The following is a 56,866-nucleotide window of genomic DNA, read 5'->3' on the forward strand; positions in this document are numbered from 1 at the left end:
TGAACAGTGAAGGCTGCGCGACCGGCATAACCTGTCAAGTATTTGTTTTGCTTTTTCCTTGTCTTTTAAACGCAAAAAGGCCGCGCCAAAACATGGTCGCGGCCTCCTTCCTGGAAGTAACAACGACGCGCTATCGCGCCGCTGTTAACTGTTCACTGTTAACTGAATTAGTCGATGACACTACTCCCACTGCCCGCACTGATATCCTTCAGCAGCAGGGTGCCCGCCTCGGATCCATCAGACCCCCAGGGCTCAAAACCTTCACTGCCGTTATTCGCCACGAACAGGTATTTGCTTCCCAGGCCTTGATTCACCGTCGGCGGAACCTGATACATGAATGTCAGCGGGAAAGGCTGCGAGTCTGCGCCCGCCATGGTGTCATTGATATCCTTAACCAGTTCTGTCCCCTGCTGGGTGCCGTCGGTTTTCCACAGTTCGGTACCGAAATCACTGCCACCAGCATCTTCGGTGTAAGCACTAAAGAATACCGTACCGTTTGCCTCCACCATGTAACCCACATCAGCGAAGGAATAATCTCCGCTTCCACGCAGCGCGGCCGTAACACCTGCTGGACCATTAGTGTTATCCACACGCAGAAGGTACGGAGGCAGCCCGGCCATCTCCACATACATGAACACACCCAGTGACGTGCCTACCAGACTGTCATTATAAGGACGGCTGCCTTCGCTACCGGTCAGTCTAACGACGGAACTGCCATCATATTCGAAGATATGCAGATCCGGGTTATTGGCTCCTGCATCCGCAACGAAATACACCTTGCCGTTGCTGGTAACTACATTCTGGGTGATATCGAGCTGTACCGTGTAGCCGTTATTTTCAAAGGCAATCTCTTTGATATTGCCATCTTGATCCATTTCGTAGAGACGCGTTTGCGCATCGGTTGCGTTGAAACGCCCGGTAAACAGCAGCTTGCCCTTGTAGCCAATCCAATCATCATCCCCAATGAGTTCAGGATATTTCGACAGCGGACTATTCAGGTTGGTAATGTTGTCGTTACTGGTCGCGATTTTCAGTGTCCCTGCCACCGAGCCATCGGTAAAGTACACATCGCCAGCATCCTGGTCATAAAAAAACAGACCGTCTTCCACCGGTGTCAGCGACTCAGGCGCATTACTACTGGTCGGGTTACCATCAATAGTCGAGGTCAACGCCTCGAATGCCCCGGAAGCGGGATCGAAAACCACCAGCTCTCGCCCCACACCGCTGGCATCATCCACTACCGCATTCATAAACAATTTGTCAGCCACAGGAACCATATTGTGTGGCTGACCACTGCCACCGGTATAAAGATCAGCAACACGTTCCGTGCCGGCGCCAGTGCCATCAGTGACCCACAGCTCCACATCGCCAGAGCTGTCCTTGCCCGCATAGTAGATCTTGCCGTCCAGATCCGCCATGTAACCACCGCCAAAGCGGCCAACTTCAAAACCGTTATTGCTGCCATCAACGATCTTTGTGGTCCCGGCAGGGGTACCGTCAGTTCTGTACAGATATTCGGCAAACAGGGCCGCCCGCGGAGTGGCGCTTCGCACCAAGACAGCACCCGCACTTTCGGCTGCGGGAAAAACCACAAATCCCTTGCCGCCGGCAGCAACTGTCGTGCCGCCGGAACTGGAGGAACCGCCGCCACAGGCAGTCATCATAGAAGCCACGCCGATAGCCGCAGCCAGTTGAGTCAGTTGCTTGTTGATCATTACGCTTACCCCGATTAATGACGCATCCCAGAGAGGCGACCATTAGAGCACCCTGGAATCTCGCCGCTCTTCACCCTGACGGGTGAATTCGCCATGGCAGCACTTACAAGCCGCACTAATCGAGCTAGACTGCAATCACACCTTTTAAAAAAAATACGACCATGCCTGATACCTTGCCCTGTTCGGCACCGAACAACCGCCAGCGGATTCTTCAAGAGCGACACAATCTGTTTATGGAAGAAGTAGGCTCACGCATGGCGCTTTCCTCCATTATTGCCGGATCCCTGCCTCTCTTCTTCCTTGACATGATCCAGAAACCCCCATTCCTCGCCTGGTATGCACTGTTATTTTTGGTCGGTTTACAGTCCATTTTCCTTATTCGTTTCTATAATCGACATCGCGCCATCGAATCAGGAAAAACCCGGAAGTGGCACCACCTCAACCTCTATATGGCGATTATCTGGGCCGCTCTCTGGTCTTCTTTTCCGTATCTGTTCTTGCCGGGAGTAACCCCGGTCACGGTTCTGACCTGTCTGGTCATCCTTTCTGTTGCCACGTCTATTCCGTCCGTTTCCATGGGCGTATATCCGGATATCTTTATCAGTTTTATTACACCGGTTTTTCTATCCTGGCTTTTTTTTATTCTGATTTACGTCCCCGATGCTCCGCTCATCATCAAGCTTATCCCGGTGGTCAGTCTTGTCTCCATGAGCGGCTTCAGCCTGTACATGCATCGTTCCCAGATAAGCAACATCGCCCTGCGCATCGAAGCCGAACAAGCCAGCGAACAAGCCACGAAGGCCAGCAGCAGTAAAACCCGCTTTCTTGCGGCAGCAAGCCATGATCTTCGCCAGCCTTTGCAAGCGGCCACCCTCTATGCCGCCATGCTGAAAAATAGCGACACCCCCCAGCCTGATATTGTGGCAAAACTGGACACCGCCATTGCCTCCTGTAATGAGCTACTGAACCATCTGCTGATGCTGTCACGGCTGCAGTCACACCGTCTGACACCGAAGAAACGCATCATCAACTTGCTGGATACGTTACAGCCGATCATCGACGAAATTTCCCCACAGATCCTTGCCAAAGGGCTGTCTCTTCGCCTCCATGATCTTTCCGGGCAACACGTTTTCAGCGATGGGGTCATGCTCGCGAGAATTGTCCGCAATCTTCTCAGCAATGCACTCAAGTACACCCCGGAGGGCGAGATCAGCCTCAGCGCACGGGTTACAGGGCAGGAATTGCTGCTGGAAATAACGGATACGGGGATCGGGATTGATGAGGCATACCAGGCCGAGGTATTCGAAGAATTCATGCAGATAGACAACGATCACCGCTCCATTCAGAACGGACTGGGACTGGGACTGGCGATTGTCAGCCGGCTCAGTGCATTGTGCGACATTCCCGTCGCCATGATCTCTGAACCAGGCAGGGGAACAACCTTCACCCTCACGTTACCGGCTGCTGCAACCCATGCGATCGACGATACCGGAAGTGTTATTAGCGATCACTCCTGGTTCGAAAGTCTCACGATACTATTAATTGATGATGATGAGCGTGTCACCGAAGCTCTTGGAGGGCTGCTCTCAAGTCTTGGCGCTACCGTGTCTGCACACCACACCCTGGAATCCGCCCTGCAGCGCCTTGAAAGCAGTGACGCCCCACCTTCGCTGGTCATCACCGATGATCAGATCGGGCCTGACACCAACGCAGGTTCCGTCATTGAAGCGATCAGCGCCAGGTTTCGCCAATCGGTACCCACCTTGATTATTACCGGCAATACCGACCCCGGTTTCATTCAGGCTTTACCGAATGAGAGGCATGTCCTGTTCAAGCCGGTGGCCGCAGACACGTTGATCCAGAAACTGGAAGACATGCTGAGAGAGAAGTAACGGCTGGCAAGGATCAGATAAGCCCGAGGTTTCTCGCCTTGTCGATGCATGCCGTACGGTTGGATACCTCCAGCTTTTCATACAGGAGTCGCAGGTGTGTCTTGATTGTATTCACGCTGACGAACAACTGACGTGCAATTTCCTTGTTACCATGCCCTTCCTGCAACATGGCCAGGATCGCCAACTGCTGCCGGGTCAGTGTCAGGGTTTCCTCTGCCGCGTTTCCTGCCATCAACCGAAATGACTCGGAGTAATAACTACGACCCGCCATCACCTCCCTGATGGCAAGCAGGATTTTCTCCACAGGTTCGCTCTTGTCCACGAACCCATTCACCTTCAACTGCAGGGCACGACGCACCGTCACTTCTGTTGCGGATCCGGAGCAGACAAGCACCTTGGCATCTGTCATCAACCGGCCCACGACACCCAGCAGGCTGAGCCCATCGAGGTCAGGCATGGCCTGGTCCAGGATAACCAGATTGAATTGCGGCAGCTGCTGTCGGTTTTCCAGCAACCATCGCGGTTGCTCACAGGTAGTAATGTCCGCTTCCGGATACGCATTTTTCAGGGTGATACTCAAGGCGTCAGCGAATAGCCTGTGATCATCTACTATCAGTATTTTCAACGTTACTACCTTGTCCCGGTACCGCTGCAAAGCTTACTAGAGCCACACAGAAAAGCCACGACAGCAACCTGCCTGCTCAGGGAGCAAGGCGTTCCCGCAACCAACTTCCGTCCTCCTGCCTCTGATAACGGAAGCGGTCATGCAGGCGGCTCGGACGGCCATGCCAAAACTGTATTTCGTGAGCAACAATTCGGTATCCGCCCCACTGGGCAGGGCGTGGGACCGGCGCAGAGGGGAACGCCTGCTCAAGGCGTGCCACTTCGTCTTCCAGCCATGCACGACTGGCCGGCCGGCTCTGGGGGGAAATTGCCGCACTGATCTGACTGGCATAGGGACGGGAAGCGAAATAACTGTCCGATTCTTGCTGGTCGACCTTGTGCGCCTCGCCGATCACAATCATCTGGCGATCAAACGGCTGCCAGAACATGGTAAAAGACACCTTCGGATTGACAGCGATCTCTTCTCCCTTGCGACTGTCGTAGTGGGTAAAGAAAGTAAACCCCCCAGCCTCAATACCCTTGAGCAGCACAACCCGCGACGACGGCTGACCATCGGCACTGACCGTCGCCAGTGTCATGGCGTTAGGTAAAGGCAGGGCAGCCTCTATCGCCTCATCGACCCAGCGCCGGGCCTGTTCCAGCGGATCATCATGGAGAGAGGCTTCCGTCAGCCCGTCGGCATGATACTCTTCGCGCACATCTTTCATGTCTGTTCCCATTGCCCGTCAGAATGTGCGGCCAGTATAGCGCCCCCATCGTGAAGGGAACGAACCGGGATCAATTTCATGCTGGACACCTCAGAAGAAAATCGCCGTCGGCACACTCTCGACCCTCACCAACCAGTGTGGTTGTTTGGCTACGGATCACTGATCTACAAGGCGGACTTTCCTTTTCTCGAGCGCCGCCCCGCCACCATCCAGGGCTGGACACGCCGGTTCTGGCAGGGCTCACATGACCACCGAGGCACTCCGGAGCTTCCCGGCCGGGTCGTTACCCTGATCGAGAGCCCCGGCACCGCCTGCGTGGGCATGGCCTACCGCATCACCCCGGACACATTCGGGCATCTGGATCATCGGGAGAAAAACGGCTATCTGCGCTTCCAGACGACCATGACCTTTGCAGACAACCAGCAGGCCGAGGGGCTGGTGTATATCGCTACGGCAGATAACGCTGCCTTCCTTGGGGAGTCCGATGAGAAGGCCATTGCCGAGCATATTGCCCGCAGCCACGGCCCCAGTGGCAGCAACCGTGATTACCTGCTGCAGCTGGCAGACGCGCTGCGGCAACTGGAGGCCAGCGATGAGCATGTCTTTGCCATCGAGAAATACCTGCGGGAGACAAACCAATGACTCGGTGTGAATGCCGCTCCGGTCGTGACTATGCCGACTGCTGCCAGCCACTCCACCAGGGGCACCCCGCCAGCCATCCGGAAGCGCTTATGCGTTCACGATTCTGCGCCTTTGCCCGGGGAGACACCGATTACCTGAGCCGCAGCTGGCATACCGAGACTCGCCCCACCAACCTGTCGCTGGATAGCGACGAGCACTGGGTCAATCTTGATATCCTGGACAGCGATGAAGACGGCGACAATGGCAGCGTCCACTTTCGCGCCATCTGCCGGATCGGGCAAACATTCAGTGTACTGGAAGAAATTTCACGCTTTGTTCGCGAAGGCGGGCACTGGTTTTATCTGGCGGGCAAGCCTTCTGTCACCCCCCTGAAGCCAGGCCGCAATGACCCCTGCCCCTGTGGCAGCGGGAAAAAATTCAAGAAATGCTGTGGCTAGCTCCCGCACGAGCCCGCCTCCATTTCAATAAAAATGGAGCGCACCGTCCTCCACCGGTTCTTCCAGCAGCATGTGCCGGTCACGGGCATAGTGGTTCATGACTTTCCAGGGATGGTGTCGCCCCTGACGCGGCAGCTTGTGGCTGGAACGCTTCACATACCCCGACGCAAGCGCATCCATGATAGAGGTGTCATCCCGTTTCAGGGTGTCATCGGCGTTTGGCACCGCCACCCCGTGCCCCTCCAGCTCCATATGATTCAACAAGCGGCAAACATAGGCCGAGGCGATATCTGCCTTCAGGGTCCAGGAGGCATTGGTATACCCGAATATCCAGGCCATGTTCGGCATGCCTTCCAGCAACACGCCTTTGTAGGTCAGCCGCTCACTGACGTCAGCCGGGGCTCCGTCAAGACTCAACGTCATCCCTCCCAGCACCTGTAAATTCAGACCGGTAGCCGTGACGATGATATCGGCCTCCAGCTGCCGCCCGGACTGCAACTGGATGCCCGTTTCGGTAAAGGTCTCAATCTGGTCCGTGACCACCGACGCCTTGCCTTCTCTCAAGGCGTTGAACAGGTCACCATCCGGCACCGCGCACAGCCGCTCATCCCAGGGCATATAGCGGGGGGAAAAATGGGCCATGTCGACCTGCCCCTTGAGTTGCCGTTTCACATTTCCCAGCAACACACGTCGCACCGGGTTGGGATAGCGTTTTGCTGCCCGGTACAGCAATCGTTGCAGTTTGATATTTCGCCAGCGAGCCAGCCCAAAGACCCAATCGGGAGGCAGAAACTTTTCCAGCCACTCAGACAGCTTGTCCTGCGAAGGCAGTGAAAAAATATACGATGGAGAGCGCTGCAACATGGTCACATGAGCCGCCTCACCAGCCATGGCAGGCACCAACGTCACCGCGGTGGCACCACTGCCAATCACCACCACTTTCTTGCCGGCATAGTCCAGCCCCTCAGGCCACTGCTGGGGGTGAATGCATTGCCCGGCAAAACGTTCCTGTCCCGGGAAATCCGGCAAATAGCCTTTGTCATAGTTGTAATAGCCAGTACAACCAATCAGAAAACGGGCCGTCACCGTCTCCTCTTCGCCGTTATCTTCATTCACCATCGACACCGTCCAGCATTGCTGCTCCGCGGACCAGTCGGCGTTGAGGGTTTTGCGGCCAAAACGAATGTGCGGGGTGATCTCAAAAGTATCAGAGGTATTGCGAATATAATCCCGAATCGAAGCACCATCGGCCAGCACCTTGAATTCATTCCAGGGTCGAAATCCGTAGCCAAAACTGAACATATCGGAATCAGACCGGATACCCGGATAGCGGAACAGGTCCCAGGTGCCACCGATGGCCTTGCGCCGCTCGATCAGCATGAAGGTTTTTTGCGGGCATTCGCGCTGCAGGTGGCAAGCCGCACCGACTCCGGACAGGCCCGCACCAATGATAAGAACATCCACCTCCGGCTTCTTGTGGTTCGCCATACCGCTCTCCCGACCGTTTTCTGGAATGTACTGCCTATAGCAACGCAACCACCTGAGCGCGGCAACTGTTTTTTGTAACCGCGCCCCGACCAGAAGGATCCCAGACAACGGACTCCAGACCAACACGCCAATCGCGACACTCTCCAGGCAAAATCGGCCTTTTTGGCACAATTGCCACATACATTCACAGCAACAATGGGTAGGCTGACTTTCTTTGTATTCATTCGCCAAGGGAGTTCTCATGAGTGATTCAACCTATGACGTGATTGTCTTCGGTGCCACCAGCTTTGTGGGCCAGATTCTGTGCCAGTACCTGACTGATACCTATGGTGTGGATGGCGAACTCAAATGGGCTGCGGCAGGACGCTCTGAAACCAAATTGCAGCAGGTCAAAGAAGCTCTCGGCAGCAAGGCGGACAAACTTGCACTGATCACCGCCAACGCCAATGACGATGCCAGCCTGGAAGCATTGTGTGCGAACACCGCCGTGGTGATTTCCACGGTAGGACCCTACGCACTGTACGGCGAACCCATGATTCGTGCCTGCACGAGCACGGGCACGGATTACTGCGATCTCACCGGCGAAGCGCAATGGATCGCCGACATGCTGGAAAAATACGAAGCCGCCGCCAAAGCCAGCGGAGCCCGCATTGTGCATTGCTGTGGTTTCGACTCCATTCCTTCTGACATGGGCGTCTTTTTCCTTCAGCAACAGGCGAAAAAGCAATTCAACGCACCGGCGACGCGCGTTGGCATGCGCGTCAAGGTAGCCAAAGGCGGCGTATCGGGTGGCACCGTGGCCAGCATGATGAACATTGCCGAAGAAGCCGCTGGCGACCCGGAGCTGCGCCGCAAGCTGGCTAACCCTTACCTGCTATGCCCGGCGGACCATGGCCTGACGGCCCGCCAGCACAGTATTGCCATGCCCGAATACGACGACGACTTTCGCGCCTGGGTGGCACCGTTTGTCATGGATGCCATCAACAGTCGTATCGTGCATCGCTCCAATGCCCTCAACGGCTATAGCCCCGCCATGACCTATAACGAGGGCATGCTTACCGGCGATGGTATCGGCGGGCGGCTAAAAGCCCTGGGTATCGGCGTCGGAACCGGTCTGTTCTTCGGTGCTGCCGCGCTGGCACCTACCCGCTGGGCGCTGAACAAGTTTGTGGTGCCTCAGCCCGGAGAAGGTCCCAGCCCGGAAGCCCAGAAAGCCGGTTTTTATGATATTCGTCTGGCCGGACACACGGATCAGGGCGACACCCTTACCGTCAAGGTCACTGGCGATGCGGATCCGGGTTACGGCTCCACTGCCAAGTTGTTGGGACAAGCCGGCGCTTGTCTGGCCAAGGACATCCCGGACGATGCCCCCGGCGGCTTCTGGACGACCTCTTCGCTGCTGGGCGAAAAACTGCTGTCACGGTTGCAAGCCCACGCCGGCATGACCTTTGAGGTCATCTGATCACTGCCTTGCACCGCTTGCCTGGACATCGCCCTCGGCAGTCAGGCAAGCGGCAGTACCTGAGCCTTTCTGACAGACATCCGTGGTAACGGATTACTGCAGTTGGAAATCCTTTACCGGCAACGGCTCCGGTGCCGTGTCTCCCAACGCTTCGGCCACCGAGATTTCGTGGATCCGGCACAGCGCATCCAGCGGTAAATCATTCGGGTCCCGGCCAAACGGGGTTTCAAGATGTTCTGACAATCGGTCGATGCCAAAGAAGGTATACGCGACCACTGCCACCATCACCGGCGTCGCCCACCCCAACGCCCCGACCAGAACAAACGGCAACAGGTAGCAATAGACGTAGGCAGTGCGGTGCACCAGCAGGGTGTAGGCAAACGGCAGAGGGGTAGAGGCAATGCGCTCGCAGGCCGCCTGGATGCCACTGATCGCAGTCAGTCTCTCATCCAGCACCTTGAACGCCACACTGTCGAGCGCGCCGCTCTGGTGTTGCACTGCCAGCCCCTCACCGGCCAGTGCCAGAATTGCATCGGCCCGGTTCTGCTTGCCGGCCAGTGTCTCGCTGTCCTGCTCCGACAACCAGCGCGCCGCCTCTGCCATGCCATCTTCTTCCCGCAGCTGGCCTTTCAGCGCATGGGCATGGGCAAGCATCTGGTGCAATAAACGCCGTCGTGGCGCCTCTGCCAGCAACGCCCGACTGGCCCGGGCCAGACTGCGAATCTCGTAGACCATCTGCCCCCACTGTTTGCGCGCTTCCCACCAACGGTCATAGGAAGCGTTGTTGCGAAAGCCCAGCAAGATGGACAGCACAATCCCGAGCAATGTCACCGGCATGATCGTCAGACTGCCCAGCTCCACCACATGCCAGCGACTGAGCGCAGTCCATACCACCGAGAACAACGCCACACAGACAATGTGCGGCAGGATTTCCGGCACCACTGATCCTCGCAGGGTAAACAGCAGGGCAATAGCATTGGGGCGATCACGAACAATCATGGGGCGGGTCCGTCAGCAATAAAAAAGGCGAGCAGCGAACCCATGATACGGGATTCGCTCGCGGCTCGCCTTTTGCGGTCAGCGCTGCCAGCGCCGTGATCTATGTCTTGGGCACGGCCGGGGCCGGCGCCCCCGCCAGGGCACGATAGACATCCACCATGGCCTTGACCTGATCGGTGCGGCTGCGCACCTCTGCGTCACGGATTTCGGTCAGCTCCTGCTCCGCATCGAGCACTTCAAAGTAGCCAATAAAGCCCCGCTCGTAGCGGGTGCGGGCCAGTGCGGCGGCCTGCCGGGCATCCTCTGACGCCGAGGCAAGACGCGAAACCCGTGTCTGCAGTTGCTGATAACGGACCAACCGGTTTTCTGTTTCTTCCAGTGCCGCCAGCACGGCTTGCTGATAGGACGCCAGCGCGGCCTGGCCTTCGGCATCTCGAGCATCAATACGCGCCCGCACCTTGCCGTAATCCAAAAAGGTCCAGTCCACCCCCAGTGCGACTTGGCGCGACTCCGATGCTCCCTGAAACAGGTCACCCGGCTCGGCAGCCACCGAGCCCAACAACCCGCTCAGCGTGAAGCGCGGATACAGGTCAGCGGTGGCGATACCAATGCGTGCCGTTGCCGCCGCCAGGCGACGTTCGGCAGCGATGATGTCCGGCCGCCGGCGCAGCACATCACCGGGGCTGTCCACCGGAATCACCGGGACACTGCCGGGCAACGGCTTGAGCGGCACCAAACGCTCCAGCAAGGCCGCCGGGGGCTGCCCGGTCAGAACGGCAAGACGATGCATGTCCGCGCGCAGCGCCGCCTCCAGCTCCGGGAGGGCGGCTCGTGTGCGCGCCAGCTGGGCCCGCGCCCGAACCTTGTCGAATTCCGTCGCCCGACCGGCATCGGCCCGGGCCGTGACAATGGCCAGCGTCTCTTCCTGCAACGTCACGTTCTGGTTGGCCACCTGTAAACGCTGCTGCAAGCCACGCATGTTGAAATAGGTGTTGGCCACCTGTCCTGCCAGAACCACCTGTAGCGCCGCCAGATCCGCACCGGTGGCCTGCAGTTCTGCCGCCTGCGATTCACTGGCCCGACGCAAGCGCCCAAACAGGTCCAGCTCCCAGCTGGCATTCAGCCCTGCCTGGTAGCGCTCCACCCGCTCTGGGCCACCCAGCTGCTCCACCGCTGACAGGTGCTGCTCTGCCCCCGCTGCCGACGCCGTCAGTGACGGCCACTGCTCACGGCGGGCACCGTACAGCAACGCCGCAGAGCGCTCGTATCGTGCCAGTGCCACCTGCAAATCCAGGTTGTCGGCCAGGGTCAGGTTGAGCAGCTCTGACAGTAGCGGGTCATCAAACCCCTGCCAGAATTGCTGCTCGACGTCCGCAAAGGCCCCGCCATCGTGAGGCGCCTGAAAATGGGCCGGCGCCGGCGTCTCCGGCACCTGGTAGTCCGGACCCACCGCGCAACCTGACAACAGCAGGAACGCCGCAAGCATTGATGATCTAGTCATGTTGCTTTCCTTCATCATGTCTCAGTGATTGCCGTCAGACAGGGCTGGCGTGGTGTCAGGGTCATGGGCTACCGGCGGCTTGCTGCCAGCGAGCTTGCGCAACACCACATAGAAAACCGGTGTCAGGAACAGACCGAACAGGGTCACCCCCAGCATGCCGAAGAACAGCGCGATACCCAGGGCCTGACGCACTTCAGACCCGGCACCACTGCCCAGCACCAGCGGCAGCACCGCGGCAGTGAACGTGATGGAAGTCATGATGATCGGCCGTAAACGCAGGCGGCAGGCTTCCAGCGCGGCATCCACCACACTTTTGCCTTCCATCTCCAGTTCGCGGGCGAACTCCACAATCAGGATGGCGTTCTTGCAAGCCAATGCGATCAACACCACCAGACCCACCTGGACGAAAATGTTGTTGTCGCCACCGAAGAACCACACCCCCATCAACGCAGACAGCATGCACATCGGTACGATCAGGATCACCGCCAGTGGCAACGTCCAGCTTTCGTACAGGGCCGCCAGCACCAGAAACACCAACAGGATCGAGAGTGGGAAGACCAGCAAGGCGGCATTGCCCTGGGTGGCCTGCTGGTAACTCAGGTCGGTCCACTCAAAACTCATCCCCGCAGGCAGAACCTGCTCGGCAATGCCATTGAGAACCGCCATGGCCTGAGCCGATGACAGCAACCGCGGGTCTGCTTCGCCGGCCAGGTCAGCGGCCGGGTAACCGTTGTAGCGCAACACCGGATCCGGTCCGAAATCTTCGCTGATAGTGACCATGGAACCGATCGGCACCATCTCGCCGTTCACATTGCGGGTCTTGAGGTTGGCGATATCCTCGACGCTGTCACGGAACGGCGCATCGGCCTGGGCCACGACCTGCCAGGTGCGGCCAAAGCGGTTGAAGTCGTTCACGTAGCTGGACCCGAGATAGGTCTGCAAGGTATCGAACAACTCCGTCAACGGCACTCCCTGGGCCTTGGCTTTGAGACGATCCACCTCGGCATTCAGCTGCGGCACATTGGCCTGGTAACTGGTAATCGGGAACCCCATGCCCGGGGTCTGGGATACCGCCCCCTGGAAGGCATTAACCGCATCCTGTAGCGCGCCATAGCCCAGGTTGCCGCGGTCCTCGATAAACATCTGGTAGCCGGATCCGTTACCCAGGCCCAGAATCGGTGGCGGCATGAAGGAAAACGCAAACCCTTCTTTCAACGCGCCCACTTTCTGGTTGATCTCGGCATTGATCTGTTCGGCAGTGCGGCTGCGTTCTGAAAAAGGCGCCAGCGGAAAGAACACCAAACCGGTATTGGAGGTGTTGGTAAACTGCAGGGCATTCAGCCCGGGAAACGCCACCGCATGGGCGACACCCTCGGTGTCCAGGCCGATATCCACCACCTGTTGCAGCAGTTGATCAGTTCGTTCCAGAGATGCCCCTTCCGGTAATTTCACCCCGGCAATCAGATACAGTTTGTCCTGAATGGGAATAAAGCCAGGCGGAACAGCCTTGAACATCAAACCGGTGCTGGCCAGCAACAAGGCATAAATCACAAACACCACGCCACGATGATGCAACGAGCGCGAAACACCGCTCTCGTAGCGCTGTGAACTGGCATTGAAGAACCGGTTGAAGGGCCGGAAGATCCAGCCAAACAAGCTATCGATAATGCGCGTCAGTCGGTCCTTGGGCGCGTCATGAGGCTTGAGCAACATGGCCGCCAGCGCCGGTGACAGGGTCAGGGAATTAATGGTGGAAATCACCGTGGAGATGGCAATGGTCACCGCAAACTGCCGGTAGAATTGCCCGGTCACCCCATCCAGAAACGCCATCGGCACAAAGACCGCACACAGCACCAAACCAATGGCCACAATGGGCCCGGACACTTCTTTCATGGCCTGGTGCGCAGCGGCCAGGGGCGCCAGCCCCTCTTCGATATTGCGCTCCACGTTCTCCACGACCACGATGGCGTCATCCACCACGATACCAATGGCAAGCACCAGTCCGAACAGGGTCAGGGTATTGATCGAGTACCCCAGCAAATAAAGCGCAGCGAAAGTCCCGACCACCGACACAGGTACCGCCAGCAATGGAATGATCGAGGCTCGCCAGGTCTGTAAAAACAGGGTGACCACCAGCACTACCAACAACACGGCTTCCAGCAGGGTCTGGATAACCGACTTGATGGAATCACTGACGAAAATCGTGGTGTCATACACCGTTTCGTACTTCACCCCCTCAGGAAAGCGGGTGGCGATTTCGTCCATGGCGGCAATCACCTGCTCACGGATCTCCAGCGCATTGGCCCCGGGGGACTGGAAAATACCAATGGCCACGGCATCCTTGCTGTCCAGTTGCGAGCGCAGCGTGTAGTCCCCTGCCCCCAGTTCCAGCCGGGCCACATCCGACAGCCGCACGATTTCGCCCGAGGCACCGCTCTTGATCACGATATCGGAAAATTCTTCCGGCGTGCTTAACCGCCCCTGCGCGTTGATCAGGGTCAGGAAGTCACTGCCGGGCATGGGTTCCGCGCCCAGCTGACCGGCGGACACCTGCACATTCTGTTCGCGCATGGCGCCGACCACATCGCTGGCGGTCAGCCCCCGTGCGGCAACCTTGTCGGGGTCCAGCCAGGCACGCATGGCGTAATCGCCACCCCCGAAAATCTGCGCTTCGCCCACGCCGCGAATCCGGGCCAGCACATCACGCACATGCAAGCGCGCATAGTTGCGAAGGTAAAGCGTATCGTAACGGCCATCCGGCGAGGTCAGATGCACCACCATCAGGAAGGTGGGCGACTGTTTCTGCGTGGTAACGCCTTGCCGGCGAACATCTTCCGGCAGCCGCGCCAGGGCCTGGCTGACCCGGTTCTGCACCCGCACGGTGGCATCATCGGCATCAATATCCGGACGGAATGTCACCGTCATCTGCAGCACCCCGTCGGAGCCCGCTACCGACTTCAGGTACATCATGCCTTCCACCCCGGTGATCGCTTCTTCCAGGGGCGTTGCCACGGTTTCCGCAATGACCTTGGGGTTGGCGCCCGGATAGACCGTACGCACCACCACAGAAGGTGGCACCACTTCCGGGTACTCACTGATGGGCAGACTGGGGATCGAGATGGCCCCTACCGCAAAAATGATGATCGACAACACCGCGGCAAAAATCGGCCTGTCGACAAAGAATCGTGAAAAATTCATGGCAATACGCCTCCTGCCGGCCAGGCGCGAGCCTGCCGGATTGTGTCGTTCCCGGAGTTATTGCGTCAGGCCGGCAAAGGCCAGCCTGATCGCCAATGTGGATGAGAAATTAGGGGGTCGCGTGTCTCAGGGTTGTGCTGCGGCGATGGCACTGGCCTGGCCAGCCGGGGCGGCAGATTCACGCATCGCTACCTGTCTGGGCTGTACCGGCATGCCATCACCAAACACTTTCTGGAGACCGTTGACGATCACCTGGTCACCCTGCTGCAAACCACGACGAATCACCTGCAGATCATCGACCTGCCGTCCGGTTTCGACCTGCCGCCTCGCCACGGTATTGTCGCTGGCCACCACGTAGACGAAACGACGGTTCTGGTCAGTCAACACCGCCTTGCGGTTCACCATCACGGCCTGATCCAGCTTTGCCACAGGCATTTCAACACGGGCGAACTGGCCGGGCTTAAAAATGCCATCCGGATTGGCCAGCTCCGCGCGGAACTGCAAGGTCCCGGTGCTGCGATCCAGACGGTTGTCGATAAAATCCAGCGTGCCCCGATGGGGATAGCCACTCTCCCCTGCCAGCCCGATGCGTACCGTCGGCGACGGAGCCAACGCCAGCACCGGCTGACTTTCCAGGGCAGATTGTTCGTCGGCCTCGAAATACACGTGCAAGGGGTCCACCGATACCACCGTGGTCAGCAGTGTCTGGTCCGCGTTGGCCAGGTTGCCGCGAGTGACCATGGCGCGGCCTGCCCGGCCACTCACCGGTGCCGTCACACGGGTGTACTGAAGATCCAGCTCGGCGGTATCCAGCGCCGCCTGCGCCGCATTGACCAACGCCTTGGCACTCAGCAACGCAGTGCTGCGTTGGTCATACTCTTCCTGGGAAATGGCCCGGCTTTCCAGCAAGGTGCTGGCTCGCACGGCCTCACTACGCGCCTGGGTCAAACGGCTGCGTGCCTGCTCCAGCTGCGCACGAGCGGCTTGCACCCGTGCCTGGTAAGGGCGGGGATCAATCTGGAAAAGCAGATCGCCCTCCTCGACCAGCGCCCCTTCCTCGAAGGCAACCTTGTCAATATACCCACTGACTCGGGGCCGTAACTCCACCGTTTCCGGTGACACCACCCGCCCGGTAAAGGACTCCCACAGGGTCACCGGTTCTGCTATCACGTTTGCCACATCAACCTCCGGTGCCGGCATTGGCTGTTGCCCGGCTTCACTTCGGGCATCACAACCCGCCAGAAAAATCACCGCCATCAGTGCCGCGAAAACACCCCAGTACAACCCGGCCCCAGTGGCCGTTTCTCCACTTATCGTTTCCATTTCCGTGACTCCCGCTATCACTCTTTGTGAGTCCAACCGGCCTGCCCATTTCGACAATCCCGATCGCCCACGTACAAAGCAGACCAATCTGCTATGACTGCGCACTCTATTTCCTCAAGCTAGCTTGAGGTCAACATTGTTTTTGCCTGTTGCTGTGACGGGCAAAAACATGGAACGCATGTCGAAGAGGCGAAGAATGGCTGCGCAGGCTGCGGCAAGAATTTCCAACCGCCCGTCATGCAACCCTGGAGCGAAAGCGTAGGCCCGGGAGCAGGAATCCGGGTAGCGGGTTCCTGTTCTATGATTGCCCATTTCTGTTTTGGCAAAGAATCAGCGCCTCATCAGGGGACCAATTTCGTCCCGAGTTACGCCACGGTGACGCTAGAGTTTCAGGTAAGTGACCACGGCCGGCGCCGTCTTTCTTAGAGGGAAAACCGTTAAAAAACCGGAAAATCCCGCTAAAAATGGGGCATACGGACACAAGAAAGGAAATCCACGTGCGAATTCGAGACACAGGCGCCAGGCACAATCGACTGCCCATTCCTGCGGTCAGATAAAGTCCGCTTGCCAGTTTCTGCGCAGTCATTGCCTATTTCTGCAGAAAATGTCTGAATGGGGACACAGCCCGACCCAGCCAGCCCTATACTGGCTGCCACAGGAGGCCACCATGACATCACGCACCCCTGAATTACCCAGAAATCTCAGCGCCACGCCTCAGCAGCAACTGACCCAGGTAGTCGAACGATGGGCCCGTGAGCCCGGCATGCACGAGACCCCGATTGAAGGTGTCTCCCTGTACCGTTCAGATGGCCTCACCAGCTGCAATTCCACGGTGTACGATCCCTCGCTGATTTTTATTCTCCAGGGCACCAAGACCGTTACGCTGGGCGACCGGGAAATTGTCTACGGCCCCATGAGCTATTTAGCCAACTCGGTGCATCTGCCGGTGCTGGGCCAGATTGTGGATGCCTGTGAAGCCCGTCCCTATCTGGCCGCCAAAATCAGCATTGATCCCCAGGAAGTCACCGATCTGGTGCTGGAGCTCGGTGACCGGGTGGCACAGATGGATCCCGATGCCAGCTGCTCCGAAATGGGCTGCAGCCTGTGCATGACACAGATGGACCCGGCCATGCAGGGCGCCCTGTACCGCCTGCTCGGATTACTGGATTCACCTGAAGACGTTCCGGTACTGGCACCACTGGCTCGGCGGGAAATCATTTACCGTTCCCTGATCGGCGAACTGGGACCACGGATGCGCAAGTTTGTTGCTGCCGATTCCCAGGCCAATCGCATTTCCCGGGTTATTTCGACCCTCAAGGATCGCTACGCTGAACCCCTGCGGGTCAAGGAACTGGCCGACTCTGCCAACATGAGCGAGTCCAGCCTGTTTCACAGTTTCAAACAGGTTACCCGCATGTCACCGCTGCAGTTCCAGAAGAAACTGCGCCTGCATGAAGCCCGTCGCCTGATGCTGACGGAAGGGCTGGAGGCGGCCACCGCCAGCTACCGGGTCGGCTATGAAAGCCCCTCCCATTTCAGCCGTGAGTACAGCCGCATGTTCGGCGCCCCGCCCAAAGCGGACGTTTCGAAATTACGTGGCGAACAGATCAGCGCCTGATCTGGCCCATGGCAAACGCAAGAGGCCGCCTCCATCCCTGGACGCGGCCTCTTTTTTATCGGTCCGAATCTGGCTCGGTTTGTGCCCGAACCGCAATACTCAGCTCTTGAGCCGATAACCGGTTTTGAAGATCCACCACACCAGGCCAAGACAAATGGCCAGGAACAACCCGGTCATCCCCAGACTGACGGCGATATGGACATCAGCAGTCCCAAAAAAGCTGTAGCGGAAACCGCTGATCAGGTACACCACGGGATTGAAAAGCGTCACCGTTTGCCAGAATGGCGGCAGCATATCGATGGAATAAAAACTCCCACCGAGGAAGGTAAGCGGGGTAATGATCATCAACGGGATGATTTGCAGTTTTTCAAACGTATCAGCCCATACCCCAATGATAAAACCGAACAGGCTGAAGGTGATCGCAGTCAACAACAGAAAGCTGATCATCAGCACCGGATACTGCACTTCATAATCCACAAACAACCGGGCAGTGATCAGAATCAGGATACCCAGGATAGTGGACTTGGTCGCCGCGGCGCCCACATAGCCAATAACAATTTCCACGTAGGAAACCGGTGCCGAAAGCACTTCATAAATGGTACCCGAGAAGGTAGGCATATAAATGCCGAATGACGCATTGGAAATGCTCTGTGTCATCAGGGACAGCATGATCAACCCGGGAATGATGAACGCACCGTAGCTGACACCATCAATCTCCACCATGCGCGAACCAATGGCAGAGCCGAACACCACGAAGTAGAGCGACGTGGAAATCACTGGCGAGGCAATACTCTGCATCAAGGTTCGCCAGGTACGCGCCATTTCAAACGTATAAATCGCCTTGATGGAGTAAAAATTCACTTTCATTGGGCGCTCCCCGATTGTGCTGACGCGGTGCTGTTCACCAGATCCACAAAGATATCTTCCAGTGAGCTCTGCCGGGAATGCAGGTCCTTGAACTCGATATCTTCATCACTGAGCTTGCGCAGCAGCTCGGCAATCCCGGTGCTCTCCTGATTGGCATCGTAGGTGTACACCATGGCATAGCCGTCATCGCTGAGCTCAAGGGATTCGTAATTCAGCGAGCCCGGCAAAGCGGACAAAGGTTCGGCCAACTGCACCGTCAATTGTTTGCGGCCCAGTTTTTCCATCAGGCGCGCCTTGTCATCCACCAGAATGATTTGCCCACGGTTGATAATCCCGACCCGGTCCGCCATTTCTTCGGCTTCCTCGATGTAGTGGGTCGTCAGGATAATCGTCACCCCCTGCTCGCGGAGCTGGCGTACCATCTCCCACATTTCACGGCGCAACTCCACATCCACACCGGCGGTAGGCTCGTCCAGAAACAGGATTTTCGGCTCGTGGGACAACGCCTTGGCAATCATCACACGACGCTTCATGCCGCCGGACAGGGTGATGATCTTGTTGTCCTTCTTGTCCCACAACGACAAGGATTTAAGAACTTTCTCGATGTGCGCATCGTTGCGCGGTTTGCCGAACAAACCGCGGCTGAAACTCACCGTGGCCCACACCGTTTCAAACGCATCGGTGGACAACTCCTGTGGCACCAGGCCAATGGCACTGCGCGCCGCCCGGTAGTCCTTGACGATATCGTGGCCATCGGCAAGCACCGTGCCTTCAGACGGATTCACAATGCCGCAGATAATACTGATCAGGGTAGTCTTGCCTGCCCCGTTGGGGCCCAGCAGAGCAAAGATTTCACCGGCCTGGATATCCAGATCCACATTCTTCAGGGCCTGAAACCCGGAACCATAAACCTTGTTGAGGCCTTGAACGGAAATAACAGCTGTCATGGCTTTTCTCCTCGGGCGCACATTATGTCATGGATCCATGTCAGCGCGGTGCGAATCACACTCGCGTGGAGGATAAGGCAAGGCCTGTGGCCTGACCTGAATATCGGTGGTCACCACCTGCTGGTTGATTGCCAGCCAACCACCAAAACGCGCCTCGACAAACCAGGCCTGGTAGCCCTTGTCCGGGTCAGGCAGGTCAACCCGGTAACGCCCGTCATCATCCGCATCCAGCTCGGTGGCGTGCCAGCCATTACCGATACTCTGCTGGCGAAAATCCCGTGCGGAGGGGTTCACCGCCTGCCACAGCAGCATGGATCGCGGCGGTTCTGACGGGGTGATGACCCACTGCTGGTTCTCCAGCTGTGCGCTCACATTGGGGGGCGTTCGCCCCTCCAGAATAACGTCCAGCCAGTTGGCCACCTGACTGAGTCGCACCACCCGGTCGAGGCTATCACCCTGGCGATGGCCGCTATTGGGGGTATAGCGCAGCCAGCGATTCGGCCCCATGTCGGCAAAATAAAACTGGCTGCTGTCGCTGACAAAGTAGGCGTCCCCGGACGCGTTGATCACCAGCTTTGGCAAGGACAATCGATCCCGTAACGCATAAGGATCCACCGTTGCCAACATGGCCTTGCCGGGCCCTGTCCGGATCAGGCAATCAATGCCCTGCTCACTGAAGGCGCGTAATGCCGGGGTGTATTCACCGTAAGCGCGATGCTGATGATCGAACTGCTTCGCCAGGTTGAGCATATCGATGGAGACCGGCACCAGCGCGCGAATACGCGGGTCCTGGGCGGCCACCAGCCAGGCGGTCCAGCCGCGCTTGGATGACCCCAGCAGGGCAAAATCCACTACCGGCTCGAGCCCCGGCTGCTGCGCACTGAAGGCCTGCACCGCATCCAGAGAGCGTCGCACCGCTGTGACCATGGCGTGCTGGACAGGCGCCATATCGCCCACTCGCGCGGCGCGGTCCATCGTCCAGGCCAGCAGGCTGTCTTCGCGGCGGGGGGTCGCCGTGGCATCGGCAGTGAAGACCAACGGCTGATTCGGCACCTGGCGTATCTCGACCACCGGCCGGCAGAAGATCAGCGCCAATACCGTGGACAAGCTGCCGGGCGATTCCCGCAGCACCGCTCCGGGCCGGTCACCACCACTGATGATCACCAGCGCTGTGTGGTCGTCCCGCTCGCGGCCGGGACAAGCGGCAGACCACGGCACGGAAATCGAGACCTCATGCTGCCACGCTGGCTGATCCACTTGCGATGGCGTCAACCACTGCTGGGACTCTACCAGCAGAAAATGGTGGTCCACCCACCAGCCATCCTTGCTGTGGTAATGCTGCCAGTCGACCGGTGCCGCCGGCTTGCCTGATACCCCCATCGGCAGGGCCATCACCAACCACACAGCCATCATCCATTTCATTGCGTTACCCCGGCCTCGTGTTTGCCCGCCCGTACCCTACACCAATCTCCCACAACGGGATGCGCCGCCATCGCGGTTTGCGCAACGACCGGGAGCCTTGCATCCTCCCGGTCACCCGCGTAAAACCTCAATATTCATTGAGGTTTTACGCGAACAGCATGGCCCGGAGACCAGACTATGCGTATCAATCCGGAAGATCACGGCAAGGCACTTACCGTAGGTGAAGTGGCGGAACGCAGTGGGGTGGCGGTGTCTGCCCTGCACTTCTACGAAACCAAAGGCCTGATTCAAAGCCAGCGCAGTGCCGGCAACCAGCGACGCTACCATCGGGACGTCTTGCGCCGGGTGGCGGTGATCAAGGTGGCACAACGCATTGGCATTCCACTGGCAGAAATCGCCGGGGCCCTGAGCGAACTCCCCGATGGCAGAACGCCCACCGCCCGGGACTGGAAACGGCTGTCCGCCCGCTGGCGCGTGCAGCTGGATGAGCGCATCAATGATCTGACCGTCCTGCGTCACCAGCTGGATCAGTGCATCGGTTGTGGCTGTCTTTCCATCAAGGCCTGCCGACTGCGCAACCCCTGTGACGAGCTATCCGAAAAGGGTCCCGGTCCACATATATAGCCTCTCACAACACTGGCCCCCTCTTTCTCCGAGCGCCCTGCGACCTTTGTCGGCATTCATTTTGCAACCTTGAGCGGGCAAAATGGTCACACCCGTCACCTTCCCCGCAGTCAGGAGCCCGTATGAATGACAACACCGTAACCGTTATCCCCGGCGATGGCATCGGACCCGACATCGTTGATGCCACCGTCCGTGTTCTGGATGCACTGAACTGTGGACTCGATTTTGAGTACGCCATCGCAGGGCAAACCGCACTGGACAAGGGGCTGGATCTGGTTCCGGAGGAGACGCTGGCCACCCTCAAGCGCAACCGTCTGGCGCTGAAAGGCCCCATCACCACGCCAGTGGGGGGAGGTTTCACCTCCGTGAACGTGACCCTGCGCAAAACCTTTGACCTGTTTGCCAATGTGCGGCCCGCGCTCTCCATTCCGGGAGTGAAATCGCGCTACGACAACGTGGATATCATGACTATCCGGGAAAACATTGAGGGGATTTATTCTGGCTTGGGGCAGACCGTCAGTGAAGATGGAGAGACCGCTGAACTGCGCAGCAGAATCACTCGCACTGAATCCGAACGTCTGCTGCGTTTCGCCTACGACACGGCCATGAAGCAAGGCCGCAAGAAAGTCACCGTGGTGCACAAGGCCAATATCATGAAATCCACCTCAGGACTCTTCCTTGACGTGGCTCGCAAAGTTCGTGAGGACTACCCGGCGCTGGAACACGAAGAAATGATCGTAGACGCCACCGCCATGCAACTTGCAATGAACCCGCACCGCTTCGACGTAATCGTTACCACCAACCTGTTCGGCGATATTCTCTCTGACCTGTGCGCCGGCCTGATCGGCGGCCTGGGTGTAGCCCCCGGCGCCAACATTGGCGAACACGGTGGCCTGTTCGAGGCTGTGCATGGCAGTGCGCCGGATATTGCAGGCAAGGGTATCGCCAATCCTACCGCCATTATTCTTGCTGGCGCCATGATGCTCGACTACATCGAATTGCACGACAAGGCAAAACAGCTACGCCGTACGGTACGGCAGGTGGTGGGAGCTGGCGATGTAGTCACCCCGGACCTGGGCGGCAGAGCCAGCACCACCGAGTTCACCGACGAGCTGATCCGGCAGCTGAAAGCCTGAAAAAACGCCAAGGGTCCGGTAAACAACCACCGGCTTGATAGCAAAACACCCGCCAATCGGGCGGGTGTTTTGGTGTGTTTTGTTGCGCCGTAAAAGGCCTTAACCGATGGCGTTCGCTCGTGCAGCACGTCCCTCTCTCGCGGCCACAGAATTATCCTCCTGGCGCCAACCTTGCAGGTTATCCTCAATCAAACGGGTGAGTGCATCCAGATGCACAGGCTCCGCATTGAGCGCAGGAATATAGGCAAAGGATTCCCCGCCTGCATCCTCAAAATAACCGCGGTTCTCCACATCAATCTCTTCGATGGTCTCCAGGCAATCCGCAGAAAAACCAGGGCAAAAAACCTGTACCGACTTCACGCCTTCTCCCGGCAATGATTTCATGGTGGCATCCATGTAGGGCTGAAGCCACTCTTCACGGCCGAAGCGGGACTGGAATGTCGTCATCCACTGGTCGCGGCCGAGCCCAAGGGCTTCCGCCAATAAACGGGAGGTTTTATGGCACTCACAAAAGTAAGGATCGCCATTATCCAGATACCGTCTGGGGACGCCGTGATAACTGAAAATCAGTTTCTCGGCACAACCCTGCCGTTCCCGGAAAGCACGAATATGAGCTGCCATAGCCTGGATATAAGGCGGGTAGTCAGGGTAGTGACTGATAAAACGCAGATCGGGCAACCAGCGCCGCTGCATGAAGTCCCTGGCCAGAGCATCAAAGGTAGAGCCGTTGGTCGACCCTGAATATTGTGGGTACAACGGCAGCACCAGCAGTTGCCGAACGCCCTCCTCTTCCATTGCCTGCAGCTGGCTGGGAATAGAGGGATTGCCGTAACGCATGCCAAGCCTCACCACCACATCGTCACCATACTGTTGCTGCAAGCGCTCACGAATCCCCTTTAGCTGGTTCTCACTGTGCACCAGCAGCGGAGACCCCTGGTCGGTCCATACCGTTCTGTAGGCATGGGCAGAGCGCGGCGGGCGGATCACCAGAATCACCAGGTTCAAAATGAAAAACCAGATGAATCGAGGGACTTCTACTACCCTCGGGTCGGACAGGAATTCACGCAGGTAACGACGTAATGCACCCGTTTTCGGGGCATCAGGGGTACCCAGGTTGGTAATCAGCACGCCTATTTTTCGCGGCTGACGGTGGTCAAAGTTGCTCTGTCCCTGGTAGGCCATTCGGCTCTCTCTCACTGAAAGTGGCTCTTGCGATGAGCAATAGTGTAGCGATATGGCGTCAAGACGCCATGATGTCCGTGCCTATGAGGGAGATAGGGGCTCGACTGACGCCACATTCAAAACCTGAACCTCCCAGAGCATCGCATCCCCTCTCTGCGGGAGCAGTGGTTGCACCGCGAGCGGGGAAGGCTCTACGCACCATCGTGGCCGAACGACCACCACAGAGCCCTCTCTATCATCAATGCCCTGGTTGTTGACCTTACTCGCAGCGCATAACTCAACGCTCACAGCGACTTTTCCTCCGGCAACGCTCCGAGATGCTGCTCCAGCACCTGACGGAATGCCACCGGGATCGGCGAGGACGCCTGCTTGTCGTGCTCGAAATGCACTTGAACGGCCTTGCCCCGCGCCACCAGCTTGCCGTTCTGCCATGCCTGATGCAGCACCACGAAGGAACTGTTCCCCAGCCGCTCAATGCCGGTGCGCAGCAGCACGTCGCTGCCGTAGTAGATCTGCCCGACAAAATCCACTTCGATACGGGCCAGGATCAGGGGCAACTCTGCAGGCTTGTTGCCTTCGGTGTTGAACAGCTCAAACAGCGGAGAGCGGGCGGTTTCAAACCAGCCCGTCACCACCGTGTTATTCACGTGGCCAAAGGCGTCGGTTTCGTAGAAACGGGGCGTCACAGTCAGCTCAAACATGGGATCCTCAGTGGTTCAGCACAAAGGCATCAATCATACCCGTGAGTAGGTGCAAATCGAACACCTGCCCGCGATCTGCCCGGCGGGCCTGTGTTTTGCTGCCCGAGCCGGTACAATGCCGCCTCTTTCACCCCGGTGCAGGCCCGCCTGCCGCTGCGTTTCTACAGGATTGTCTTTTGATTTCTACTGCCAACATCACCATGCAATTTGGTGCCAAGCCGCTGTTCGAAAACGTCTCCGTGAAATTCGGCAACGGTAACCGCTACGGCCTGATTGGCGCCAACGGTTGCGGCAAATCCACCTTCATGAAAATTCTGGGAGGCGAACTGCAACCCAGTAGTGGCCAGGTCATGATTGATACCAATGACCGCCTCGGCAAGCTGCGCCAGGACCAGTTCGCGTTTGAAGAACACACCGTGCTGGATACCGTGATCATGGGGCACACGGAACTGGCCGAGGTCAAAGCCGAGCGCGATCGTATCTACAGCCAGCCGGAAATGAGCGAAGAAGACGGCATGCGGGTGGCCGATCTGGAAATGAAATTTGCCGAAATGGACGGCTATACCGCAGAGGCTCGGGCAGGGGATCTGCTACTTGGGCTCGGGATTCCGGAAGAACAGCACGCCGGCCCCATGACCGCCGTAGCCCCCGGCTGGAAACTGCGGGTATTGCTTGCCCAGGCACTCTTCTCTGACCCGGACGTGCTGTTGCTGGACGAACCGACCAACCACCTCGACATCCACACCATTCGCTGGCTGGAAAATATTCTGGTGGCGCGATCCAGCACCATGATCATCATCTCTCACGACCGCCACTTCCTGAACAGCGTCTGTACCCACATGGCAGATCTGGACTATGGCGAGCTTCGCCTGTTCCCGGGTAACTACGATGAGTACATGACTGCTGCCACCGCTGCACGCGAACGCCTGCATGCGGACAACGCCAAGAAGAAGAAGGAAATCGCCGAGCTGCAAAGCTTCGTGAGCCGCTTCTCTGCCAATGCCTCCAAGGCAAAGCAGGCCACCAGCCGGGCCCGCCAGATCGACAAGATCCAGCTCGAAGAGGTCAAACCCTCCAGCCGGGTCAGCCCTTACATCCGCTTTGAGCAAACCAAAAAACTGCACCGCCAGGCAGTGACTGTGGAAGGGCTGGGCAAGGGGTTTGAGGATCTGACCCTGTTCCAGGATCTCAACCTGCAGATCGAAGCCGGTGAACGGGTCGCGATCATCGGCCCCAACGGCATCGGCAAAACCACCCTGCTACGCTGTCTGGCCGGCGATCTGAACGCCGACAGCGGCACAGTCAAATGGGCAGAAGCCGCCGAGCTGGGTTACTTTGCCCAGGATCACAGCCATGACTTTGCCGACGACATGATCCTGTTCGACTGGATGGCACAATGGACCGCCGACGGCGAACAGGCCGTGCGTGCGGCTCTGGGGCGTATGCTGTTTTCCAACGACGAAGTAAAAAAATCCGTCAAGGTGATTTCCGGTGGCGAGCAGGGCCGCATGCTGTTCGGCAAACTGACACTGACCAAGCCCAACGTGCTGTTGCTCGATGAGCCCACCAACCACCTGGACATGGAATCCATCGAGTCCCTGAACCTGGCACTGGAGAACTACCCGGGCACACTGATTTTCGTGAGTCACGACCGGGAGTTCGTCAGTTCCCTTGCCACGCGCATTCTGGAAATTACCCCGCAAGGCATTCGTGACTTCAGTGGCAGCTACGATGACTACCTGCGTAGCATAGATGTCTGAACACAGAGCAGGAGCCCCCATGACCGATATCGACCAGACCACCAGAACCGAACTGGAAGCCGCCGCCTTCCGGCGTTTGCTGCAGCATCTGGATGAGCACAAGGACGTACAGAATATCGACCTGATGATCCTGGCGGACTTTTGTCGAAACTGTTTGTCCAAGTGGCTCTCTGCGGCCGCCAGCGAACAGCAAGTAGAACTGGATTATGAGCAGGCCAGGGAATGGGTCTACGGCATGCCCTACAGCGAATGGAAGGACAAGTTTCAAGCACCCGCCACACCGGAACAACTGGCAGCGTTTGAAGCCAAACAGAAGCGCAAAATCCAAGCATCCAGTTAACACGGGAAAGCACAAAGGGCGCAAAGGTTACCCCCTACGCCCTTTGTGTCGATGCGACCTCAAATGTAAACCGGGCATCACATCCAGCGACCCGCATAACACGGGCCGCAGGCAGGTAAATCACTCAGTGATTTCCACCTCATACACCGCGGTGGTTCCGCTGACCTCATTACCCACGACCAGTAGCGGCTTGCCTTCCGGCGCATCGCTGGCGGGAATGAAGACCAGCCCTTCCGGACCCAGATCACCGAAACCGGCCAGGTTACCATTATCCGGGTCTTCTCCGTCCCACAGTTCACGGCTGTTCAGGTAGTCCTGGAAAATCGGTGCGGTCGGATCCGTGATGTCATACACCATCACGCCCCCCATGCGTTCCAGCCCCAGGAACAGGAAGGTTTTTTCCCCCATCACACCGATGGTCAGGCCTTCCGGTTCCGGCCCCTTGGCATCACTACGGCTATCCATGGCGCCACTTTCGTCATGGCCACTGTTGAACCAGGTCTTGCAGTTGATGGACCGGTCACTCCCCAGCTTGCAATCGTCGCCGGCGAGGAACTGCTCAATGGCATCACCACTGTCGAACACCTGCACACCGTCTTCATCCCAGATGGAGAAAGAACGGCCGCCGTAGCTGTACAGCGTGTCGTACATGATGCGATCACCCGCATCATCCTGAACCCCAGCGGCGGTGTACATCACCGGGTCGCCCGCCGCATCGGTTTTGTAGCCGGCTGTCCAGGTAATATTCAATCGGCCGAGCACATCATCATCACGGCAGTCTTGCGGGTCACCCGCGACAGCACCACAGTAACCAAACACCGTCGGATCCAGCAGCGCACCCGCTGCCAGTTCACGCAGCTGGGGAGGCATGTCATCACCACAGCGACGATCAAAGCCATCAGTATGGACAAGGTGCTTTACGCGAAACTCTTCCACAAAGCCCTGGCTGGCATCCGGCTCACACAGCACCGGCGGATCTTCCGAATCATCGGCCTCTTCCCCCCAGTAGGCATCGTTATCCTCACCCCAGGCACGGGCATCCCCTTCGTTGGCGGTCACCAGGTAGGTGCTGCCATTGGCGCTGTAAGCATGGATCGCATCCGGCTGGTAAAGCCCCACAACACCGCCCCAGGTCTTGATATCAATCACTTCATCATCATCGCTGGCATCAATACCCTTGCCGGCCTGGCTGCGGTCGATCTCTCCCAGAGGAAGAATGTCAGTGACGGTGGCCGTGACGATGTCGAGTTTGGCCAGCGCATTGTTTTCCTGCAGCGTGACCCATGCGGTTGCCCCATCGGCAGAAACGGCAATGTACTCCGGCTCCAGATCCTGGGCAGCAGACGCACCCGGTCCATAAATACGCACCCCGGCGTCACGCAGATCGGCGGCAGTGAAGCCGGAAAAGTCAGCGTGGCTCACCGTCAAAGAGCCCGTATCTGTCGCGTTGATAATGCTGATGGAGCCTTCCGGGTCCACGCTGTAATCATCGTTGGGCTCACCTTCGTTGGCGGTTAGCACTGTCATGCCATCCGGCGTAAAGGTAATCATGTCCGGCTGGGGGCCGACTTCAATGCTGTCCAGCAAGGTCAAATCATCAGCCTGGTAAATGGCTACGAAACCGTTATCGGTTTTGGGGTCTGCTTCGATCGCAACCGCCACCAGCCCATTTTTTACCGCCACGCTGTTCACCTCAGCACCGGCAGCGATGGCAGACACATTGATACTGCCCACTTTTTCCGGCGCGGAAGGGACACTCATGTCCAGCACGTCCAGTTCGCCCGCTTCAGCGTTAACCACAAACAACCGCTGGCTCGCGGCATCATAAGCGGGAATTTCAGCTGCCGAAGCATCAAAACTGCCCGCCTGATAACGCCCCGACAACGCCAGCTTGATGGAAGCTGGCGTTACCTCTGCCACCGAATCACCGGTTTCGTTAGCACTATCAGTTTCGTTGTTGTCATCGCCGCCACAGGCAGCCAGCATCGCTGCCAGCGTGACAGCCCCCAAATAATGCCAGGATTTCATCGGTATCCCCTTCGGTTGTATTGGTACGCAATGGTGAACACTGCGTTTTACCGATCAGGGGTTAAGGTTGAACGACATCCGTGTGACAGTTTTTTGGCTCAGCTCGGTACGCCACGTCGGGCAATATGCAAGGGCATCGCGAAAGAGAAGAAAAAGTCCGGTTGCCCCAACCCACAATCCACCATAAAAAAACGCGGGCCAAAGGCCCGCGTTCACCGGAACAACCACGGGAGTACACCACTCCCTACCCGATTCCCATCAGGCGGTTTGATAGTCTTCTTCTTTGAATTCCGACATCTGGGTCGCGTACTGGGTCGCAAAGCCCGGATACATGGTGGCATTGAAACCATCTTCGGTGAGATACCAGCTCTTGCAGCCGGAATTCCAGTTGGTTTTCGCCAACCGCTTCTGGATGCTCTTATTGAAACGCTGCTGGGCGTCTTCTCTCACATCCAGCATCTTCAGGTCTTCTCCAACAATCTTGCGGATGCCTTTCAGGGCATATTCCAGCTGCGACTCCATATACACCAGTGCAGAGTTATGGCCCGGACCCGAATTGGGACCGAAGGTCAGGAACAGATTCGGATAGCCGGACACATTGATGCTCTTATAGGCCTGGGCGCCACCTTTCCAGTCATCGCCCATGACGCGGCCACCCCGTCCCAGCACCGGGAACGGCGTGCCGGAGTGGCTCACATCAAAGCCTGTGGCAAACACGATGCAATCCACCTGATGTTCAATGCCTTCTACTGTCCGAATACCCTCTTCGCTGATTCGGGCAATAGGCCAGGTAATCAGTTTCGCATTATCTTTCTGCAAAGCCGGGTAGTAATCGTTGGAAACCAGTACCCGTTTGCAACCGATGGTGAAATCCGGGGTCAACTGACGACGCAACCAGCGGTCTTTTACCTGACGGCGAAGATGCCACTTGCCAATGCGCTCCGCGATTCGCGTCAGCGGCGAATTCCAGATCACCGCCAGGGCCATGCTTTCATGACTCCAATACAGCAGTTCACGCATGGCCTGCTGACTGGCTGGCACCTTGCGGAACAACAGCTTGTTCCATTCCGGCGTGGAAAAGTCAGGCCGTGGCATCACCCAACCCGGCGTCCGCTGGAACACCTTCACGTGTTTGGCAACCTTGACCAACTCGGGAATGATCTGGATCCCGCTGGCACCGGTGCCCACCACGGCCACATTCTTGCCGGAAAAGTCGTAATCATGATCCCAGCGGGCGCTGTGGATTTTTTTCCCTTTGAAATCCTCAATGCCTGTAATCGCCGGAAAGCTGCAATTGGCCAGCGGCCCTTGAGCCATCACCGCCGCACGGCCGGTGAAGACAACATCCTTATCCGTGGTCGCCGTCCAGATGCCTTTCGTCTCGTCGAAGCGTAGTTCGGCCACGTTCTGCTCGAAACGGATGTGCTTTTCCAAGCCGAACTCCGCGACCAGGTGATGCACGTAGTCGAGGATTTCTTCGCTGCCGGAGAAACTGCGCGACCAGTTGGGATTCGGCGCGAAGGAATAGGAATACAGATTCGAGGGAATATCACAGGCCGCACCCGGATATTGGTTGTCACGCCAGGTACCCCCTACCGCGTTACCACGCTCCAGAATAATGAAGTCTTCGATACCCGCTTGCTTCAAGCGAATGGCCATGCCCAAGCCGGCAAACCCGGCGCCGACGATAAGAACCGACAGGGGTTTTTCTGGCGCTTTTTTTCTTGCTGCCGTCTTTCTTCGGGCCGTCGTCTTGCGTGCGGCAGCCGCTTTCTTGCGTGGCGCCTTGGGTTTAGCCGTTTTTTTGGAATCTTCGGTCGTGCTCATAACGTTCAAACTCGTGCTACAGGGTCGTGTCGCCCGGCACCCGCCGGGCGGCTATGCTGACAACAGGATTAACGTGTTGCGGTGGGTTCGTAGGTAAGCTCCTTCACCCATGAAGGCACCGCAGGCAAGGCTTTCCGGGGCACCATGCCAGTAATTTTCACCAGCGCATCCACCGGCACGTGGTACACCTTGTTGCTACGATTGGTCACCCAGCGGCCGTGCTGCTTGATCAACTGGAACCAGGGGTTACGACGCCCTTCTTCGGTTCGCCCACCAATACGTTCAAACTTCTGCATGGCCTTGTAGAGTTTTTCTTCTGGCAGGCCCATCGCAATCACGTTATCGCGCATCTTGTTGAGCAGTGGCATATAAGAGGCGATACCCAGAATCAGACGGGGATCCATCACTCGCGCCATCATTTGCACCATCTTGATGTATGACGCACTGCGACCCTGCATTTCCATCACGGTGAAACCCACGCCCAGATGGCGGGACTCATCATCGTTGATCTTCTCGAATGCCTGGTGGCAAACCGGGTCTTTCACGGTCTCGAGCAGGAAAGTACACAGGGCACCGTCCAGCGCGATTTCAAGCATGGGCACCACAGTGCCGAGTACGTATACAGGCATCTCATCAGCAAAACGATCCAGCCACTCGATGATGATGCGCAGGTTGACGTTGGGCTCCGGAATCTCATCCCCTTCCAGCATGCCCCAGCGACGCATCAAGGCCATCTCGGCATTGGCGTGTCGCTGCTCTTCTGCATGAAAGTAACTGTAGATTTCTCGCAAGGTATCGGTTGGGGCTTTCTTGGCCAACGCCGCAAAAGCCCGAGCCCCCACATGTTCAATCCACATAAGATCGGCCATGAACTCTTTCAGTTTTGGCCATTGCTCTTCGGTAATCAGTTCCGCCCCCGGGGCATCCCAGTCAATGTCTGACAGGGCCCACTGGGTGCTCTTGATTTTGGCAAGCATTTTGTCGAGGTCGATGGAAGCCATGATGCATTCCTCCCGGGTACAGGGTGAAAAATTAAAGTTTGGCAGCGGCCAGACGGCTGAGCAGTCCGGCGCCACGGGTATAGGTTGCGGGCAGCAAACGCTTGGCGCGCCAGATCATGCGCGCATCGAACTGGGGCAGCACATGCAGCTGGCCACGGGCCAGTGCCTTGAGGGTGGTATCCGCTACCCCCTCGGCAGACACGCCCGTGAGTTCGATAATGCGATTGAGCACCGGCGGCACGCCGCCATGAATGCGACCCGCGCTAAATATGTTGGTGTTGACCACCGTGGGACACAGCACCGTCACATTGACGCCGGTGCCAGCGGTTTCAGCTGCCAGTGTCTCGGACAGGGCCAGCACCCCCGCCTTGGTCACGTTGTAGGGCCCCATCAGTGGGGCGGCGGCAAAGCTGGCCGAGGACGCCACGTTGATAATCCCGCCCCGCCCTTGCTGCTTCAGCAACGGGGCGAAAACGTGACAGCCGTAGATCACGCCCCACAGGTTGATGCCCATGGTCCATTCCCAATCTTCCAGGGAAATCTCGCCGATGTTCTTGCCACCCACACCCACGCCGGCGTTATTGATGACCAGACTGACCGGTTCAGGCAACAGCGCCTGGGCCTGCTCCGCCAGCGCCTCTACCTCTGCACGCACACTGACATCGCAACGCAGCGCCCATGCCCGTCCGCCGGCCGCGGTAATCCGGTCCACCGTTTGCTGGGCGGTCTCCAGGTTGATATCGGCACACACCACCGCGCCGCCGCGCGCCGCCAGCGCTTCTGCAAACGCCCGGCCAATGCCGCTGCCCGCGCCGGTGACTACGGCCATGGCGTGGTTAATCAGTTTGTCTTGTTTACCGAACATGGTGTCCGATCCTCGTTGAAGGCTGCCGCCGGTACGGGGCCGATGGCACAGCCAAACGTTTACTGTTACATTCACTGATGTAACAATAAAGCGAATGCTCGTTCGGATACAATTCGGATTACCCCCATGGCCAGAAAACCCAAACAACAACGCTCCAAAGCCACCGTAGACGCCATCATTGAGGCCACTCTGCTGACCATTGCCGACCAGGGACCAGCCGGCATTACGGCCCGTCACATTGCTGAGCGGGCAGGGATCGGCGTGGGTTCACTGTACGAATATTTCGACGACAAGAACGCCATCGTGCAGGCCGCATCGGAGCGTTTTGTGGAAGACACCGTGGCCATGATTCATCCACTGGTGCCAAAGATGGTGCGCATGGATATTCGCGGTGCCATCCATACCCTGCTCTTCAACTTCCGCGACTTTCTGGAAGAGAACAACGAGCTCTACCTGCGTTTTGCCCGCCACGCGTTCAGCATGGACATGGTGATCTATCAGGCCCCCATCTCCCGCACGTTGATGGACTTCTTTACCCAGTATCTGATGCACCACCCGGAACTGCTGAAACTGCCCAATATCCCCGGCCTCGCCTATTTCTATATCAACGGCGGCATCTACACGGTGATTCGTCACCTGTCCGCCCGAAACCCCACCCAGACCTTTGAGGAACTGGTGGCGGTGCTGGGGGACACGCTCAGTGGCTACGCCGAGTACACACTCAGCCAGAAGGAATAAAGAACACGCAGTAACAGGGGAAAGAAAAAAAGGGGCTAAATCAGCCCCTTCCTGCAACAGTGTTACGCCGCCTTGCGGTTGGCTTTCTGTTGCTGATACACCACCTCGTAATCCTTGAGCCGGAAACGGGACAGGCGCTTTTTCAGGGCTTTCAGTGACCAGGGCCAGGCCGCAAAATTTCGGCCATTCTGGTCCAGGTAGTAGCTCTTGCAGCCACCACTGTTGAACACCGTCCCCTTCAGGTGTTTCTGCACTTTCTGGTTGTGCTGTTCGATCACCGAAGGGCGAATGGTAAGGCGACTGATCCCGCGATCACGGATTTTTTTCAGCCCATCGATGATGTAATCCAGCTGAGCCTCGGCCAGCACAATGAAAGAGTCATACACCAACACGTTAGGCCCCAGCACCAGGAAGGCATTGGGCACATCGGCCAGAGCTGCGCCCAGATAAGCTTCCGGCGAGCTGTCTTTCCACAGGTCGGACAGGCGCTCACCCTTGGCGTTGAAGACCTTGCGGCCTATCGGCGGATGAGACACATCAAAACCGGTGCCCCAGATAATCACATCGACCTCATGGCGTTCACCGTTGGCGGCAATCACCGTGTTGCCGTCGACCTCCACCAGACCATGGGGAATCAGGCTCGTATTCTCCGCCTGCAAGGCAGGATAATAGTTGTTGGCAAACAGAATCCGCTTGCAGCCCAAAGTGAAATCCGGTGTCACGGCCTTGCGCAACACCGGGTCATGCACCTGCAGCCTGAGCAGCTGCCTGGCGGCACTGCTCACCGGCTTGAGCACGTTCGGATTGCGCAGCCCGAAGTTGATCACATTCAGGGAGCCCGCTACCGCCTTGCGCCAGCCGTGCTGGATCGCGGGTAACCGCTCGATCACGCTTTTGCTGGTCTCACTCAACGGCAAGTCCGGCTTGGGCAGCACCCAGGGGGCCGTGCGCTGAAACACGAACAGCTCTTTTACCCTGGGCTGAATTTCCGGCACAAACTGGATCGCAGACGCACCAGTGCCAATCACCGCGACCCGTTTTCCGGTCAGGTCATAATCATGGTTCCACTTGGCAGAATGGAACATTTCGCCCTTGAAGGTCTCCAGCCCCGGCAGCGAGGGAATCTGCGATTCGGTGATCGGCCCGGTGGCAAACACCACGGTGCGGGCCAGGTATTCCCCATTGCTGGTATTGAGCACCCACAGGCCACGGCTGTCATCCCAGCGCGCCTGTTCCAGGTCCGTGTTGAATTCAATCAGCGGGGTGATGCCAAAATCGTCGCTCACCTCTTTCAGGTAGGCGAGGATTTCCGGCTGCTTGGCAAACAGGCGACTCCATTTGCTGCTCAACGCAAACGAATAGGAATACAGTGACGACGGCACATCACAACCGCAACCGGGATAGGTATTCTCACGCCAGGTACCGCCGACCTGGCTGGCCTTCTCGATAATCTTGAAGTCGGTATAGCCTTCTTTACGCAGCTTGATCGCTGCCGCCAGGCCGGAAATGCCGGCGCCGACAATCAGGGAATCATAAACAGGCGACACCGGGGACGCTGCCTTGTTCTGAGCCTTGTTCTCAGCCATAGGGTCTCTGCCTCTTTTCTTTTCGTGTTCGGGTGGTTCGCGGTTCAAGTCCGGCCGCATCAGCCAAGAAACCGGTAAGAGAAGCCCAGGAATCGGGCATACAGATCCGGCGAAGCACGCTTCATCAACCAGAACAGCTTCGCGTCTACCTGCGGCGTGGTGTAAAGCTCCCCTTTGTCGAGCCGGTTCAGGGTCAGTTTTGCCACACTGTCACTGGTAGTCATCGCGTAGTTCATCAACGCATGGTCTGCCAGTCTGGAATACCGCTCCGGGATACGGCCATCCTTGATGATGTTGGTGGGCACCAGGGTCGGGCACAGCACATTGACGCGAATGTTGTCCTTTTTCAGTTCCGCATACAGGGTTTCGGACAGGGCGCGCACCCCGGCCTTGGTGACGTTATAGGCGCTCATTTCCGGCGCGGCCGTAAAGGATGCCGCCGACGCCACATTGATGATGGCCCCGCCACCCTGCTTTTTCAGGCCGGGTACGAAATAATGGCAACCGTGGACCACACCCCACAGATTCACATCCATTACCCATTTCCAGTCCTGCAGGGACAACTCATCAAACTTGCCACCAATGCCGACGCCGGCATTGTTGATCACCAGCGTCGCCGGGCCGCCCAGCAAGGCCTCGGCTTCCTTCGCCAGCGCCTCCACCTGCTTTGCCTTGCCCACATCACAGGCAACCGCCCACCCCTGCGCACCCAATTCCCGAATCATGGCAACCGTTTCTTCGGCATTGGCCAGATTCAGATCCGCACACACCACCGCACCACCGCGGCGCGCCAGCTCCAGGGCAAAGCTGCGACCAATGCCACTGCCTGCGCCGGTGACTACCGCCCGGGCGTTAGTGCTGGGCCGGGAAAAGCGTTGTTTGATCAGCTTCAACATAATGTTCCACTCAAGAAGGCGTGTTCAGGGGAAATCAGGCCCGCACCGGCGGGACGAATTCCTTGGTCAGGTAAGGGGTCAGCAAACCGGTTTCCGGGTTCAGCAGCTTTTCCTTGTAGTACTCCAGATACGCTGAGGTGTCGTGATCATTCGGGTGAAAGTCTGGACGCAGGTAATCCATGATGTGATTCATGGTGCTGCCAAAAACGCCATCCTTCGGCCCCGCCAACAAGGCAAGGCTGTGCCGCACATCCTTCCAGTAGCGCGGGCGGACCATGTTTAGCGGGTTGCGAAAAATCGGGATAAAGACACCGCCCAGCGGCACCAGGAACATGATGGTGAAGGTGGCCAACGCAAAACCGGATATCCGCAACGCATAGTTACCGGACAATTCCTGGAACACGTCGTAGGCAATGTCCTTGTGCTCGGATTCTTCCAGCATGTGCCACATCCACAGGGCACGCTGCTTTTCATCTTCCGTTTCAAAGAAAATATCTTCGTGCTTCATCATGTATTCCGACAGCACCGCGGTGAAATGCTCGATGCCCGCCATCAGGGACAGCTGCATGCGATTGGGCAACCGCTTGAAGCCGTATTCAAAGACGTTGTCTGCCAGAAAGCGGTAGAAGCCCACCGGGAAACGATGCTTGGCCAGCGCATCATTGAACTCGTTATGCATTTTCGAGTGGATCGCTTCCTGTCCAATCAGGGATGTTACCTGCCGTTTCAGCTCCGGGTCCTTCACGAACTGGCGATGATAGCGGGCGGTGTCGATGACCAGGTCTTCGCCAAAAGTCAGGAAGATGGACAGCGCCTCGAAGATTGCTGTGGCCAGCTCGGTGTTGCGGAAAAACTGGGTATCCACCCCGTCGGCTGAAAACTGGAAATCCATATGACGGATCGGCACTTCGGCACGGGGCTTGGCGGTTTTCGGCACGTACTGATGAATGGTTGCGGTCTGCATCTGGGTCACCTGTCGATGGCAGGGGGCAGCGCCATCTGGTAGCCACCCCGCTAACTGTTACATTTTCTGGTGGCAACATTAGATCGAATGCTTGTTCGGCTTCAACTCGGCTAAATGGCCCCTTTGGCCCCGGATACCGCAACCCTCCAAGGCACCTCAAAATTATCACCAAAAAACAGCAAGCTACTGATTTTTATAGAGTTAAACAAAGCCCAGGCGATTCCTTCCGTCTCCCCCTCCGAACCACTCTCTCCATCTTATCCACAAAAGCCGTCCCTGCGTTCGGATATAGAACAGATAAAACCGACCCGAATCAGAGCCTGGGGTTACTCAAACCCAGCAGAATTCTGCGCCACAGAGGCACACTTTTGCCCCCTACTCCCCTAGACTGAATACACAACAAGAATCACAGGACGCCGCATGCGCACGCCCAACCCGGACCATCCCAATCCCTCTACCTCCCGCATCCCCAACCTGGCGGACTGGCGCTTTAACCGTTATCTGACCATGCAGCTGATGCCGCTGTTTTATCTGCTGTTGATACTTGGCGCGCTGGTGGTTGTGGTCACGGTCGTGGGGGTCTGCTTCTGGTGGTCCATGCCCGCCGGCATCATCGCCGCCGCCATTGCCCCGCTGGCCTTGCTGGTGATTGTCGCGGTGATTCGCGCGGCCCTGGAATACCTGATCATGGCCCATCGCATCATGCGCATTATCGAGCGCATGGACGCCTTGCCGGACCAGGTCTCGGATCTCTCTGTCAGGGTGGATGGCATTACCGGCCACGTGGATGAACTGACCGAGCAGGTGCGCGACATTCATGAAGGGCTAATGCATGTGAGCCCGATATTACGTTCGGCAGGCTTTCCCGCCCGCCTGCTGAAAGCGCTGCGCGGGCGCGAAGGAAATGACAGGGATTGACCGTTTTTCTGTCACCTGCGGCCTACCGCAGCAATGACAGTTTTCGCGCTTTTATCGCAGTATGTAAGGCAGCATGTAATTGAGGATTCACCATGACACTGCCCACCCTGCTGAAGGCGCGACTGCAACTGCCCGTCGTTGCCTCTCCCATGTTCATTGTCTCCAGCCCTGCACTGGTGATTGCCCAGTGCAAGGCGGGCATTGTCGGCTCTTTCCCCGCCTTGAACGCCCGCGAAGACGGGCAACTTGAGGACTGGTTGATCCAGATCCGGGAAGCACTCGAGGCCTGGGATCAGGACAACCCCTCACAACCCTCGGCCCCCTTTGCCGTCAACCTCATCGTGCACAAGTCCAATGCACGGCTGGAGCAGGATCTCGCCCTGTGTGTGAAGCACCAGGTACCGCTGATCATTACCTCGCTGGGCGCCCGGGAGGATGTCAACGAGGCCATCCACGGCTACGGCGGCCTGGTGTTTCACGACATCATCAACAACGCCTTTGCCCGCAAAGCTATCGATAAAGGTGCCGATGGTTTGATTGCCGTTGCCACCGGTGCCGGTGGTCATGCAGGAGTGCAGTCCCCGTTTGCCCTGGTGCAGGAAATTCGTGAATGGTTCGACGGCCCCCTGCTGCTGTCCGGCGCGATCGGCAATGGCGCCGCCATTCTTGCCGCCCAGGCCATGGGGGCAGATCTGGCCTATATCGGCTCCATTTTCATTGCCACCGAAGAAGCCAATGCCGCGGACAATTACAAGCAGGCAGTGGTGGATAGCGGCGCCAGCGGCATCGTCTATTCCAACCTGTTCACCGGCGTCCATGGCAACTATCTGCGCAGCTCCATTGCCGCCGCAGGCATGGACCCGGACAACCTGCCAAGCAGCGACCCCTCGTCCATGAACTTTGCCGAGAAAACCGATAACAGCAAAACCCGCGGCGCCAAACCCTGGAAAGATATCTGGGGTAGCGGTCAGGGCATTGGTGCCGTCAAGGCGGTCCTACCCGCCCATCAGCGCATTGATCAATTGAAGCAGGAATACCAGAGCGCCCGACAACGACTGCTGGCGCAATAGCCGTCGCGGCTAGCGGGCCAACGCCTGGCACAGGCGAGCCCGCGCAGCCTCATCCCCCGGCAACCCGAACCGGAGCGCCGATGGCGTATCAAAGGCGCGCACCAGAATGCCCTGGCGCGCCAGCCGCTCAGCCCAGACACCCGCTTTAGCCTCCGGGCACCAGGCAAACAAATCACACCCGCCCGCAGGCACAAACCCCGCGTCGCTCAAGACTCGGTCCAGTGCAACCCGCGCCAGACGCAACCGCGCTTGTTGCTGCGCCTGCCAGTGCCGGTCCAGCAGGGCTCTGGCCATGATATGGCGGGCGGGGTGGCTCAATGCCCAGGGGCCCAGGCTCCTTTGCACAGCATCACACAGGGCCGGCTCCGCCAGCATCAACCCTGCACGCGCGCCGGCCAGACCGTAAAACTTGCCCAGTGAGCGAAACACGATCAGCCCGGGACGCCCCACCTCACCGACCAGGGACGGCGCCGCTGAGGCTTCTACAAACGCCTCGTCCACCACCAGCCAGCCCCCCCGTGCCGCTAATTGCTCCTGCCAGGCCAGCAAGCGCTCAAGAGGTAACCACAGCCCGGTAGGGTTGTTGGGCTGCAGCCACACCAGCACATCCAGCCCCTGAAGGGCGTCCTCTATGGTGTCCGGCGCCAGCGGCACGACCGTGTGGCCCTGGCGCTGCCAGGCCAGTGCGTGCTCACGGTAGCCCGGCACGGGCACCCCCACCCGGCACGGGCGCCGCAGCGACGGCAGTGTCTGCAACGCCGCCTGACTACCTGCCACCGGCAAACAACCGGCCTCCGGAGACAACGACAATACCTCACGACAGCTGGCCACCAGGCCGTCCTCTTCATCGGGTAACCGCTGCCAGACTGTCTCGGGCAACGACGGCACAGGCCAGGACCAGGGGCTGATACCAGTAGACAAATCCAGCCAGTCGGTGACCGGAATGCCGTAACGGGCTGCCGCGCGATGCAACTGCCCACCATGCTCGCCGCTCATGTCAGCCACACCAGGCATGCCATCGCTCCCAGCCACAGCAGCAAGGTGCGATGCAGCAAGCGTATCGCCGCGCCAATACTCTCGGCCGTGGCCGGCCGCCCTTCACCCAGCACCGGCTTGTCCTTGTATTGCCCATGATAGTGCGCAGGCCCACCCAGCAGGACGCCCAACGCCCCGGCACCCGCGGCCATCACGGGACCGGCATTGGGGCTGTCACAGGCCGGCGCCTGGCGACGCCAACAACGCCGCGCCCGGGGCAAATGGCCACACAGGGCATACCCCCATGCCGTCAGCCTGGCGGGCAGCCAGCCCATGACATCATCGAGCCGCGCCGCCACCTTGCCAAACCGTTCGAAGCGCGCATTACGGTAGCCCCACATGGCATCGAGGGTGTTGACCAGGCGGTGCAAAAGCGCCCCCGGCAACCCTGCCACCACGAACCAGAACAGCGACGCGAACAGGGCATCGGCACCGTTCTCCAGCACCGACTCGGTGGCCGCTCTGGCGATGCCCGCCTCATCCAGCGCAGAGCAATCCCGGCTGACAATCCTGCCCACCTGCTCACGCGCCAACGCGGATTCACCGGCTTGCAATGGCACCTGCACCGCCAATGCATGCTCCACCAGGCTGCGACGCCCGACCACCAGCCACAGCCCGATAACAGAGACCATCCCGTCGCCCCACGCGGGCAACAGTGCAAACACCACCACCAGCATCGCCAGCACCGGCACGGTCAGCAGGACGACCGCCAGCCCACCCGCCGCCACCGCCCAGCGACCCGACGGGTTCCGGTTCACCCGCCGTGCCAGAGCGTCGGCGAGCTTGCCAAAGCCCACCAGCGGGTGCCACCGACGGGGCTCGCCCACAACGGCATCCAGCAGCAGGCCCAACAGACAGAACAGATACAGGGTCAGGGACACGATTCTTCCTTGCGATACCATCCGTGAAGCCCGGCAGTGTACTTGACACTCCCCCCGATGGGGGCAGAGGATTTGCCGCTTCCCCTCTGCTGTCACCCTGCCGGGAGCACCCATTGACCACCTCATCCCCCTGGCTCGCCGAGCTTGCCACCCCCAGCGACACCCACCGCCAGCGGGCACTGGCACGCCAATCGCAACTGACCAAACCTGCCGGTTCGCTGGGCGAACTGGAAAACGTGGCCGTTCGGCTGGCCGCCCTGCAAGGCACCGACACCCCCAACGCAGAGCAGGTACAGATTGCGGTTTTTGCCGGTGACCATGGTGTCTGTGACGAGGGCATTTCCCTGTTTCCCCAGGCGGTCACCGCACAGATGATTGCCAACTTCGTCACCGGCGGCGCCGCCATCAGCGTGATGGCCCGGCAGCTGGGCGCGGCTCTGGAAGTGATCAATACCGGTACCGTCTGCGCCCCCCCCTTGAGCGACGGAGTGATAGACGAACAAGTCGCTGCCGGCACCGCCAACCTGGCCAGGGAATCCGCCATGGATGCCCAACAACTTGCCGCTGCGCTGGCGGCCGGGGACCGCAGTGCCGCCCGGGCTCTTGAGCGCGGTTGTCAGCTGTTTATCGCCGGCGAGATGGGCATCGGCAATACCACCAGCGCCAGCGCACTGGCCTGCGCGCTGCTGGCAGAACACCCAACCCATCTGACCGGCCCCGGCACCGGCCTTGATCGCCAGGGCGTCCAGCACAAGGCGGCGATCATCCAGCAGGCGCTGGCGCGACATTATCAGCAGCACGACGATGACGCGACGCCCCTGACCTGCCTGCAGTCCCTTGGGGGCTTTGAAATTGCGGCCATCACCGGCGCCCTGATCGGCTGCGCCGCTCGCGGCATTCCGGTGCTGGTAGACGGGTTTATCGTCTCCGTCGCAGCGCTGTGTGCCGTGCAGCTACGCCCGGCGCTGTCTTGCTGGCTGCTGTTTGCCCACCGCTCCCGGGAGCCAGGACACCAACGCATCCTGGACGCCCTTGAGGCAACGCCGCTGCTGGATCTGGGTATGCGCCTTGGGGAAGGCAGCGGTGCTGCCGTCGCGGTCCCCCTGATTCGCAGCGCCTGCGCCCTGCACAACCAGATGGCCACCTTTGCCGATGCCGGCGTCAGCAACGCAGACGGATAACCCCATGACAACCACCTTGTTCGATTTGATCCGCCACGGCGAGCCCGCCGGTGGCCACAAGTATCGCGGTCACAGGGATGACCCACTCAGTGAATTGGGCTGGCAGCAAATGCGAGACGCTATTGGCCAACACGAACAGTGGGACCACATCCTCACGTCGCCTTTGCTGCGCTGTCGCGAGTTCGCCTGCGAGCTGTCAGAACAACGGAACATTCCCGTTACTGTCGCAGAGGGTTTCAAGGAAATCAGTTTTGGCGATTGGGAAGGCAAAACGCGAGAGCAGGTGGCCCGGGAATACGGTGACCATCAGGCCAACTTCTGGCGCGATGCAGAAAATTTTCCGCCTCCGAATGCGGAAATCATTCAGGATTTTCATCACCGCATCGGTGCAGCCTGGCAACACTGGAGTGACGCACTGGCAGGAAAGCACGTGTTACTGGTCTGCCACGGCGGCGTCATTCGAATGGTGCTGGCGCATGTGCTTGGTCTCACCCCCAGCAACGCCATGGCGGGCTTCCAGGTTCCGTTTGCCTGCCGCTCACAGGTGCGCATTGATGACACCCCGCACGGCACCCTGAGCTGTTTGGTCAGGCTCGGGGATTAAAAATAACGCCGGAATAACACCGCTGGCTGGCGGCGCGAATGACCCGCGCGCCTACAGCCGGACTTATCCCTTTAACGTCTGGGCGATGCCTGCCACAGACAGCAAGACCCGGTCACACTTGCGCGCCAGGGACTGGTTCAGCCAACCCAACTCATCCGCGAAACGGCGGGTCAGGGGATCCATGCCGATAATTCCCAAGCCCACTTCATTGCTGACCACCACGACACGGCCGGGGTAACGGGAAAGGGCGGCCAGAAAACTGTCCCGCTCGCGCACGAACACCGTGTCCCCGGCGTGCAGCAGGTTGCTCACCCACAGGCTCATGCAATCAATCAGCACACACGGGGGCGGTGTCAGCGTGGCCTGACGGTTCAGCAACGCCCCCAGGGCAAGCGGCTCTTCTACCAGCCCCCATTGCGGCGGACGACGCAACTGGTGGCGGCGGATCCGGTCACTCATTTCGCCATCACCGGCCGTGGCGGTCGCCACATACACCACCGGGTCGGCCTGCTCAGTAACCAGACGTTCTGCCAGCGAACTTTTACCGGAGCGAATCCCGCCGAGGATCAGTGACCGCCTCATCCTGTCTTCTTCACGAACTGGGTCAGTATGACGATCCGCTGGCCTTCTACCCGGCCTTCGATCTGCTCGGGGTTATCCTGCACCAATGAAATATTTCTCACCGCCGTGCCCCGCTTGGCGGTGAAATTGGCGCCTTTGACATTCAGGTCCTTGATCAGGGTAACCGTATCGCCGGCGTGCAGCGCCGCGCCATTGCTGTCGCGATGCTCCACCATTGCCACGGCGTCTTGCCCCTCCCCCGTGGCCTGCGCCCAGGCCTGCACATCGTCTTCGAGATACAGCATATCCAGCAGATCCTGCGGCCAGCCCTCCGCCCGCAACCGGGTGAGCATTCGCCAGGCCAGTACCTGCACGGCCGGCACCTGGCTCCACATGCTGTCATTCAGGCAACGCCAGTGATTGGCGTCTTCGTTACCCGGGTTATCGATCTGGTACTGGCAGGTTTCACACAGCAGGACGCTTTGCGCTTCACTGCCATCAGACGCCGGGGGCACGGCATACACCGAAAGCGCGCTACCGGCAGCACAAAGCTCGCACGTTGAATCGGCACGGGCCAACAAGGTGGATTCCAGGGACATGAACATCTTCTCCAAAACGTACCGGCGTCACGCGCTGGCATAAACAGGGTTTAGCCACCCAACAAGTCAGCAAACGAAAAATACGCCAACCGATCTCCGGGGGACACGGTACGCCCCACCGGCACCACTGCCAGGCCATCCGCCCACACGGCAGAACTGAGCATGCCCGAGCTTTGATTGGGGTGTTGCTGCAATCGCAACTCACCGTCTTCCTGCAGGCACCGCACACGCAAATATTCCTGACGCTTGCCCGGTTTATTAACTGAAAAATTCACCGGTAATGTCTGCGGCGCAGGCAGCACCGTTTGCGCCCCACAGGCACGACGCAGTGCCGGCAAGACCAGCGTCAGGTAGCAGACCAGCACGGCAGAGGGGTTACCGGGTAACCCAAAAAAAGGAATCCCATCGACCTGGCCAAAGGTAAACGGCTTGCCCGGTTTGATTGCCAACCGCCAGAAGTCCAGCGAGCCTTTGGCCTCCAGCACCGCACGCAGGTGATCCTCCTCCCCCACCGATACTCCGCCGGTTGAAATGATCACGTCCGGGCGCTGACTGGCATCAGTAAGATAGCGGGTCAGGGTGTCGCTGATAATCGCCGGATCATCAGGCAAGTGCTCCCGCCGCACCGCAGGGAAACCACTTTGCACCACCAGCTGTTCCAGCTGCGGGCCGTTACTGTCGTAAATCTTGCCTGGTAGCGGTGACTCATCGGCGCGTTGCAATTCATCGCCACTGGTCAGGATCAGAACCCGCGGTGCACTCACCGTTACCTGGGGCACCCCCACCGATGCGATCAAGCCGACAGCCTGGGGCGTCAGGCGTTGGCCGCGCTCAATCACAATGGCGTCACGACGGGCATCCTGACCCGCAGGACGAATGTTCTGACCTTGGGTGACGTCATCCCTGCCTGGCAACCGCACCCGGCCATCGGCGATCTCGCAGTCTTCCTGCATCAACACCGTGTCTGCGCCAGTGGGCACCGGCGCGCCCGTAAAGATACGGGCCACCTGCCCGGGCATCAGGGTGCAGGGCGGATCACCCGCCGCCACCCGCAAGGGCATCGGCAATGTCAGGCCAGGCTCGGCCAGATCCTGGTAGCGCAACGCCACACCATCGACCGCGGCATTATCAAACGCCGGCACATCCACCCGTGCCGCCACATCCGAGGCCAGGTACTGCCCCCGGGTCTCACCCAACACCAGATCCTGCACGGCAGAAAACGGGCGCATGCTGTCCAGCAGCCGGGACAAGGCGTCCTCTACCGGCATCAGCACCGCAGGAATCTGGCTCATCGACGCACCTGAGCGACAAAATTACAGGGACGGTGGCGGGCATCCAGTTGCTCACTGATGATGCGATCCCAGCCGGTGGCACAGGCATTGTTGGAACCCGGCAGGCAAAAGATCACCGTACGGTTGGCCAACCCGGCCAGACAGCGGGACTGAATGGTGGAAGAACCGATCTCTTCCAGGCTGACCTGCCGAAACAATTCCCCAAACCCTTCAATGTGCTTGTCGAACAACACCGACAGCGCTTCCGGGGTGGAATCACGGCCGGAAAACCCGGTGCCGCCGGTGGTCAAAACGATCTGGATCTGCTCATCGGCAATCCAGTCCGACACCACTTTGCGCAACTGGTAGACATCGTCCTTGACGATCTGTCGGGCAACCAAGGTATGGCCCGCCTCCTGGAGACGCTGCACCAACAGATCGCCAGAAGTATCGGTTTCCGGGGTGCGGGTATCACTGACGGTCAACACCGCCACGGCCAGGGGCTCGAATTGTGCCGCAGGCTTGGACATAGATTCTCTCCTTGCAGATGCGCAGATACTACCACGCCTCAACCCCGGGGCTGGACAGGACAGCACCGATTGACCGTTGCCGACAGGCCTCTGTTCACCCTGGCACACCGGGGGTAGATTCAACCTATACAAAGTGTTTATCGGGAGTGCCGTCATGAACCGTATGGAAGCCGCCCAGCAAGAGGCCGCACAATTACCACGTATGCCCCAGCGCAAGCTGGATAATATCCCCGGGGACTACGGCTGGCCGCTGCTCGGCGAAACCGTGCCTTTTTTGAAGGACTACCACAAGCTGGTGACCGATCGTGCCCGGCAGTACGGTCTTGTCTTCAAGGGCTCGGTGCTATTCCAGCGTGGCGTCACCCTGCTGGGCCCGGACGCCAACGAGTTTGTCCTTAAGGATCCCGAGCACGCATTTTCCAGCCGGGCGGCATGGAACCCCATCCTGGAGAAGCTGTTTACCGATGGGTTGATGCTGCGGGACTTTGCCGATCACAAGTTTCATCGCCGCATCATGCAACAGGCCTTCAAGAAACCGGCACTGGCCAGTTACCTGGATCGCATGAATCACCACATCGGCACGGAAATTCAGGACTGGCCCGCCGGCACGGAAATGAAATTCCTGGAGCACATCAAGACACTGTTGCTGGATGTAGGCGCGCAAATTTTCTTCGGCCTGGAAATGGGACCGGAATCCGACAGAGTCAACCAGTCCTTCATCGATACCACCGAAGCCTCACTGGCCGTGGTCCGACTGGAAATCCCGGGCCTGCTGTGGCACCGGGGCATGAAAGGGCGTCGCTATCTGGAAGACTTTGTCACTGGTTTGATCCCGCAAAAACGCAACAGCGACACCCCGGATTTCTTCAGCGAACTGTGCAAGGCGGCAGATGAAGAAGGCGGCCTGACCGATCGGGACGTGATGAACCACATGATCTTCCTGTTGTTCGCCGCCCACGACACCACCACCAGCACCCTGTGCTCAATCATCTACATGCTCGCCAAACACCCCGAGTGGCAGGAAATCCTGGTAGAAGAAATGAAGGGACTGGGTAAAACCGCGCTGGATTATGATGATCTGGGCAAGCTGGAAAAAACCGGCTGGGTATTCCGCGAGACACTGCGTATGCGCCCCCCGCTCACCACTTTCCCTCGCCGTACGGTGAAAGAGGTGGAATACCAGGGCTACCTACTGCCGAAAAATACGCTGGTGAACATCTCCACCCTGTACACCCATTACATGGAAGAATACTGGAGCCAACCGCTCCGCTTTGATCCGGAACGTTTCAGTGACGAACGGGCAGAACACAAGAAACACTTTTATCAGTGGGTCCCCTTCGGCGGCGGCCATCACAAATGTCTGGGGCTGAATTTTGCCGAGCTGCAGACCAAAACCTTCCTCTACCACTTCCTGCAGCGCTACCGGGTACGCGCAAAAGAGGACTATGAACTGCCCACCCAGCAAGTGCCCCTCATCATGCCCAAGGATGGATTGCCGGTGACGATCGAGAAACGAGTTTAACGTTGAACGTTAAACCGCGTGAGGGTCACTCATAATCCCTGAGGCAAGAGGCCACGACCAGAAATGGTCGCGGCCTGTTGCCTTTCAGTGACTCCAGGCTAATCCGCGTTTCAACTTTAGACTTTGAACTCAGGATTGCTGGTACAAATGCACATCCCGCTGCGGGAACGGAATGGTAATCCCGGCCTGGTCGAACGCATACTTCACCTGCTCAAACAGCCCGAAATACACCGGCCAGTAATCCTCGGAATTCACCCACACTCGGGTCAGCATGTTGATGCTGCTATCGGCATGGGCTGACACAAAGATATTCGGATCAAAACTGCCACCGGAAAGAATGCGGTCATCACTGTCGATGACAGACTGAATAGCCTTGCGCGCCTCTTCGATGCTGTCGCCATAACTGATACCGAACTCGATATCCACACGGCGCTGGGGCTCACAGAAAATATTCTTGATGCAGCCGTTGGACATCAACCCGTTGGGAATCACGATACGCTGGTTATCGTAAGTGATCAGAATCGTGGTAAAAATCTGGATATCGTGAACCCGGCCGGTATATCCCTGCGCCTCGATAATGTCGCCCAGCCGATAGGGTTTGAAAAACAGGATCAGCACCCCTCCCGCCAGATTACCCAGACTTCCCTGCAAGGCCAGCCCCACTGCCAGGCCAATTGCACCCAGCATGGCAATAAAGGAGGTGGTCTCCACCCCGACCATGCCCGCCACGGCCACCAACAACAGAATCTTCAGCAATACGTCCAGAAAGCTGGAAAGAAACTTCTGCAGGGAATCATCAATCGCCTTGTGTCCCAGCACCCGGTTCATGCCACCGACAATCCGCTTGATGATCCAGAACCCCACCACCAGCGTAATTACCGCCAGCACTACCTTGGGCAGGTACGCCATGCCCAGCTCAATCGCCTTGTCCACATATGGCTGGATTTGTTCCATGTCCATGATTCCCTTCCTCGGGGTATATTGTTGGAAAGCTTAAAATAGCACTCGCCTGCAAACCGCAAACCCCACCCAGGTCTGAATTTGCAAATATTTTTACTGGTCCGGACATGCAGGCACCACGGGGAACCGGCTATACTGCCGGTCACATTCACCCCCAGACAGCCGAACAGACAGCCATGAAGTACGCCATCCTGCCGGTGACCCCGTTTCAACAGAACTGCTCTTTCCTCAAGTGCGAATCCACCGACAAGGTTGCCATCGTCGACCCCGGCGGCGACCTCAACAGCATTCTGGATGCACTAAAACAGGTCGGCGGCACCCCCGAGAAGATTCTGGTGACTCATGCCCATCTGGATCATGTGGGCGCGGTGGCCGAACTCGCCGAGACCCTCGGGCTTCCGATTGAAGGTCCCCACCGGGACGACCAGTTCTGGATCGACATGCTGCCCCAGCAGGCGCAGATGATGGGTTTCCCGGCCTCCCGCCCCTTCACTCCCAACCGCTGGCTGGAAGATGGCGATACCGTCACCGTGGGTGAAACACACTTTGAAGTGCGCCATTGCCCCGGCCATACGCCAGGACATGTGGTGTTTTACCAGCCCGACAGCAAGCTGGTGGTGGTCGGGGATGTGCTGTTTAACGGCTCTATCGGTCGTACTGATTTTCCCAAGGGCGACTTTGATACCCTGATCAACGCCATCAAGGACAAGCTGCTCACGCTGGACGACGACGTCTCATTTATTCCCGGCCATGGCCCCATGTCGACCATTGGCCACGAGCGTGCCAACAACCCCTTTGTCTCAGGTAAACACGGTTAGCTATGGAATCCATCATCATGAAGTGGGGGCTCACCGTGGTGATTGCCCTGCTGGGGTGGGCGCTGTCCATCCTGCTGCGCGGAATCACCAAACGATTGGGCCGGCGTCGTAACTACACCCGGGCCCGCATTTTTCAGACCGCCGTGGTTATCAACAGTGCCAGCCTGGTCATCAGCCTGATCGCTATCGGTGTGCTGTGGGGGCTGAAAGGCGATGGCCTGATGGTTTTCGCAACCTCATTGATGGCCCTGCTGGGTGTCGCCTTGTTCGCCAGCTGGTCCATGCTCAGCAACGCCACCGCGGCCATCATCCTGTTCTTCAGTGCCCCTTACCGGGTAGGTGATCGCATCCGCCTGCTGGACGGGGACAATACCGTGACAGGGCAGATTCGACACATGGGTCTGATCTTTATCACCGTGCAGGACGAGCTTGGTCACCGCTACACCCTGCCCAACAATCTGCTCCTGCAGAAAACGGTGATCCGTCTGAAAAACGACACCCTGCCCCGCGACCAGAAGCACATGCGGCCGGATTAAGGAAAGCGCAAACTTCAAGCGACCAACTGCAACGCGACAGAGTTTGACAGGTTCTGAAAGCAATGAGGCCCTGCCCAGGACTTGAGCGCGGCCTCTAACGTTGCAGGACAAAGGAGCCTCTGAATAACCTTCCCGCGTTGTAGCTAGTAACTTGCCCGTCAAAGTTCATCTCTCACCCTACATCCGATACCCAAAGCTGATCATGTACTGGGTACCGTCATAGGGGAACTCCGCGATCGCATCATTAAAATCCATTTCCACGGCCTGCTCGCGCACCACCACGCCAAACTCGGACGTACTACCCACCGAAAAAATCAGCCCCAGTGACGCGTAGGCACCATAGCCGAAGCTGAAATCCCGGTCGTCTCCCCTCACCACCACGGTTGAGGAAAGCGGCTGGGGATAGGGCTCTTCCTGATCCTGCTTAAGAGACGCGAGCAGCAGCATGGGGCCGCCCGACAGGAACAAACGGGCACGGTCACGGATATTGATATCGCCATACCCACCCAGCATGGTGCCAAACAGGAACATCTCATTTTCAACCTTGATATTCACCGTAGCCCCACCATCCACCACCCCGGAATAGCTCACCGAATCATTTTGCCAGCTGATCAACGCCCCGCCTTCATAGCCATAACGAAAACGGTCCGAGCCCCCCAGAATTTTCTGCACTCCTCCGGTAAAGAAAGGCAGGTCATCGTAGTCCCCTTCCAGGGTAGCGCCATTGGCAATTACGGTGCTGTCAGCGTCGCTCAGCTGCAGCTTGCCCGCTTGCAGAAACATGTACTGGGTTTCCCCGGCCAAGCCATGTCCTGCCATCAATATCCCAGCCAAACCCACACTTGCCGCTATTCCTTTCACCCCAAACCCCCGTCACGATCAGAAAGACTGCAAACTCCAGCATAGAGGACAATGACGGCGGATAACATGAACCGGTTACCGCCAGACCAAGACTCCGGTAAAGTAGCGGTCAGGCGAATGCGTTCTCGCCGTATCCTCGAGAGCGCCCTATTCATCAAGGAACGACAGCCATGCGATACCTGATGATTCCCCTCATTCTCGCGCTTGCCGGGATGACAGGGTGCGAGTCCGGGAACAAACCGGGGTCTGGCACGCTACCGGACAGCTGCTTTCAACCGCCGGAATCAGGCATCTGCAGGGCCTCGATCCCCCGTTACTACTATGATGCCAATACCGGCGCCTGCCAGACCTTTATCTGGGGCGGTTGCCAGGGCAGCGTGCCGTTCGACACCATGGACGCCTGCGTCAACACCTGTAACGGCCATGATCCAGCGAAAGCGTCCATCAAAGAGACCCACTGATGACACCTGACAGCAAAACCAGCCTGGTCCGCATCATCTATGTTCTTCACCTGGCAGGCCTGATCACCGGCGGCCTCACAGCCGTTGCCGGCGCGATACTGGCACACCTGAATGCCGGTGACACTCCGCCGCCTTTGCGCGAACATTTTCGTTTCCAGTACCGAACGTTCTGGATCGGACTGCTCTATGTTGTTATCGCCGGCATCACCACCCTGGCCTTTGTGGGCTGGCTGGTCATGGCCTTTGCCACTCTCTGGTGGATTATCCGTTGCGCCAGAGGACTCACCGCCCTGAACCAGGACAGGGCGCCGGCCCGAATTGAAAGCTGGGGTTTCTGATTCATCTCTGTCACCCCTTTGCCATCTTTGCCCGCCAGACTGGCGGGCCCTGCTACCCAGGAGAAACCATGTTGTTGCGCATTGCCACTTTCACCCTTGTCAGTCTGTTCCTGTCTGCCTGCGCCCGCAGTCCGGTCGTCCAACTCTATGATGGCCCTGCCCGCTCCGACAGCAGCATTGTCACGGTTCGTGTTCCCAGCGAACTGGAAGTCTTTACGATCAACGGTGAAGAGGTAGAAGGCGTCAACACCTTCTTTTCTACTGAGTACAAAGACCTGAAGGTAGCTCCAGGTCGCTACGAGATTCTTGCCTACTACAAGGAGCTCTGGCAGCTGGACGCAGACAATCACGAAATCGTCAAAACCAACCCGGCAAACTTTGTGGTCGATGGAAAACCCGGTGAGATATGGGTTCTCGGATTCGACAAACCACAGGATGTAGAAGCGGCCCGCGCCATGGAAGACAACTTTCACGGCTGGGCAGAAAACCCCGCCAGCGGACAGAAAGTAGCGGCCGAAAAAAGCAAGCTGGTGCTGAAGCGAGGCTTCATGGCGCCTATCACGGGTGAAGAAGTCACGACGCCCACCACCAACAGCGTCGCCCCCCTGGCCACTGGTGCAGCAGCCGCAGCCCCTGCGGCTCAGGCAGCTCAGGCAACCTACCTGGATACCCTGAAGGCCCAATGGAATCAGGCAACCCCGGAAGAACGCCGCGAGTTCCTGCAATGGATATCGCAGTAACACAACGCGAAAGGAGTTTCGGGTTTCGAAGAGCAAAACCACCCCCCTTCACAGGCGCGGTGGTTTTCCCTTTGATTTTCGCAACTCAAAACTCACAGCGCGAAACTGCGCTTCCCTTTATTCCCCCTGAACCGTCGCCACTAGCCTGCGGCCTCCACCCTGGTCACGGTGTTCACACAGATAAATGCCCTGCCATGTTCCCAACGCCAGTCGACCACGGCTGATCGGCACACTGAGAGACGGCCCGATCAGCACGCTCTTGATATGTGCTGGCATGTCGTCCGGCCCTTCCAGGGTGTGAGCATAGTAAGGCGCATTTTCGGGCACCATCACGTTCAGGTGGCGCTCCAGATCATCGCGGACATCCGGGTCCGCATTTTCATTAATGGCCAATGACGCCGAGGTGTGCTGGATGAAAAGATGGAGCACCCCGACCTCCAGATTGACCAACTCTGGCAATCGCTCCAGTACCTCTCGGGTAACCAGATGGCATCCCCGGGGCCGAGCCGACAGGGTCAGCGTTCGTTGAATCCACATACCGTTTTCCCGCCTTTGCGGACGCTCAGCCCGCCCTCTGGCCAAAACAACGTTGATATAGGTTTTTCAGTGCAGGTGCATCGCACTGCTGACAGTAATCTTTCATGTACAGACCGGTTTGGACCCGCACTTTCATGAAATGGGTCTTCAAATACGCTTCCAGCGAAAACGGAAGTGCGTAAGGCGCCACCCCGAGCAAGACGCGATACCCCCAAACGGATAACAAGCGAGCACTGCTTCGCATCGCCCGCCCGGTAGTGACATCTTGAGCCTGTGACGGGTCAGCAAGATGCACAAGCAGGCTTTTCTGGGCCTGAACCAGCTCTGTCAATAAAGGCTTGTCGCGCCTCAGACGGGAGAATTCCCAATCACTCAACTCCAGGGCACACAAGAATGTCATGAGCAAGGCATTCGGCAGGCGTGATGTTGCGACAGCATCCCCCACGTGCTTTGCTGCCAGCCCTCCGCCCTTCAACAACGAAACCGACACCGCCACACGCGCACGATCACCCGATAAAGGGGTGGCAGAGGGGGGCAAATAATAGGCGACATCGATCCCTCCGCGCAGTTCTGGCTCGCTCTCCCCCGGCAAGGGCGGATAATAGCTGATCATGTTGATCATCCCTTTGACGATCTGTTCAGCAGCCCAATACTTCCGCAGTGTGAGGTAGTCAGTTTCACTGGGCTGCAGCATCACCAGGGAAGCCCCACCGATGGCATCGCGAATGTGTGCCAACGGCAAGTCGCGAAGGGCATCGGAGGGGATGGCCAACCACACCTGATCCCAGGTCGATTCTGCCACCTCTTCCCATTCAGACATCAGCGAAAACTCAGCAAACCTTGTCGTCTTGTCACCACCAAGACGACGCTTGCGGATCATTATGACTCCCTCTTCAAGCGCCTTACGATGATGAGGCTTGATGAAAAACGTCACACGATGACCTGCCCGCGCAAAACATTGCCCGTACACTAGACCAACGGCGCCGGCGCCGAGGATAAGAATATTCATGATTGCCCTGTCAACCTGACTGCATGCTGTCTGGACTGACAACACTAGAGCTTATTTCCCGTTAAAAACACGGGCAACGGGGCCAATCCATCATCGCCAACACATCAGAGTAACCCATGAAACTCAAAGGCCAGACCATTGTTCTAACCGGTTCCTCCAGCGGCATTGGCGCCGAGGCAGCCGTTTTGATGGCCCGTCGCGGCGCCAGACTGTGTCTTGTTGCTCGCCGGGAAGAACAGCTGCGCGAAGTCCAGCAGCGCGTAGAGGAAGAAGGCGCCTACTGTGCCATCTACCCCTGTGATCTCAGCAGCAGCGAAGCGATTGAAGCCTGTGCCGACCAGATTCTGCGTGAGCAGCAGGACATTCATGCGCTGGTGAACAATGCCGCTCACTCAATCCGCCGCCCCATTGAACAGTCACTGGATCGCCTGCACGACTTTCAACGCACCGTACAGCTGAACTATATCGGCGCCGTGGCCATGACGCTGAAACTGCTGCCCCGTTTTCTGGAGCAGGGGCACGGGCATGTGGTGAACATTTCCAGCCTCTCCACCCAGATTCCCATCCCGCTGTTCTCGGCCTACCTGGCCAGCAAGAGCGCGCTGGAGTCCTTCACCCGCTCCCTGCAGGCGGAGATGGGCCATCAGGGGATCACCACGACGGTGGTGTATTTCCCCATGGTTCGCACCCCCATGTCATCGCGGACGGCCATCTATAAATACATGCCCATGATGCACGTGCAGAAGGCCGCAGGCTGGATCGTGGAAGCCTGCGAGAAACGACCGTCCCGTATCGCCCGCCCCATGGGCAAGCTCGGCAGCGTACTGCTCGCCGCCGCGCCCGGGCCGATCACCAACCTGCCGCAACCGCTGTTCAGGGGCATGGACAAACTGCTGGCCAGCCGGCTAAAGAAGAAGGGGTAAGCCGCCCCCCTCAATTCACCACGTTGGCAGGCGCGCCCGCCTGCCAGCTACTGATATTGCTGACAACGCCATCCAGCAATCGCTGGCGACACTCCCGGGTGCCCCACGCGTTGTGCGGGGTAAGGATCAGGTTGGGGATATCGTCAGCCAGCAGCACATGATCACGGGAAGGGGGTTCGCTGCTCAGCACATCCAGCCCGGCACCGCCCAGATGCCCCGAGCGCAGGGCGTCCGCCAGGGCCGATTCATCAATCAGGCCACCGCGGGCGGTATTGATCAGCAGCGCCCCTGCTTTCATCTGCGCCAGAAACGCCGCATTCACCAGCTTCTCGGTCTGTGCCGTCAGCGGACAGTGCAGGCTCAGCACATCGGCCCGGGGCAGCAGCTCGTTGAGCGGCAGGCGCCCCTCATGGCTCGCTCCGCTGAATGATTGCGCCACGGCAATCTCCATACCGAAGGCCTCCGCCAGCCGAGCCGTTTCCCGGCCCAGATCTCCGAAACCAATGATCCCCAGAGTTTTACCTGCCAGCTCCATGATCGGGTAATCCAGCAGGCAAAACTGCCGTGCGGCACTCCATTCACCCCGTTTCACCGCCGCATCGTACTGCACGCAGTGGGTGGCAAGGGTCAACATCAACATCAGGCTATGCTGCGCCACAGACGCCCGCGCATAGCCGCTCACGTTGCACACGGTAATGCCCTGGGCTTTCGCCGCCGGTAGATCCACATTATTGGTACCCGTGGCACAAATGCAGATAAGCTTGAGGGACGGACAGGCCGCCAGGGTGTCAGCATCGAGCACCACCTTGTTGGTGATGACGACCTCGGCCCCCTGCAAACGCGCAATGCGCTCCGCAGGCGCAGTGAAAGGATGGAAGGTCCAGGACATCAATGCCTCTAGCGCAGAGAAGTCCAGTTGCTCGGGGTTAACGGTTTCCGTATCGAGAAAGACGCCTTGCATGATCAAAGTCCTTCAGCGGAGAAAAAGGAGAAGGCCCATGCTAACGGATCTGCTGCAACAAGTGGGGATCGTCTTGCCACAGCAGGAATGGCAGAAACCGGTGATTGGTGTCAGCGCCTGTCTCACCGGGCAGAACGTCCGCTACGACGGCGACCACAAACGCAACGGCATCGTCATGCACCAGCTCGCACCGCTGTTGCGTTTTCGGGAAACCTGCCCGGAAGTGAGTATCGGGCTGGGCATTCCGCGTGCCCCCATCCAGGTGGTTCAGACCGAACAGGGCCAACGGGTCAAGGCCGTTGACGATCCCTCACGGGATTTTACCGACGCGCTGGAGGACGTTGCCAGCACCCTGGGCGAGCCGCTGTGCGGTTTTATTCTCAAAGCCCGCTCACCCAGTTGCGGCCATCTCACCACACCATTGCATGACGAATACGGCAACGATAATGGTATCGGCTCCGGCGCCTTCGCCCGAAAGCTGCACGAACTGTATCCCCGCATTGCCCTGGCCAACGAAACCGACCTGGAAAAACCCGCCTTCCTGCAACAGTTCGTGCTACAGGTATTCTGCTACCAGCAGTGGCACCACAACGACCATCAGGGCAGCTGGTTACAGGAACGGCTAACACAAAGCGACGCCCTTAATGAGCCACTGAAAACACACTTTCAGCATTACCTTTCCCGGCTGAGTCAGGCGATGCACTAGAAGATCTAGTGAACAGTTAACAGCGAAAACCGCATTAAAGAATCAACGTCAACCCGCCGGTCAGAATCGCAAACAGTACGGATAACCAGATGAGAGTCCACCAGGGGAAGGGTTTGGGGGGCGGTTCGACTTCCAGTTGTTTTTCCAGATAGTTTCGCAGCAACTCGGTGTTTCGGGTGTTGGCCTTATAGATCGCATCGAAGGCATCCCCGACTACTGGCAGCAGGCCCCCGAGAAAATCGATCAGCATGTTTCTCAACATACGCAGCTTCACGGCCTTGCTGGCGCCGGCGCGTTGCGCTTCCAGCAGCACATAACTGGCCAGCGCCAGACCCGCCGCATCACCAATGCCCGGGATCAGGCCAATCAGGGCTTCGGCTCCGAAACGGAACCGGGTAAACGGAATGCCAATACTGCTGTCGGTGAAGCGGCTGAATTTCTCCAGCCGCTCCAGTGCTGCTCGCTGTTGCTCTTCCTTGCTGAGGGCCATCAAATCTCCACGTAAAGCTGGCCGTTTTCTTCTGACACGGGCCAAGTATCCAGGGGTTTTTCGCCACGCACCACATTCAGCATCTGCACCCCCGGCGGAAAGTTTGCCCACTTCACCACCTCTCCCGTACGGATATCAAACTCCGCCCGGTGCAGCGGGCATTGCACACATTTATCCTTGAGAATCTTGCCTTTGCCTAACGAAGCAAAGACATGGGGGCAACGGGCCTGGGTGGCATAAAAGCCATCACTCAAGTGGTATACCACCAGTTTGGTTTCCCCGGCTTTCATTGCCTTGCTCTGGCCTTCGGGGATCTCCTGGCTGGCACAGAGTTCATAACGCATGGCGCTCTCCTTGCTGGCTGGAAAATCAAAAATCTGACGTATGGACGGTTTATATGACCTTTGTCGATACGCCTCGCTTTTCGTTACTCAAGATAGGTATACCCTGCCAGACCATCCCGTACCAGTTCGATGAATCCCTCTTGCTCATCATCGCTGAGATGGGCCTGGCGGCAGTGTTGCTCCAGCGACTCAAGCAAACGGTCCGGGTCATAGTTCACGTAGCGCAGCACCGAACTGACGGTATCGCCCTGTATGGCATGATCGAGAACAATCTCGCCGGCATCGGTGACATCCACATCCACCGAATCGGTATCTCCAAACAGGTTGTGCATGTCGCCAAGGATTTCCTGATACGCCCCTACCATGAAAATGCCGAGGTGACCGTTAATCTCAGCGGGCAACGGCAAGGATGACTCCACCCCTTCGCCGTCCACGAACTGGTCAATACGCCCGTCGGAATCACAGGTAATGTCCTGCAACACGGCACGACGCGTCACCGGCTGATTCAACCCGGACAATG

General features: G+C 58.4%; 56 protein-coding genes (1 of these 56 cut by a window edge). 22 read left to right on the plus strand and 34 right to left on the minus strand.

All coding sequences use genetic code 11. The features are described 5' to 3' along the window. Positions 1-167: 167 nt before the first annotated feature. Complete coding sequence (locus Q672_RS22880) at positions 168-1,715, minus strand: hyalin (RefSeq protein ID WP_022984774.1); 1,548 nt, start codon at positions 1,713-1,715, stop codon at positions 168-170. Positions 1,716-1,876: 161 nt separating this feature from the next. Here Q672_RS22880 and Q672_RS22885 point away from each other — a divergent pair, with 161 nt between their 5' ends. Next, entirely contained in the window at positions 1,877-3,607 is a 1,731-nt protein-coding gene (locus Q672_RS22885) for an ATP-binding response regulator (protein WP_022984775.1), read from the plus strand. Positions 3,608-3,620: 13 nt separating this feature from the next. Here the strand turns inward: Q672_RS22885 and Q672_RS22890 are convergent, their stop codons facing one another. Together Q672_RS22890 and pdxH are read right to left on the minus strand one after the other, a co-directional pair. Continuing rightward, on the minus strand, positions 3,621-4,232 hold the full coding sequence (locus Q672_RS22890) for a LuxR C-terminal-related transcriptional regulator (protein ID WP_158245798.1): 612 nt from the start codon (positions 4,230-4,232) through the stop codon (positions 3,621-3,623). 76 nt (positions 4,233-4,308) lie between these two features. Next, complete coding sequence (gene pdxH, locus Q672_RS22895; RefSeq protein WP_022984777.1) at positions 4,309-4,938, minus strand: pyridoxamine 5'-phosphate oxidase; 630 nt, start codon at positions 4,936-4,938, stop codon at positions 4,309-4,311. A 78-nt stretch (positions 4,939-5,016) separates the two neighbouring features. Here pdxH and Q672_RS22900 point away from each other — a divergent pair, with 78 nt between their 5' ends. Further along, entirely contained in the window at positions 5,017-5,580 is a 564-nt protein-coding gene (locus Q672_RS22900) for a gamma-glutamylcyclotransferase (protein ID WP_022984778.1), read from the plus strand. An 89-nt stretch (positions 5,581-5,669) separates the two neighbouring features. Further along, a complete protein-coding gene (locus Q672_RS0117105) occupies positions 5,670-6,017 on the plus strand; it encodes a YchJ family protein (RefSeq protein WP_022984779.1) in 348 nt (115 codons plus the stop codon). Between the two features lie 24 nt (positions 6,018-6,041). On the opposite strand, the gene Q672_RS22905 is transcribed toward Q672_RS0117105, so the two are convergent. Further along, complete coding sequence (locus Q672_RS22905) at positions 6,042-7,505, minus strand: flavin-containing monooxygenase (RefSeq protein WP_022984780.1); 1,464 nt, start codon at positions 7,503-7,505, stop codon at positions 6,042-6,044. Between the two features lie 241 nt (positions 7,506-7,746). Between Q672_RS22905 and Q672_RS22910 the strand changes: the two genes are divergently transcribed. After that, positions 7,747-8,967: a saccharopine dehydrogenase family protein gene (locus Q672_RS22910; protein ID WP_022984781.1), complete on the plus strand. Its 1,221-nt coding sequence runs from the start codon at positions 7,747-7,749 to the stop codon at positions 8,965-8,967. Positions 8,968-9,060: 93 nt separating this feature from the next. Here Q672_RS22910 and Q672_RS22915 read toward each other — a convergent pair whose 3' ends face one another. The 4 genes from Q672_RS22915 to Q672_RS22930 form a co-directional block, all read right to left on the minus strand. Next, a complete protein-coding gene (locus Q672_RS22915; protein WP_022984782.1) occupies positions 9,061-9,966 on the minus strand; it encodes a bestrophin family protein in 906 nt (301 codons plus the stop codon). A gap of 100 nt (positions 9,967-10,066) precedes the next feature. Beyond that, positions 10,067-11,467: an efflux transporter outer membrane subunit gene (locus Q672_RS22920; protein WP_052017491.1), complete on the minus strand. Its 1,401-nt coding sequence runs from the start codon at positions 11,465-11,467 to the stop codon at positions 10,067-10,069. A 21-nt stretch (positions 11,468-11,488) separates the two neighbouring features. Beyond that, positions 11,489-14,665 (minus strand): efflux RND transporter permease subunit, encoded by a 3,177-nt coding sequence (locus Q672_RS22925; RefSeq protein ID WP_022984784.1) that lies wholly within the window; start codon positions 14,663-14,665, stop codon positions 11,489-11,491. A gap of 126 nt (positions 14,666-14,791) precedes the next feature. Continuing rightward, entirely contained in the window at positions 14,792-15,988 is a 1,197-nt protein-coding gene (locus Q672_RS22930; RefSeq protein ID WP_022984785.1) for an efflux RND transporter periplasmic adaptor subunit, read from the minus strand. A 667-nt stretch (positions 15,989-16,655) separates the two neighbouring features. Between Q672_RS22930 and Q672_RS22935 the strand changes: the two genes are divergently transcribed. Then, positions 16,656-17,606: an AraC family transcriptional regulator gene (locus Q672_RS22935; protein WP_022984786.1), complete on the plus strand. Its 951-nt coding sequence runs from the start codon at positions 16,656-16,658 to the stop codon at positions 17,604-17,606. A 99-nt stretch (positions 17,607-17,705) separates the two neighbouring features. Here Q672_RS22935 and Q672_RS22940 read toward each other — a convergent pair whose 3' ends face one another. From Q672_RS22940 to Q672_RS22950, 3 genes are read right to left on the minus strand one after another with little or no spacing between them, the layout of a single operon-like run. Further along, positions 17,706-18,467 (minus strand): ABC transporter permease, encoded by a 762-nt coding sequence (locus Q672_RS22940; protein ID WP_031226193.1) that lies wholly within the window; start codon positions 18,465-18,467, stop codon positions 17,706-17,708. A 2-nt stretch (positions 18,468-18,469) separates the two neighbouring features. Further along, positions 18,470-19,420, minus strand: coding sequence for an ABC transporter ATP-binding protein (locus Q672_RS22945; protein ID WP_022984788.1), 951 nt, complete (start codon positions 19,418-19,420; stop codon positions 18,470-18,472). 27 nt (positions 19,421-19,447) lie between these two features. Beyond that, complete coding sequence (locus Q672_RS22950) at positions 19,448-20,842, minus strand: PhoPQ-activated protein PqaA family protein (protein WP_081703618.1); 1,395 nt, start codon at positions 20,840-20,842, stop codon at positions 19,448-19,450. Positions 20,843-21,019: 177 nt separating this feature from the next. Here Q672_RS22950 and soxR point away from each other — a divergent pair, with 177 nt between their 5' ends. Together soxR and Q672_RS22960 are read left to right on the plus strand one after the other, a co-directional pair. Next, positions 21,020-21,466 carry a redox-sensitive transcriptional activator SoxR gene (gene soxR / locus Q672_RS22955; RefSeq protein WP_022984790.1) on the plus strand — a complete coding sequence of 149 codons (447 nt, stop codon included), beginning with the start codon at positions 21,020-21,022 and terminating at the stop codon, positions 21,464-21,466. Between the two features lie 122 nt (positions 21,467-21,588). Further along, a complete protein-coding gene (locus Q672_RS22960; protein ID WP_022984791.1) occupies positions 21,589-22,602 on the plus strand; it encodes an isocitrate dehydrogenase in 1,014 nt (337 codons plus the stop codon). 99 nt (positions 22,603-22,701) lie between these two features. Here Q672_RS22960 and hemH read toward each other — a convergent pair whose 3' ends face one another. Both hemH and Q672_RS22970 read right to left on the minus strand, forming a co-directional pair. Beyond that, the gene (gene hemH, locus Q672_RS22965; protein WP_022984792.1) at positions 22,702-23,784 is read right to left on the minus strand and encodes a ferrochelatase; all 1,083 of its coding nucleotides are present in this window, start codon (positions 23,782-23,784) and stop codon (positions 22,702-22,704) included. A 284-nt stretch (positions 23,785-24,068) separates the two neighbouring features. Beyond that, positions 24,069-24,485: an acyl-CoA thioesterase gene (locus Q672_RS22970; protein WP_022984793.1), complete on the minus strand. Its 417-nt coding sequence runs from the start codon at positions 24,483-24,485 to the stop codon at positions 24,069-24,071. 176 nt (positions 24,486-24,661) lie between these two features. Here Q672_RS22970 and Q672_RS22975 point away from each other — a divergent pair, with 176 nt between their 5' ends. Continuing rightward, positions 24,662-26,245 (plus strand): ABC-F family ATPase, encoded by a 1,584-nt coding sequence (locus Q672_RS22975; protein WP_022984794.1) that lies wholly within the window; start codon positions 24,662-24,664, stop codon positions 26,243-26,245. 19 nt (positions 26,246-26,264) lie between these two features. Then, positions 26,265-26,585: a DUF1244 domain-containing protein gene (locus Q672_RS22980; protein WP_022984795.1), complete on the plus strand. Its 321-nt coding sequence runs from the start codon at positions 26,265-26,267 to the stop codon at positions 26,583-26,585. A gap of 120 nt (positions 26,586-26,705) precedes the next feature. Here the strand turns inward: Q672_RS22980 and Q672_RS22985 are convergent, their stop codons facing one another. From Q672_RS22985 to Q672_RS23000, 4 genes are all read right to left on the minus strand, one after another. Then, positions 26,706-28,613 (minus strand): choice-of-anchor I family protein, encoded by a 1,908-nt coding sequence (locus Q672_RS22985; protein ID WP_022984796.1) that lies wholly within the window; start codon positions 28,611-28,613, stop codon positions 26,706-26,708. Between the two features lie 258 nt (positions 28,614-28,871). Then, positions 28,872-30,440 carry a flavin-containing monooxygenase gene (locus tag Q672_RS22990; protein ID WP_022984797.1) on the minus strand — a complete coding sequence of 523 codons (1,569 nt, stop codon included), beginning with the start codon at positions 30,438-30,440 and terminating at the stop codon, positions 28,872-28,874. Positions 30,441-30,508: 68 nt separating this feature from the next. Next, complete coding sequence (locus Q672_RS22995; RefSeq protein WP_022984798.1) at positions 30,509-31,441, minus strand: reductase; 933 nt, start codon at positions 31,439-31,441, stop codon at positions 30,509-30,511. Between the two features lie 31 nt (positions 31,442-31,472). After that, positions 31,473-32,306, minus strand: coding sequence for an SDR family NAD(P)-dependent oxidoreductase (locus Q672_RS23000; protein WP_022984799.1), 834 nt, complete (start codon positions 32,304-32,306; stop codon positions 31,473-31,475). Between the two features lie 126 nt (positions 32,307-32,432). Here Q672_RS23000 and Q672_RS23005 point away from each other — a divergent pair, with 126 nt between their 5' ends. Further along, entirely contained in the window at positions 32,433-33,044 is a 612-nt protein-coding gene (locus Q672_RS23005) for a TetR/AcrR family transcriptional regulator (RefSeq protein WP_022984800.1), read from the plus strand. A gap of 62 nt (positions 33,045-33,106) precedes the next feature. Here Q672_RS23005 and Q672_RS23010 read toward each other — a convergent pair whose 3' ends face one another. The 3 genes from Q672_RS23010 to Q672_RS23020 are packed head-to-tail and all read right to left on the minus strand — an operon-like array spanning position 33,107 to position 36,490. Continuing rightward, complete coding sequence (locus Q672_RS23010) at positions 33,107-34,630, minus strand: flavin-containing monooxygenase (RefSeq protein ID WP_022984801.1); 1,524 nt, start codon at positions 34,628-34,630, stop codon at positions 33,107-33,109. A gap of 59 nt (positions 34,631-34,689) precedes the next feature. Further along, complete coding sequence (locus tag Q672_RS23015) at positions 34,690-35,526, minus strand: SDR family NAD(P)-dependent oxidoreductase (protein WP_022984802.1); 837 nt, start codon at positions 35,524-35,526, stop codon at positions 34,690-34,692. Between the two features lie 34 nt (positions 35,527-35,560). Further along, a complete protein-coding gene (locus Q672_RS23020; RefSeq protein WP_022984803.1) occupies positions 35,561-36,490 on the minus strand; it encodes a metal-dependent hydrolase in 930 nt (309 codons plus the stop codon). Positions 36,491-36,910: 420 nt separating this feature from the next. Between Q672_RS23020 and Q672_RS23025 the strand changes: the two genes are divergently transcribed. Both Q672_RS23025 and Q672_RS23030 read left to right on the plus strand, forming a co-directional pair. Next, positions 36,911-37,408, plus strand: a complete 498-nt coding sequence (locus Q672_RS23025; RefSeq protein WP_022984804.1) for a DUF4282 domain-containing protein — start codon at positions 36,911-36,913, stop codon at positions 37,406-37,408. Between the two features lie 92 nt (positions 37,409-37,500). Continuing rightward, positions 37,501-38,478 (plus strand): NAD(P)H-dependent flavin oxidoreductase, encoded by a 978-nt coding sequence (locus tag Q672_RS23030; protein WP_022984805.1) that lies wholly within the window; start codon positions 37,501-37,503, stop codon positions 38,476-38,478. A gap of 9 nt (positions 38,479-38,487) precedes the next feature. Here the strand turns inward: Q672_RS23030 and cobD are convergent, their stop codons facing one another. After that, positions 38,488-39,492, minus strand: a complete 1,005-nt coding sequence (gene cobD, locus Q672_RS23035) for a threonine-phosphate decarboxylase CobD (protein ID WP_022984806.1) — start codon at positions 39,490-39,492, stop codon at positions 38,488-38,490. Next, complete coding sequence (cbiB, locus tag Q672_RS23040) at positions 39,471-40,394, minus strand: adenosylcobinamide-phosphate synthase CbiB (protein ID WP_022984807.1); 924 nt, start codon at positions 40,392-40,394, stop codon at positions 39,471-39,473. The genes cobD and cbiB overlap by 22 nt, the downstream gene beginning before the upstream one ends. Before the next feature lie 113 nt (positions 40,395-40,507). On the opposite strand from cbiB, the gene cobT reads away from it, so the two are divergent. Then, positions 40,508-41,575, plus strand: a complete 1,068-nt coding sequence (gene cobT / locus Q672_RS23045) for a nicotinate-nucleotide--dimethylbenzimidazole phosphoribosyltransferase (RefSeq protein ID WP_022984808.1) — start codon at positions 40,508-40,510, stop codon at positions 41,573-41,575. 4 nt (positions 41,576-41,579) lie between these two features. After that, on the plus strand, positions 41,580-42,179 hold the full coding sequence (locus Q672_RS23050; protein ID WP_022984809.1) for a histidine phosphatase family protein: 600 nt from the start codon (positions 41,580-41,582) through the stop codon (positions 42,177-42,179). Between the two features lie 63 nt (positions 42,180-42,242). Here the strand turns inward: Q672_RS23050 and cobU are convergent, their stop codons facing one another. Genes cobU through moaB form a run of 4 tightly spaced genes read right to left on the minus strand, consistent with a single transcriptional unit; the run spans position 42,243 to position 45,140 of the window. Beyond that, positions 42,243-42,761, minus strand: a complete 519-nt coding sequence (gene cobU / locus Q672_RS23055; protein ID WP_022984810.1) for a bifunctional adenosylcobinamide kinase/adenosylcobinamide-phosphate guanylyltransferase — start codon at positions 42,759-42,761, stop codon at positions 42,243-42,245. Next, on the minus strand, positions 42,758-43,339 hold the full coding sequence (locus Q672_RS23060) for a PhnA domain-containing protein (RefSeq protein WP_031226201.1): 582 nt from the start codon (positions 43,337-43,339) through the stop codon (positions 42,758-42,760). Before Q672_RS23060 ends, cobU begins: the two co-directional genes overlap by 4 nt. A gap of 50 nt (positions 43,340-43,389) precedes the next feature. Then, a complete protein-coding gene (locus Q672_RS23065) occupies positions 43,390-44,631 on the minus strand; it encodes a molybdopterin molybdotransferase MoeA (RefSeq protein ID WP_022984812.1) in 1,242 nt (413 codons plus the stop codon). Beyond that, complete coding sequence (gene moaB / locus Q672_RS23070; RefSeq protein WP_022984813.1) at positions 44,628-45,140, minus strand: molybdenum cofactor biosynthesis protein B; 513 nt, start codon at positions 45,138-45,140, stop codon at positions 44,628-44,630. The genes Q672_RS23065 and moaB overlap by 4 nt, the downstream gene beginning before the upstream one ends. 154 nt (positions 45,141-45,294) lie before the next feature. Between moaB and Q672_RS23075 the strand changes: the two genes are divergently transcribed. Then, entirely contained in the window at positions 45,295-46,662 is a 1,368-nt protein-coding gene (locus Q672_RS23075) for a cytochrome P450 (RefSeq protein ID WP_022984814.1), read from the plus strand. A 129-nt stretch (positions 46,663-46,791) separates the two neighbouring features. On the opposite strand, the gene Q672_RS23080 is transcribed toward Q672_RS23075, so the two are convergent. Next, positions 46,792-47,622 carry a mechanosensitive ion channel family protein gene (locus Q672_RS23080; protein WP_022984815.1) on the minus strand — a complete coding sequence of 277 codons (831 nt, stop codon included), beginning with the start codon at positions 47,620-47,622 and terminating at the stop codon, positions 46,792-46,794. A gap of 176 nt (positions 47,623-47,798) precedes the next feature. Here Q672_RS23080 and Q672_RS23085 point away from each other — a divergent pair, with 176 nt between their 5' ends. Further along, positions 47,799-48,440, plus strand: a complete 642-nt coding sequence (locus tag Q672_RS23085; protein WP_031226203.1) for an MBL fold metallo-hydrolase — start codon at positions 47,799-47,801, stop codon at positions 48,438-48,440. 17 nt (positions 48,441-48,457) lie between these two features. Further along, on the plus strand, positions 48,458-48,976 hold the full coding sequence (locus Q672_RS23090) for a mechanosensitive ion channel domain-containing protein (RefSeq protein ID WP_233552431.1): 519 nt from the start codon (positions 48,458-48,460) through the stop codon (positions 48,974-48,976). Between the two features lie 177 nt (positions 48,977-49,153). Here Q672_RS23090 and Q672_RS23095 read toward each other — a convergent pair whose 3' ends face one another. Beyond that, positions 49,154-49,795 carry a hypothetical protein gene (locus Q672_RS23095; protein WP_022984818.1) on the minus strand — a complete coding sequence of 214 codons (642 nt, stop codon included), beginning with the start codon at positions 49,793-49,795 and terminating at the stop codon, positions 49,154-49,156. Positions 49,796-50,007: 212 nt separating this feature from the next. Between Q672_RS23095 and Q672_RS23100 the strand changes: the two genes are divergently transcribed. The 3 genes from Q672_RS23100 to Q672_RS23110 all read left to right on the plus strand — a co-directional run bounded on the left by Q672_RS23100 (position 50,008) and on the right by Q672_RS23110 (position 51,376). Then, the gene (locus tag Q672_RS23100) at positions 50,008-50,298 is read left to right on the plus strand and encodes a BPTI/Kunitz domain-containing protein (protein WP_022984819.1); all 291 of its coding nucleotides are present in this window, start codon (positions 50,008-50,010) and stop codon (positions 50,296-50,298) included. After that, the gene (locus tag Q672_RS23105; RefSeq protein WP_022984820.1) at positions 50,298-50,636 is read left to right on the plus strand and encodes a DUF4870 family protein; all 339 of its coding nucleotides are present in this window, start codon (positions 50,298-50,300) and stop codon (positions 50,634-50,636) included. Before Q672_RS23100 ends, Q672_RS23105 begins: the two co-directional genes overlap by 1 nt. Before the next feature lie 68 nt (positions 50,637-50,704). Beyond that, a complete protein-coding gene (locus Q672_RS23110) occupies positions 50,705-51,376 on the plus strand; it encodes a DUF2057 domain-containing protein (protein ID WP_022984821.1) in 672 nt (223 codons plus the stop codon). A 117-nt stretch (positions 51,377-51,493) separates the two neighbouring features. Here Q672_RS23110 and Q672_RS23115 read toward each other — a convergent pair whose 3' ends face one another. Next, positions 51,494-51,913 carry a secondary thiamine-phosphate synthase enzyme YjbQ gene (locus Q672_RS23115; RefSeq protein WP_022984822.1) on the minus strand — a complete coding sequence of 140 codons (420 nt, stop codon included), beginning with the start codon at positions 51,911-51,913 and terminating at the stop codon, positions 51,494-51,496. Between the two features lie 25 nt (positions 51,914-51,938). Beyond that, positions 51,939-52,922, minus strand: coding sequence for a ketopantoate reductase family protein (locus Q672_RS23120; RefSeq protein ID WP_081703619.1), 984 nt, complete (start codon positions 52,920-52,922; stop codon positions 51,939-51,941). Positions 52,923-53,038: 116 nt separating this feature from the next. Between Q672_RS23120 and Q672_RS23125 the strand changes: the two genes are divergently transcribed. Beyond that, complete coding sequence (locus tag Q672_RS23125) at positions 53,039-53,845, plus strand: SDR family NAD(P)-dependent oxidoreductase (RefSeq protein WP_022984824.1); 807 nt, start codon at positions 53,039-53,041, stop codon at positions 53,843-53,845. A gap of 10 nt (positions 53,846-53,855) precedes the next feature. Here the strand turns inward: Q672_RS23125 and Q672_RS23130 are convergent, their stop codons facing one another. Then, positions 53,856-54,806, minus strand: coding sequence for a 2-hydroxyacid dehydrogenase (locus tag Q672_RS23130; protein WP_022984825.1), 951 nt, complete (start codon positions 54,804-54,806; stop codon positions 53,856-53,858). Positions 54,807-54,843: 37 nt separating this feature from the next. Between Q672_RS23130 and Q672_RS23135 the strand changes: the two genes are divergently transcribed. After that, positions 54,844-55,512, plus strand: coding sequence for a DUF523 domain-containing protein (locus tag Q672_RS23135; protein ID WP_022984826.1), 669 nt, complete (start codon positions 54,844-54,846; stop codon positions 55,510-55,512). Between the two features lie 34 nt (positions 55,513-55,546). On the opposite strand, the gene Q672_RS23140 is transcribed toward Q672_RS23135, so the two are convergent. The 3 genes from Q672_RS23140 to speA form a co-directional block, all read right to left on the minus strand. After that, on the minus strand, positions 55,547-56,002 hold the full coding sequence (locus Q672_RS23140; protein WP_022984827.1) for a DUF4112 domain-containing protein: 456 nt from the start codon (positions 56,000-56,002) through the stop codon (positions 55,547-55,549). After that, positions 56,002-56,346 (minus strand): Rieske (2Fe-2S) protein, encoded by a 345-nt coding sequence (locus Q672_RS23145; RefSeq protein ID WP_022984828.1) that lies wholly within the window; start codon positions 56,344-56,346, stop codon positions 56,002-56,004. The genes Q672_RS23140 and Q672_RS23145 overlap by 1 nt, the downstream gene beginning before the upstream one ends. Positions 56,347-56,429: 83 nt before the next feature. After that, on the minus strand, positions 56,430-56,866 hold the 3' end of the coding sequence (gene speA / locus Q672_RS23150; RefSeq protein WP_022984829.1) for a biosynthetic arginine decarboxylase. It continues 1,447 nt past the right edge of the window; 437 of the gene's 1,884 nt are visible here — the last part of the coding sequence; the start codon falls outside the window, past its right edge; its stop codon occupies positions 56,430-56,432.

Source organism: Alcanivorax sp. P2S70, from assembly GCF_000475295.1.
GTDB lineage: Bacteria > Pseudomonadota > Gammaproteobacteria > Pseudomonadales > Alcanivoracaceae > Alcanivorax > Alcanivorax profundi.

Coding starts and splice junctions, on each gene's coding strand:
- Q672_RS23145 (WP_022984828.1), bottom strand. CDS start 56,346: ATGCGTTATGAACTCTGTGCCAGCCAGGAGATCCCCGAAGGCCAGAGC.
- Q672_RS22915 (WP_022984782.1), bottom strand. CDS start 9,966: ATGATTGTTCGTGATCGCCCCAATGCTATTGCCCTGCTGTTTACCCTG.
- Q672_RS23050 (WP_022984809.1), top strand. CDS start 41,580: ATGACAACCACCTTGTTCGATTTGATCCGCCACGGCGAGCCCGCCGGT.
- Q672_RS0117105 (WP_022984779.1), top strand. CDS start 5,670: ATGCGTTCACGATTCTGCGCCTTTGCCCGGGGAGACACCGATTACCTG.
- hemH (WP_022984792.1), bottom strand. CDS start 23,784: ATGGCCTACCAGGGACAGAGCAACTTTGACCACCGTCAGCCGCGAAAA.
- Q672_RS23110 (WP_022984821.1), top strand. CDS start 50,705: ATGTTGTTGCGCATTGCCACTTTCACCCTTGTCAGTCTGTTCCTGTCT.
- cobD (WP_022984806.1), bottom strand. CDS start 39,492: ATGCCTGGTGTGGCTGACATGAGCGGCGAGCATGGTGGGCAGTTGCAT.
- Q672_RS22925 (WP_022984784.1), bottom strand. CDS start 14,665: ATGAATTTTTCACGATTCTTTGTCGACAGGCCGATTTTTGCCGCGGTG.
- Q672_RS23030 (WP_022984805.1), top strand. CDS start 37,501: ATGACACTGCCCACCCTGCTGAAGGCGCGACTGCAACTGCCCGTCGTT.
- Q672_RS22995 (WP_022984798.1), bottom strand. CDS start 31,441: ATGGCTTCCATCGACCTCGACAAAATGCTTGCCAAAATCAAGAGCACC.
- Q672_RS23105 (WP_022984820.1), top strand. CDS start 50,298: ATGACACCTGACAGCAAAACCAGCCTGGTCCGCATCATCTATGTTCTT.
- Q672_RS22880 (WP_022984774.1), bottom strand. CDS start 1,715: ATGATCAACAAGCAACTGACTCAACTGGCTGCGGCTATCGGCGTGGCT.
- Q672_RS23005 (WP_022984800.1), top strand. CDS start 32,433: ATGGCCAGAAAACCCAAACAACAACGCTCCAAAGCCACCGTAGACGCC.
- Q672_RS23100 (WP_022984819.1), top strand. CDS start 50,008: ATGCGATACCTGATGATTCCCCTCATTCTCGCGCTTGCCGGGATGACA.
- Q672_RS22950 (WP_081703618.1), bottom strand. CDS start 20,842: ATGAAATGGATGATGGCTGTGTGGTTGGTGATGGCCCTGCCGATGGGG.
- Q672_RS23085 (WP_031226203.1), top strand. CDS start 47,799: ATGAAGTACGCCATCCTGCCGGTGACCCCGTTTCAACAGAACTGCTCT.
- Q672_RS23095 (WP_022984818.1), bottom strand. CDS start 49,795: ATGGCAGGACATGGCTTGGCCGGGGAAACCCAGTACATGTTTCTGCAA.
- Q672_RS23140 (WP_022984827.1), bottom strand. CDS start 56,002: ATGGCCCTCAGCAAGGAAGAGCAACAGCGAGCAGCACTGGAGCGGCTG.
- Q672_RS23090 (WP_233552431.1), top strand. CDS start 48,458: ATGAAGTGGGGGCTCACCGTGGTGATTGCCCTGCTGGGGTGGGCGCTG.
- Q672_RS23060 (WP_031226201.1), bottom strand. CDS start 43,339: ATGTCCCTGGAATCCACCTTGTTGGCCCGTGCCGATTCAACGTGCGAG.
- cobU (WP_022984810.1), bottom strand. CDS start 42,761: ATGAGGCGGTCACTGATCCTCGGCGGGATTCGCTCCGGTAAAAGTTCG.
- moaB (WP_022984813.1), bottom strand. CDS start 45,140: ATGTCCAAGCCTGCGGCACAATTCGAGCCCCTGGCCGTGGCGGTGTTG.
- Q672_RS23020 (WP_022984803.1), bottom strand. CDS start 36,490: ATGCAGACCGCAACCATTCATCAGTACGTGCCGAAAACCGCCAAGCCC.
- Q672_RS23010 (WP_022984801.1), bottom strand. CDS start 34,630: ATGGCTGAGAACAAGGCTCAGAACAAGGCAGCGTCCCCGGTGTCGCCT.
- Q672_RS23130 (WP_022984825.1), bottom strand. CDS start 54,806: ATGCAAGGCGTCTTTCTCGATACGGAAACCGTTAACCCCGAGCAACTG.
- Q672_RS22945 (WP_022984788.1), bottom strand. CDS start 19,420: ATGACAGCTGTTATTTCCGTTCAAGGCCTCAACAAGGTTTATGGTTCC.
- Q672_RS22985 (WP_022984796.1), bottom strand. CDS start 28,613: ATGAAATCCTGGCATTATTTGGGGGCTGTCACGCTGGCAGCGATGCTG.
- Q672_RS23015 (WP_022984802.1), bottom strand. CDS start 35,526: ATGTTGAAGCTGATCAAACAACGCTTTTCCCGGCCCAGCACTAACGCC.
- Q672_RS23075 (WP_022984814.1), top strand. CDS start 45,295: ATGAACCGTATGGAAGCCGCCCAGCAAGAGGCCGCACAATTACCACGT.
- Q672_RS23080 (WP_022984815.1), bottom strand. CDS start 47,622: ATGGACATGGAACAAATCCAGCCATATGTGGACAAGGCGATTGAGCTG.
- pdxH (WP_022984777.1), bottom strand. CDS start 4,938: ATGAAAGATGTGCGCGAAGAGTATCATGCCGACGGGCTGACGGAAGCC.
- Q672_RS23065 (WP_022984812.1), bottom strand. CDS start 44,631: ATGAGCCAGATTCCTGCGGTGCTGATGCCGGTAGAGGACGCCTTGTCC.
- Q672_RS23025 (WP_022984804.1), top strand. CDS start 36,911: ATGCGCACGCCCAACCCGGACCATCCCAATCCCTCTACCTCCCGCATC.
- Q672_RS22900 (WP_022984778.1), top strand. CDS start 5,017: ATGCTGGACACCTCAGAAGAAAATCGCCGTCGGCACACTCTCGACCCT.
- Q672_RS22920 (WP_052017491.1), bottom strand. CDS start 11,467: ATGACTAGATCATCAATGCTTGCGGCGTTCCTGCTGTTGTCAGGTTGC.
- Q672_RS22970 (WP_022984793.1), bottom strand. CDS start 24,485: ATGTTTGAGCTGACTGTGACGCCCCGTTTCTACGAAACCGACGCCTTT.
- Q672_RS23115 (WP_022984822.1), bottom strand. CDS start 51,913: ATGTGGATTCAACGAACGCTGACCCTGTCGGCTCGGCCCCGGGGATGC.
- Q672_RS23125 (WP_022984824.1), top strand. CDS start 53,039: ATGAAACTCAAAGGCCAGACCATTGTTCTAACCGGTTCCTCCAGCGGC.
- Q672_RS22980 (WP_022984795.1), top strand. CDS start 26,265: ATGACCGATATCGACCAGACCACCAGAACCGAACTGGAAGCCGCCGCC.
- Q672_RS22910 (WP_022984781.1), top strand. CDS start 7,747: ATGAGTGATTCAACCTATGACGTGATTGTCTTCGGTGCCACCAGCTTT.
- Q672_RS23120 (WP_081703619.1), bottom strand. CDS start 52,922: ATGAATATTCTTATCCTCGGCGCCGGCGCCGTTGGTCTAGTGTACGGG.
- Q672_RS23135 (WP_022984826.1), top strand. CDS start 54,844: ATGCTAACGGATCTGCTGCAACAAGTGGGGATCGTCTTGCCACAGCAG.
- Q672_RS22960 (WP_022984791.1), top strand. CDS start 21,589: ATGAATGACAACACCGTAACCGTTATCCCCGGCGATGGCATCGGACCC.
- Q672_RS22935 (WP_022984786.1), top strand. CDS start 16,656: ATGACATCACGCACCCCTGAATTACCCAGAAATCTCAGCGCCACGCCT.
- Q672_RS23000 (WP_022984799.1), bottom strand. CDS start 32,306: ATGTTCGGTAAACAAGACAAACTGATTAACCACGCCATGGCCGTAGTC.
- Q672_RS22905 (WP_022984780.1), bottom strand. CDS start 7,505: ATGGCGAACCACAAGAAGCCGGAGGTGGATGTTCTTATCATTGGTGCG.
- Q672_RS22885 (WP_022984775.1), top strand. CDS start 1,877: ATGCCTGATACCTTGCCCTGTTCGGCACCGAACAACCGCCAGCGGATT.
- Q672_RS22990 (WP_022984797.1), bottom strand. CDS start 30,440: ATGAGCACGACCGAAGATTCCAAAAAAACGGCTAAACCCAAGGCGCCA.
- Q672_RS22930 (WP_022984785.1), bottom strand. CDS start 15,988: ATGGAAACGATAAGTGGAGAAACGGCCACTGGGGCCGGGTTGTACTGG.
- soxR (WP_022984790.1), top strand. CDS start 21,020: ATGCGTATCAATCCGGAAGATCACGGCAAGGCACTTACCGTAGGTGAA.